The sequence below is a fragment of the Acidovorax sp. LjRoot204 genome, from assembly GCF_056175785.1.
The window spans coordinates 1-57,671 of record NZ_JBGFFF010000008.1; the positions used below are offsets into that span (position 1 = coordinate 1).

At 64.8% G+C, this 57,671-nt stretch carries 50 protein-coding genes (1 of these 50 running past the window's edge); 12 read left to right on the forward strand and 38 right to left on the reverse strand.

Translation table 11 applies throughout. The features are described from left to right. Window positions 1–87: 87 nt before the first annotated feature. Both xrtH and AC04MI_RS03065 read left to right on the forward strand, forming a co-directional pair. On the forward strand, window positions 88–693 hold the full coding sequence (gene xrtH, locus AC04MI_RS03060) for an exosortase H (RefSeq protein WP_436078289.1): 606 nt from the start codon (window positions 88–90) through the stop codon (window positions 691–693). A gap of 26 nt (window positions 694–719) precedes the next feature. Then, window positions 720–1,337, forward strand: coding sequence for an exosortase H-associated membrane protein (locus AC04MI_RS03065; RefSeq protein WP_436078290.1), 618 nt, complete (start codon window positions 720–722; stop codon window positions 1,335–1,337). Window positions 1,338–1,363: 26 nt separating this feature from the next. On the opposite strand, the gene AC04MI_RS03070 is transcribed toward AC04MI_RS03065, so the two are convergent. The 10 genes from AC04MI_RS03070 to AC04MI_RS03115 all read right to left on the reverse strand — a co-directional run bounded on the left by AC04MI_RS03070 (window position 1,364) and on the right by AC04MI_RS03115 (window position 10,543). Next, a complete protein-coding gene (locus AC04MI_RS03070) occupies window positions 1,364–2,110 on the reverse strand; it encodes a response regulator transcription factor (protein WP_056059686.1) in 747 nt (248 codons plus the stop codon). A gap of 169 nt (window positions 2,111–2,279) precedes the next feature. After that, on the reverse strand, window positions 2,280–3,338 hold the full coding sequence (locus AC04MI_RS03075) for a serine/threonine protein kinase (RefSeq protein WP_436078292.1): 1,059 nt from the start codon (window positions 3,336–3,338) through the stop codon (window positions 2,280–2,282). A 44-nt stretch (window positions 3,339–3,382) separates the two neighbouring features. Beyond that, window positions 3,383–4,477 (reverse strand): DUF2855 family protein, encoded by a 1,095-nt coding sequence (locus AC04MI_RS03080; protein WP_476497050.1) that lies wholly within the window; start codon window positions 4,475–4,477, stop codon window positions 3,383–3,385. Between the two features lie 81 nt (window positions 4,478–4,558). Continuing rightward, window positions 4,559–5,995: a serine/threonine protein kinase gene (locus AC04MI_RS03085; RefSeq protein ID WP_436078294.1), complete on the reverse strand. Its 1,437-nt coding sequence runs from the start codon at window positions 5,993–5,995 to the stop codon at window positions 4,559–4,561. 1 nt (window position 5,996) lies between these two features. Next, a complete protein-coding gene (locus AC04MI_RS03090; protein WP_436078295.1) occupies window positions 5,997–6,755 on the reverse strand; it encodes a metallophosphoesterase family protein in 759 nt (252 codons plus the stop codon). A 134-nt stretch (window positions 6,756–6,889) separates the two neighbouring features. Then, window positions 6,890–7,276: a DUF1304 domain-containing protein gene (locus AC04MI_RS03095; protein ID WP_436078296.1), complete on the reverse strand. Its 387-nt coding sequence runs from the start codon at window positions 7,274–7,276 to the stop codon at window positions 6,890–6,892. Window positions 7,277–7,549: 273 nt separating this feature from the next. Beyond that, window positions 7,550–7,966, reverse strand: a complete 417-nt coding sequence (locus AC04MI_RS03100; protein ID WP_010462826.1) for an organic hydroperoxide resistance protein — start codon at window positions 7,964–7,966, stop codon at window positions 7,550–7,552. Between the two features lie 72 nt (window positions 7,967–8,038). Beyond that, entirely contained in the window at window positions 8,039–8,503 is a 465-nt protein-coding gene (locus AC04MI_RS03105; RefSeq protein ID WP_436078297.1) for a MarR family winged helix-turn-helix transcriptional regulator, read from the reverse strand. 270 nt (window positions 8,504–8,773) lie between these two features. Beyond that, window positions 8,774–9,607 carry a crotonase/enoyl-CoA hydratase family protein gene (locus AC04MI_RS03110; protein ID WP_476497054.1) on the reverse strand — a complete coding sequence of 278 codons (834 nt, stop codon included), beginning with the start codon at window positions 9,605–9,607 and terminating at the stop codon, window positions 8,774–8,776. Window positions 9,608–9,694: 87 nt separating this feature from the next. Beyond that, the gene (locus tag AC04MI_RS03115; RefSeq protein ID WP_476497055.1) at window positions 9,695–10,543 is read right to left on the reverse strand and encodes a 3-hydroxybutyryl-CoA dehydrogenase; all 849 of its coding nucleotides are present in this window, start codon (window positions 10,541–10,543) and stop codon (window positions 9,695–9,697) included. A 128-nt stretch (window positions 10,544–10,671) separates the two neighbouring features. Between AC04MI_RS03115 and AC04MI_RS03120 the strand changes: the two genes are divergently transcribed. Together AC04MI_RS03120 and AC04MI_RS03125 are read left to right on the forward strand one after the other, a co-directional pair. Then, window positions 10,672–12,261: a GMC family oxidoreductase gene (locus tag AC04MI_RS03120; RefSeq protein WP_436078300.1), complete on the forward strand. Its 1,590-nt coding sequence runs from the start codon at window positions 10,672–10,674 to the stop codon at window positions 12,259–12,261. A 188-nt stretch (window positions 12,262–12,449) separates the two neighbouring features. Then, window positions 12,450–13,187, forward strand: a complete 738-nt coding sequence (locus tag AC04MI_RS03125; protein ID WP_436078301.1) for a hemerythrin domain-containing protein — start codon at window positions 12,450–12,452, stop codon at window positions 13,185–13,187. Window positions 13,188–13,214: 27 nt separating this feature from the next. On the opposite strand, the gene AC04MI_RS03130 is transcribed toward AC04MI_RS03125, so the two are convergent. From AC04MI_RS03130 to AC04MI_RS03140, 3 genes are read right to left on the reverse strand one after another with little or no spacing between them, the layout of a single operon-like run. After that, on the reverse strand, window positions 13,215–14,462 hold the full coding sequence (locus AC04MI_RS03130) for a GAF domain-containing protein (protein WP_436078302.1): 1,248 nt from the start codon (window positions 14,460–14,462) through the stop codon (window positions 13,215–13,217). Next, the gene (locus AC04MI_RS03135) at window positions 14,459–14,974 is read right to left on the reverse strand and encodes a hypothetical protein (protein ID WP_436078303.1); all 516 of its coding nucleotides are present in this window, start codon (window positions 14,972–14,974) and stop codon (window positions 14,459–14,461) included. The genes AC04MI_RS03130 and AC04MI_RS03135 overlap by 4 nt, the downstream gene beginning before the upstream one ends. Continuing rightward, a complete protein-coding gene (locus AC04MI_RS03140; RefSeq protein WP_094289109.1) occupies window positions 14,971–15,822 on the reverse strand; it encodes an ABC transporter permease in 852 nt (283 codons plus the stop codon). Before AC04MI_RS03140 ends, AC04MI_RS03135 begins: the two co-directional genes overlap by 4 nt. Window positions 15,823–15,912: 90 nt before the next feature. Between AC04MI_RS03140 and AC04MI_RS03145 the strand changes: the two genes are divergently transcribed. The 6 genes from AC04MI_RS03145 to cynS all read left to right on the forward strand — a co-directional run bounded on the left by AC04MI_RS03145 (window position 15,913) and on the right by cynS (window position 21,658). Beyond that, the gene (locus AC04MI_RS03145; RefSeq protein ID WP_476497059.1) at window positions 15,913–17,121 is read left to right on the forward strand and encodes a sensor histidine kinase; all 1,209 of its coding nucleotides are present in this window, start codon (window positions 15,913–15,915) and stop codon (window positions 17,119–17,121) included. Then, on the forward strand, window positions 17,118–17,813 hold the full coding sequence (locus AC04MI_RS03150) for a response regulator (protein WP_121507696.1): 696 nt from the start codon (window positions 17,118–17,120) through the stop codon (window positions 17,811–17,813). The genes AC04MI_RS03145 and AC04MI_RS03150 overlap by 4 nt, the downstream gene beginning before the upstream one ends. Before the next feature lie 146 nt (window positions 17,814–17,959). Beyond that, a complete protein-coding gene (locus tag AC04MI_RS03155; protein WP_476497061.1) occupies window positions 17,960–19,366 on the forward strand; it encodes a CmpA/NrtA family ABC transporter substrate-binding protein in 1,407 nt (468 codons plus the stop codon). Window position 19,367: 1 nt separating this feature from the next. Then, complete coding sequence (ntrB, locus tag AC04MI_RS03160; protein ID WP_121507694.1) at window positions 19,368–20,237, forward strand: nitrate ABC transporter permease; 870 nt, start codon at window positions 19,368–19,370, stop codon at window positions 20,235–20,237. Next, entirely contained in the window at window positions 20,227–21,102 is an 876-nt protein-coding gene (locus AC04MI_RS03165) for an ABC transporter ATP-binding protein (protein ID WP_476497064.1), read from the forward strand. The genes ntrB and AC04MI_RS03165 overlap by 11 nt, the downstream gene beginning before the upstream one ends. Before the next feature lie 112 nt (window positions 21,103–21,214). Further along, window positions 21,215–21,658, forward strand: a complete 444-nt coding sequence (gene cynS / locus AC04MI_RS03170; protein ID WP_476497066.1) for a cyanase — start codon at window positions 21,215–21,217, stop codon at window positions 21,656–21,658. A 196-nt stretch (window positions 21,659–21,854) separates the two neighbouring features. Here the strand turns inward: cynS and AC04MI_RS03175 are convergent, their stop codons facing one another. The 8 genes from AC04MI_RS03175 to AC04MI_RS03210 all read right to left on the reverse strand — a co-directional run bounded on the left by AC04MI_RS03175 (window position 21,855) and on the right by AC04MI_RS03210 (window position 29,974). Then, window positions 21,855–22,625, reverse strand: coding sequence for an anti-sigma factor (locus AC04MI_RS03175; protein ID WP_476497068.1), 771 nt, complete (start codon window positions 22,623–22,625; stop codon window positions 21,855–21,857). Further along, window positions 22,622–23,188 (reverse strand): sigma-70 family RNA polymerase sigma factor, encoded by a 567-nt coding sequence (locus AC04MI_RS03180; RefSeq protein WP_056059648.1) that lies wholly within the window; start codon window positions 23,186–23,188, stop codon window positions 22,622–22,624. The genes AC04MI_RS03175 and AC04MI_RS03180 overlap by 4 nt, the downstream gene beginning before the upstream one ends. A 107-nt stretch (window positions 23,189–23,295) precedes the next feature. After that, window positions 23,296–23,874: a DUF3455 domain-containing protein gene (locus AC04MI_RS03185; RefSeq protein WP_108498300.1), complete on the reverse strand. Its 579-nt coding sequence runs from the start codon at window positions 23,872–23,874 to the stop codon at window positions 23,296–23,298. A gap of 153 nt (window positions 23,875–24,027) precedes the next feature. Further along, window positions 24,028–25,353 (reverse strand): FAD-dependent oxidoreductase, encoded by a 1,326-nt coding sequence (locus AC04MI_RS03190; protein ID WP_436074405.1) that lies wholly within the window; start codon window positions 25,351–25,353, stop codon window positions 24,028–24,030. Continuing rightward, window positions 25,350–26,507, reverse strand: coding sequence for an acyl-CoA dehydrogenase family protein (locus AC04MI_RS03195; protein ID WP_476497071.1), 1,158 nt, complete (start codon window positions 26,505–26,507; stop codon window positions 25,350–25,352). Before AC04MI_RS03195 ends, AC04MI_RS03190 begins: the two co-directional genes overlap by 4 nt. Before the next feature lie 43 nt (window positions 26,508–26,550). Further along, a complete protein-coding gene (locus AC04MI_RS03200; protein ID WP_008905298.1) occupies window positions 26,551–27,120 on the reverse strand; it encodes an OsmC family protein in 570 nt (189 codons plus the stop codon). An 86-nt stretch (window positions 27,121–27,206) separates the two neighbouring features. After that, window positions 27,207–28,112 (reverse strand): sulfurtransferase, encoded by a 906-nt coding sequence (locus tag AC04MI_RS03205; protein WP_436078306.1) that lies wholly within the window; start codon window positions 28,110–28,112, stop codon window positions 27,207–27,209. Between the two features lie 233 nt (window positions 28,113–28,345). Then, window positions 28,346–29,974 (reverse strand): sigma-54 interaction domain-containing protein, encoded by a 1,629-nt coding sequence (locus AC04MI_RS03210; protein WP_436078307.1) that lies wholly within the window; start codon window positions 29,972–29,974, stop codon window positions 28,346–28,348. A gap of 108 nt (window positions 29,975–30,082) precedes the next feature. Between AC04MI_RS03210 and purT the strand changes: the two genes are divergently transcribed. Beyond that, window positions 30,083–31,285, forward strand: coding sequence for a formate-dependent phosphoribosylglycinamide formyltransferase (gene purT / locus AC04MI_RS03215; protein WP_436078308.1), 1,203 nt, complete (start codon window positions 30,083–30,085; stop codon window positions 31,283–31,285). Between the two features lie 64 nt (window positions 31,286–31,349). Continuing rightward, a complete protein-coding gene (locus AC04MI_RS03220) occupies window positions 31,350–33,761 on the forward strand; it encodes a putative bifunctional diguanylate cyclase/phosphodiesterase (protein WP_436078309.1) in 2,412 nt (803 codons plus the stop codon). Here AC04MI_RS03220 and AC04MI_RS03225 read toward each other — a convergent pair. The 17 genes from AC04MI_RS03225 to tssJ form a co-directional block, all read right to left on the reverse strand. Beyond that, complete coding sequence (locus AC04MI_RS03225) at window positions 33,736–34,671, reverse strand: ATP-binding cassette domain-containing protein (RefSeq protein WP_436078310.1); 936 nt, start codon at window positions 34,669–34,671, stop codon at window positions 33,736–33,738. The genes AC04MI_RS03220 and AC04MI_RS03225 overlap by 26 nt on opposite strands. Before the next feature lie 117 nt (window positions 34,672–34,788). Then, window positions 34,789–35,925 carry a GGDEF domain-containing protein gene (locus AC04MI_RS03230; RefSeq protein ID WP_436078311.1) on the reverse strand — a complete coding sequence of 379 codons (1,137 nt, stop codon included), beginning with the start codon at window positions 35,923–35,925 and terminating at the stop codon, window positions 34,789–34,791. 24 nt (window positions 35,926–35,949) lie between these two features. Next, window positions 35,950–37,431: an AMP nucleosidase gene (locus AC04MI_RS03235; RefSeq protein WP_056059633.1), complete on the reverse strand. Its 1,482-nt coding sequence runs from the start codon at window positions 37,429–37,431 to the stop codon at window positions 35,950–35,952. A 76-nt stretch (window positions 37,432–37,507) separates the two neighbouring features. Continuing rightward, the gene (locus AC04MI_RS03240; RefSeq protein WP_476497074.1) at window positions 37,508–39,694 is read right to left on the reverse strand and encodes a S41 family peptidase; all 2,187 of its coding nucleotides are present in this window, start codon (window positions 39,692–39,694) and stop codon (window positions 37,508–37,510) included. Between the two features lie 120 nt (window positions 39,695–39,814). Continuing rightward, a complete protein-coding gene (tssH, locus tag AC04MI_RS03245; RefSeq protein WP_436078313.1) occupies window positions 39,815–42,526 on the reverse strand; it encodes a type VI secretion system ATPase TssH in 2,712 nt (903 codons plus the stop codon). Between the two features lie 56 nt (window positions 42,527–42,582). Further along, the gene (gene tssG, locus AC04MI_RS03250; RefSeq protein ID WP_056059627.1) at window positions 42,583–43,686 is read right to left on the reverse strand and encodes a type VI secretion system baseplate subunit TssG; all 1,104 of its coding nucleotides are present in this window, start codon (window positions 43,684–43,686) and stop codon (window positions 42,583–42,585) included. Next, a complete protein-coding gene (gene tssF / locus AC04MI_RS03255; RefSeq protein WP_436078314.1) occupies window positions 43,683–45,557 on the reverse strand; it encodes a type VI secretion system baseplate subunit TssF in 1,875 nt (624 codons plus the stop codon). Before tssF ends, tssG begins: the two co-directional genes overlap by 4 nt. Before the next feature lie 16 nt (window positions 45,558–45,573). Continuing rightward, a complete protein-coding gene (gene tssE / locus AC04MI_RS03260) occupies window positions 45,574–46,098 on the reverse strand; it encodes a type VI secretion system baseplate subunit TssE (protein WP_056059623.1) in 525 nt (174 codons plus the stop codon). A gap of 12 nt (window positions 46,099–46,110) precedes the next feature. Next, window positions 46,111–46,866, reverse strand: a complete 756-nt coding sequence (locus AC04MI_RS03265; protein WP_476497075.1) for a type VI secretion system accessory protein TagJ — start codon at window positions 46,864–46,866, stop codon at window positions 46,111–46,113. Between the two features lie 280 nt (window positions 46,867–47,146). Then, window positions 47,147–48,646, reverse strand: coding sequence for a type VI secretion system contractile sheath large subunit (tssC, locus tag AC04MI_RS03270; RefSeq protein ID WP_476497077.1), 1,500 nt, complete (start codon window positions 48,644–48,646; stop codon window positions 47,147–47,149). A gap of 26 nt (window positions 48,647–48,672) precedes the next feature. Next, window positions 48,673–49,221, reverse strand: coding sequence for a type VI secretion system contractile sheath small subunit (tssB, locus tag AC04MI_RS03275; RefSeq protein ID WP_056059615.1), 549 nt, complete (start codon window positions 49,219–49,221; stop codon window positions 48,673–48,675). 308 nt (window positions 49,222–49,529) lie between these two features. Further along, window positions 49,530–50,528 carry a type VI secretion system protein TssA gene (gene tssA / locus AC04MI_RS03280; RefSeq protein WP_476497078.1) on the reverse strand — a complete coding sequence of 333 codons (999 nt, stop codon included), beginning with the start codon at window positions 50,526–50,528 and terminating at the stop codon, window positions 49,530–49,532. Window positions 50,529–50,564: 36 nt separating this feature from the next. Then, the gene (gene tagF / locus AC04MI_RS03285) at window positions 50,565–51,305 is read right to left on the reverse strand and encodes a type VI secretion system-associated protein TagF (RefSeq protein WP_436078315.1); all 741 of its coding nucleotides are present in this window, start codon (window positions 51,303–51,305) and stop codon (window positions 50,565–50,567) included. After that, window positions 51,287–54,931: a type VI secretion system membrane subunit TssM gene (gene tssM / locus AC04MI_RS03290; RefSeq protein ID WP_436078316.1), complete on the reverse strand. Its 3,645-nt coding sequence runs from the start codon at window positions 54,929–54,931 to the stop codon at window positions 51,287–51,289. The genes tagF and tssM overlap by 19 nt, the downstream gene beginning before the upstream one ends. Further along, on the reverse strand, window positions 54,928–56,271 hold the full coding sequence (locus tag AC04MI_RS03295; protein ID WP_436078317.1) for a DotU family type VI secretion system protein: 1,344 nt from the start codon (window positions 56,269–56,271) through the stop codon (window positions 54,928–54,930). The genes tssM and AC04MI_RS03295 overlap by 4 nt, the downstream gene beginning before the upstream one ends. 9 nt (window positions 56,272–56,280) lie before the next feature. Further along, window positions 56,281–57,615, reverse strand: coding sequence for a type VI secretion system baseplate subunit TssK (tssK, locus tag AC04MI_RS03300; protein ID WP_116748803.1), 1,335 nt, complete (start codon window positions 57,613–57,615; stop codon window positions 56,281–56,283). A gap of 4 nt (window positions 57,616–57,619) precedes the next feature. Beyond that, on the reverse strand, window positions 57,620–57,671 hold the final stretch of the coding sequence (gene tssJ, locus AC04MI_RS03305; protein ID WP_233250246.1) for a type VI secretion system lipoprotein TssJ. 527 nt of this gene lie beyond the right edge of the window; only the last 52 of its 579 coding nucleotides appear in the window; the start codon falls outside the window, past its right edge; the stop codon is at window positions 57,620–57,622.

Sequence of the window (57,671 nt, forward strand, 5' to 3'; positions counted from 1 at the left end):
ACCAAGGCGTGCTGGCCGCTTTTTTGTTTGTCGATAATGGAAGCTTTGCCTGAATCTTTGCAGGCAGCTTTGTTGTCCAAGATTTTCATGCTGCGTTTTTTTCTGACCTTTGTACTGCTTCAGCTTTCCCTTTTCGGCATCAACATGCTGGGCGTGGTACAGCAGCATGTGGTTCTTCCATGGACGGAGTTGCTGGCGCGCGCCTGCGTGGCGTTGGTCATGCTGTTTGACGAAACCGCTGCGGCGGCGGGCAAGGTGCTTTGGAACACCGCGACCGGCTTTGGTGTTTCGATCGAGCCCGGATGCAACGGCATCGAAGCCTGCATCGTGCTGTTTGCTGCCGTGATGGCGTTCCCCTCGTCCTGGCGCCACAAGCTGGTGGGCCTTTTGGTCGGCTTTCTGGCGGTGCAAGGGCTCAACGTGGTGCGGGTGATCAGTCTTTTCTACCTCGGGCAGTGGAACACGCAAGTGTTCAACTTTGCGCACGAGTACCTGTGGCAGGCACTCATCATGCTGGACGTGCTGGTTGTCTGGCTGCTCTGGGTGCGCGCAGGCAGCAAGTCGCAGGAAGCGTCCGGGCCTCCATCGCCGCCTGAAGATCCACCTGCGCCCCCGGCGTACTCCGCAGCCTCGCCAAAGCCTGCCGACCCGCTGGTGAGCGCGTCTCTGGACCTGTCGCCGCCGGTGCGATGAACCGAAAGCGAAGGAACGGACTGCCCATGCGCCGACTATCTCCCTTGACGATCTTCATGCTGTCTGCCTTCGGGTGGATCGTGGCCCTGACGACTGTGTGGTCGCAGGTGTCCGCATGGACTTCCTACCCCGTGGGGGCGCTTTCGCACATGGCGCTGGAGCAGAGTGCGCCGATGTGGGTGCGGCAGGTGCATCTGTCGCCGGGTACCATGGAGGTGGATACCGCGATTTCCGTGCCTGTTCCCGACGCGGGCGGGCGACGCGGGGAGATCACCATCGATGTCAGCACAGCACGCTACGCCTACGGGCTGCCGATTTTCATTGCGCTGCTGCTGGCGGCCCGAGGCCGGGGGCGCCTGGGCCGTGTGGCTGCAGGGTATGTCCTGCTGCTACCGGTCCAGGCATTCAGTCTGACGATGAGCGCCCTGATGCAAATGGTGTTGGCCGCCCAGGCAGACATCCGTCTGCTCAGAGTGTTCCAGTGGCAAATGGAGACCATTGTGTATGGCTACCAGCTGGGCTCTCTGGTGCTGCCTACGCTGGTGCCTATCCTGCTGTGGCTGTGGATGGACCGCAAATTTGTGAATGATGTGCTGATCCGCAGCTGGCGCGGGTCGCTGCCGTCTGCCGCGTCCTCGCCTTGAGCCTGGCCGACGGGCACTGCCGGCCACTACCCTGAAAGTGTTTCGGTGGTCGCGGCGCGTTGCTGCCCAGGGGCGCGGTGGAGGGCTGGTGCGCCCACAGGATCCAGCCGGTACCCCATCCCATAAATCGCTGAGATCGTGTAGCCGTTGTTCTCGGTCAGCTCCAGCTTCGTGCGCAGGCGTGACATGTGGGTGTCGAGCGAGCGCGAGGGGGTTTCGGCGCTGTCGCCCCAGACGGCTTCGCGCAGGTGGGTGCGGGACAGCAGGCGCCCGGCGTTACGGAACATGAACAGGGCCAGTTCGTACTCGCGGTGCTTGAGTTCGATGGGCTGGCCGTGCACGCTCAGAGAGCGCTTATCGGCGTCAAAACAGTAGGCGCCGAAGGTCATGCGGGCGCCCATGCTTTCGGGGTAGGCGCGGCGCAGCAGCGCTGTGATGCGGGCCACGAGTTCGCCCATGCGCAGGGGCTTGCTCATGAAATCGTCGGCACCGCGCGAGAGCGCTTCGACCACGTCGCGTTCATCGTTGCGGCGGGTGATGAACAGGATTGGCAACTGCATGCCGCTCATGTCGCGCACGGTCTGTACGACCTCGGTGCCCTCCATGTCCGGCAGGTGCCAGTCGACGATCAGCAGGTCGAAGGTGTCGTGCCGCAGGGCCTTCAGCAGACTGGTGCCGTCGGCGTAGGTGTGGCACACATGGTGGTGGCATTCCAGGGTGCCCTTGATCTGCTCCAGCAGGAGAAGGTCGTCGTCAAGGACTGCGATGCGCATGGTGGTGGGCTCTGGGCCGGGGGCCGTGAAATCAAAGAAACACCTCTTTGGGGAAGAGGTGCCTTGATGGTGCCCCACATCGGGCAGCTGTGCGCAGGGGTTGACAATCGTTTGCAATGGCCTGGCCTGGCCTGCGCTGGTGGGGCCTGTCCGCGCCCGGTCCGCCTTGTCAGGCCACCAGCGGTTCTTCCTCCATCGCCTCGATCTGCTCGATCAGCATGTCCACCTGCCCGCGCCAGTAGTCGCTGGTGCCAAACCAGGGAAAGTTCACCGGGAAGATCGGGTCTTGCCAGCGGCGCGCGAGCCAGGCGCTGTAGTGGATCAGGCGCAAGGTGCGCAGCGGCTCGATGAGTGCCAGCTCGCGGCGGTCGAAGCTGCGGAACTGCTCGTAGCCGTCGATCAGAGCGCCAAGCTGTTGGGTGCGCTGGCGCCGGTCTCCCGACAGCAGCATCCACAGATCCTGCACGGCCGGACCCATGCGCGCGTCGTCCAGGTCCACAAAGTGCGGGCCGCCGCGGCCCCATTCATCCAGCGGGGTCCAGAGGATGTTGCCGGGGTGGCAGTCGCCGTGCAGGCGGATCATGGTGGCATTGTTCAAGCCAAATTGGCCTGTAGCGCTAGTGAAATATGCGCTGGCAGCTATCAAATCAAGAGCTTTGTCGCACTGGGTCTTCCAGGCGGCTTGCATGTCGAGCGGAATGATCTCGTTCATCAGCAGCCAGTCGCGCGATGCTGTGCCAAAGGTGGCCAGGTCCAGCGTCGGCCGGTGTGCAAAGGGCTGGGCAGCGCCCACGGTGTGGATGCGGGCCAGAAAGCGGCCGATCCATTCCAGCACTTCAAAGTCGTCCAGCTCGGGCTGGCGCCCGCCGCGCCAGGGGCTGACGGAGAACGCAAAGCCATCGTGCTGGTGCAGGGTGGTGCCGTTCAGCACCAGCGGGCCCACGGCGGGCACCTCGGCGGCCATCAGCTCGGCGGCAAAGGCGTGTTCTTCGAGGATCTGCGCCTCGCTCCAGCGGCCTGGGCGGTAGAACTTGGCCACCACGCGCTCGCCGTCTTCCAGCGTGACCTGGTACACCCGGTTTTCGTACGACGACAGGGCCATGAGGCGGCCATCGCCGTACAGGCCCACGCCAGCCAGTGCGTCCAGCACCTGGTCGGGGGTGAGGCGGGCGTAGGGGTGCTGGTCGTTGGCGGGGTTGGTAGCGGTATCGGGGGGCAATGGGGTCATGCCCCATTGTCGCCGCCATGCCCTTGGCCGCCGGGTTGCGGGCTTTAAGCGGGCAGCATCGTCGCGATATGCCCCGCGCGCGGGTCGCCGCTGCCCGCCAACACGGTGGCAAACAGGGCTTGCGTGGCCTGGGGGCCCGCATGGCGCTGCACCACCAGCCAGGGCTGCGGCCCTGCCGACACGGCGGCGCTGAACTGGTTCCAGGCCGCCACCAGGCGGTCGTTCAGACCCTGGGCGCCCCAGTCGGTGTGGCGCTTCTTGACCTGGGCGGGCGCAAAGAACATCACCGGGCGCGGGCCGGGCAGCTGGCCTGCGCCGCCCAGGTCCTGCACGTGGCTGGCGCCCACCGAGCAGCTGTAGGCCAGGCCCGTGAAGTGGGCGTGGATGCGCTGGCGCAGGCCCACGCTGCCCGCAAAGTCGATGTAGACGCTGGGTGTGGCGCCGTCGATCTGGTCCAGTGCGTCGTAGGTGACCACGCGGCTGTAGCAGCCCAGGCTTTCGCAAAACGCCACATTGCCGGGCGAGGTGAGGCCAATGACCTCGATGCCGTCGCGCTGTGCAAGCTGGAAGGCGGTGCCGTAGGCCGTYTTGCTCGACGCGCTGGACAGCAGCATGCGCCGGGCGCCAAAGAACTGCTGGTCCGCCAGAAAATCGTCGATGAGCCACGAGGTGATGAACAGTGGCCGCAGGAGCGCCTGCACGTCCTCGTTGTCGGCGCGGTACAGCCCGTCGGTGCTGGTGCGCAGGTAGTGGTTGTAGACCGCATGCAGGCCCGCGCGGTGCGGGGCGCCGTCGCTGAAGCCCGTGGGGTTGACACGCTGGGGCGACAGCACGGCCTGGCTGGCCATGGGCCAGTAGCCATACAGCCGCTCGCCCACCGCCACGGCCGGGTGCAGCGACTGCACCACGSTGSCRAAGCCCCACACAGGCACGATGCCCCAGCCGGCCTCGCCGGTGGGGAAGAACTGCCAGTAGTTCAGCATGTCGCCCAGCGCGGCATAGGTGATGTTGTTGGCCGTGAGGGCAAACGACTCGACCCGCACGCGGACCTGGCCCTCGGCCAGCGGGGTGTCGTCGGTGGTCAACAGGCGGGTGGTGGCCAGCTGGTCCTGGCGCACGAGAAGGATGGTGGTGCTCATGCCGCGACGCTAAACCAAAGCGGGCGTGCGCTCAAGCGGCGCGCGCCGCCTGGGCGACACAGGCTCCGTGTGCCGAAGTGTTCAATCGGTTGTTGGCTGGGCCAGTTGCTCGAACGGCAGCGCCTGCTTGACCAGGATGACGGTGCAGGGCGCATCGCGCGCCACGCGCATGGGCACCGTGGCAAAAAAGCGCTGGGTTTGCAGCCCGTGAGTGGCGGCGCCCAGGATCATCATGCTTACGTGGTTGCTGGCCGCATAGCGCACCAGCGCCTGGGCCACGTCGCTCGCTTCGAGCACGTGGTAGCTCACGGCATGCCCGGTCAGGTCCAGCCCCTGGGCCCACTGGCGCAGGCGCGCCATGTGCTGGCGGTGCAGCGTGGTTTCGCTGCGCTCGCTGTCGCTGGTGCTGCTGGCGCCGGGCGACACCACCGTCACGCAGGCCAGCCGTGCGCGGGGGCGGATGCCCAGCGAGCGGGCCACGGCCTGGCGCAGCGAGTACAGCGTGGCATCGCTCACATCGGCATGGGGCACGGCGACCATGAGGATGGGCGTGTCTTCGATCTGCTGCGAGGGCAGGGGGCTGGGGGTGTAGTGCATGCCCGCTGCGCGCAGCCAGCGTCGCAGGTGGGCGCGCAGCGGCGTGCGCTCGGTGCGCTCGCCGCGTTCGGTGATGAGTACCTGCTCGGGGTTGGACAGGTCAAACGCCAGGTGCGCGGCCGAGGGGTAACGGCTTGCGGCCTCGGGCTCCAGGCAGCGCAGGATGACTTCCTGCAGCCAGGGCGGGATGTCGGCCCGGTGCTTGCGCGGCGGCGCGGGCGTCATCCACAGGCGCTGGCGCATGCCGCCGCTGGTGGTGGGGGCGCCAAAGGGCAGCTCGCCGGTGGCCAGCTCGTACAGCATCACGCCGATGGCAAAGATGTCGCTGCGTGGGTCGCCGCGCACGCCCACCACCTGCTCCGGTGCGATCCAGGCGGGCGAGCCCACGGCCTGGCGCATTTCCTCGGCCAGCAGGTCCGGGTAGTGGGCGTGGCACGAGAGGCCAAAGTCCAGCAGCACGGCCGTGCCGTCTTCCTTGACGAGCACGTTGGCAGGTTTGAGGTCCAGGTGGCACACGTTCTGTTGGTGCAGGCTGTGCGCTGCGCGCGCCGTGGCCGCGCCCAGGCGGGCTATGGTGGCGATGTCGCAGCGCTCGGGCGCATCCAGCCAGTGCTGCAGCGTCTGGCCGGGGATGTATTCCATGACCAGGTAGGGCAGCCGCATCAGGTCGCCCGCCGCCACAAAACGCGGCACATGCGGGCCGCTGAGCACGGGCAGGATCTGCAGCTCGACCTCGAAGCTCACGATGTTCTCGGCCCCGTCGCCCGCCGTCATGCGCGGGATCTTCATCGCCATGGCAAAGCCGGGGCTACGGTCTGCCTGCGCGTATTCCACGGCGTAGATGTGGGCCATGCCGCCCGCGTGGATGCAGTCCACTACGCGGAAGCCGTCGATCTCGGTGCCGGGTTCCAGCAGTTTCATGTCACTGGCCTTTTTCGAGCCGATCGGCGTAGAAGCCGGGCAGGCCCGCTGCGCGGATGGCGGCGGCGGCGGCCAGGTGGTCGTAGGGCACGCGGTAGAACGTGATCTGCTTGGCGGTGTCGTCGAACAGCGCGTACATGGCGCGCGCATCGCCGTCGCGCGGCTGGCCCACCGAGCCCACGATGCCCAGCCACTGGCGGTGCGTTGGCACGGGCACGGGCACGCCGGGCTCGGGCGCAAAGCGCATCAGCTTGGCCGTGGGCGTGAGGAAGTACAGCACCTGCTCGTGCACATGGCCGCAGAACACATAGCGGATGGCGGGGTCGATGCCTTGCGCGGCGGTCATGCTGCGCTCTGCCGCGTTGGAGTCTTCCACATACCGCCACTGCGCGGGCATGTCGGCACTGGCGTGCACCAGCAAGGCGCTGCTGCCCAGCCGCGCCGTGAGCGGCAGCGACTGCAAAAAGGCGATGTGGCTGTTGCCGAGCTGGTCGTGCGTCCATTGCGCTCCCAGCTCGCTGCGGTTGCGTGGGTTGGCAGGCGGGGCCAGGGCCATGGCGTCATGGTTGCCCAGCACACACAGGGCACCTTGCTGGGCCAGGTCGCGCGCCTGCTCCACCACGGCCACGGGCTCGCCGCCGTAGCCCACCAGGTCGCCCAGCAGCGCAAATTGTTCGGCGCTCTGTGCGCGGGCGTGTTGCAGGCAGGCGTCCAGGGCCTGGCGGTTGGCGTGGATGTCGGACAGCAGGGCGATTTTCATGGTGTTGTCTCCAACCCCATCATCGCGCGCATGGCTGAATGGCAGCTTGCAGGCCGCCGTGCTTTCCCGGATTCAAAGCAAAAATAGCTGCTACCGCCCGTCTATAGGGCGGTAGCAGCTATTGATTTAATAGCTCAGAGGCTGCGCTGTACGGCGGGTTTTTTGTACAGCGCCAGCACCAGGCCCAGCGCAATGATCGCGGGCAGCGCCTGGCTGAAGAAGATCTTGGGCGCTGCGGTGGCGGCGCCAAACACCCCGGCCACGATCACGCAGGCCAGGAAGAAGACCTTGAACACCCGGTTGCCGGTGAACAGCCCCCAGAACAGGCCCGCCGCCAGAAAACCGTTGTACAGCCCCTGGTTGGCCGCCAGCGTGGTGGTGGCGTCGGCCAGCTCCTGGGTCAGGTTGAAGGTTTTCATGCCCAGGGGCTTGTTCCAGAAGAACATTTCGAGCACGAGGATGTACACATGCTCGATGGCCACCAGGGCCACCGCGATGCGGGGAAGCAGCTGGCGGCTCATGGTGCAGAACGTGTTGGCGGCCTCGCAGCGGCCGCGTTGGAGCGCAATCGGGATGAGTGGATGCGTCGGGTGCGCCGCATGGGCTCATGCCCATGCAAGCAGCCGGGGCGTTCAATCGCCCGATTTCGCTCCAACCCTTCGGGCAGTGGCCTTTGCGGGTGGTCTGCGGCGTTGCGGCACTTGCCAATAGCCGAGCTATTGGCTGCGCACCGCGCCTTGCATCCCCTCCCGCAAAGACCGCTGCGCGGCCACTGAGAGGTCGTCAACACGTTCTCAGACGATCGTGATGGTCACGTCGATGTTGCCGCGCGTGGCGTTSGAGTASGGGCAGACCTGGTGGGCYGCGTCSACCAGCTTCTGGGCGGTTTCCTTGTCCAGGCCGGGCAGGCTGATGGCCAGGCGGGCGGCGATGCCGTAGGCGTTCGGGATGGGGCCCAGGTCCACTTCGGCGTCGATGGACACGTCCTGGGGCACGGGGATGCCGATCTTGCCACCCACAGCCTTCATCGCGCCGATGAAGCACGCTGCGTAGCCGGAGGCAAACAGCTGCTCGGGGTTGGTGCCGGTGCCGGCCGTGCCGGGCGAGGACAGCTTGACTTCCAGGCGGCCGTCATCGGTCTTGGCGGCGCCATCGCGGCCACCGGTCACGTGCGACTTGGCGGTGTACAGGACTTTTTCGAGCTTGGTCATGGTGTCTTCCTTGCGGTTGTTGCCCACTGGCGGGCGGTGGAGGGAATCGGTTCTTGTGCTGTCTGCAGACCGTCAGCGTTGCTCGCTGAGCCGGTCCCGCAGTTGCTTGAGTTCGGAGGTCAGGGCCGTCAGCTCGGCAATCGAGCACTGGCTGCTTTGCAGCACACAGGGCGGGATGGCCTCGGCCTGGTCGCGCAGAGCTCGGCCTTGCGACGTGAGGGTGATGCGCACACGGCGCTCGTCCTGCACATCGCGCAGCCGGGCAATGTGGCCCTGTGCCTCCAGGCGCTTGAGCAGTGGCGTGAGCGTGCCGGAGTCGAGAAACAGGCGCTCGCCAAGCTCGGACACTGTGACGCCGTCCTGCTCCCACAGCACCAGCATCACGAGATACTGCGGGTAGGTCAGGCCGATGCGGTCGAGCAGCGGTTTGTACAGCTTGGTCATCGCCAGCGAGGCGGAATACAGCGCAAAGCAGACCTGGTTGTCCAGCCGCAGGATGGCAGGGCTGGGAGTGTGGGGTGTGCTGTGGCTGGGCATGGGGTGAATTGTGGGTGTAAATTCAATTGCGTGCAATTGAATTGTGAAAAACTTTGTTAATGAATGGGATTGTGCCGGTGGGGGAGCGGCGCCGCGCCATCGGTGCTATTCGCGCGCTCCGCTGGCGCATGCGGGGGTGCCGCATCCACGTCGCCCTCAGGAGGCGCTATCAATAGTGGAGCAGTTGGCGCTTGATTTATCTGCGCTAGCGGTCGATTTGGATTGGAGTTTGGTGCGTGGTGGTTCTGGCGGCGACGCACCACCAGGCCCTCAGCGCCCGCTGAACTGCGCGGGCCGGCGCTCGACAAACGCGCGCACGCCTTCGGCCGCATCCTCGCTGTTGGCCAGTTCCTTCTGCACCGGGATGAAGTCCGCCACTGCAGCCGTCTGGCCTTGCTCGATGGCCTTGAGCACATTCAGGCGCGTGGCCACCACCGCGCGCGGCGCTTGGGCGGCAATGCGCTGGGCAATCGCCAATGCCTCGTCCAGCTCCTGGCCAGCCGGCACCACTTTCTGCACAAAGTTCAGGCGGTAAGCCTCGGCGCTGCCGAACTCGTCGGCCGTCAGCAGGTGCAGCAGCGCATTGCCCGTGCCCGCGCGCTCGGCCATGCGCAGCGTGGCGCCGCCTGTGGCCATGATGCCGCGCTGCACCTCCATCTGCGAGAAGCGGCAGTTGTCGGCCGCCACCACGATGTCGGCGCCCAGCATCAACTCGATGCCCACGGTGAAGCAGATGCCCTTGACCGCCACCACCATGGGCTTGGTGCGGCGCCGGTAGCCAGGCAGGCCGTAGTCGTGCGGCTCCACCAGGCCTTCGGGGATGGCTTTTTCGCCGCGCTGCATGTAGGCGCTCACGGCGGGCAGGTCCAGTCCGGCCGTGAAGTGGTCGCCCAWGGCATGCAGCACRCCSACGCGCAGGTCGGGGTCGTCRTCCAGYCGGGTGTAGGCCTCSGCCAGCTGSCKGAACATSGGSGGCGTCCAGCCGTTGCGCTTGGCMGGGCGGTTGATGCCGATCARSAGCACGTGGCCGAKCACCWGGGTGTCTATGCAGCCCTCGGGCGGGGGCGTGGTGCTGGATGGGGTGGTGGTGTTGACTTCTGACATGGCCGGGTCTCCTTTTCGTTTCCACGATTGAAAACCCGGTGCGCGGACTGCGCCGTCCCCAGGGGGACAACGCAGCGCGTTCAACGGTTAGTAGGTGTAAACACCCTGGCCCGTCTTGCGGCCCAGGCGGCCTGCGGCCACCATTTCCTTGAGCAGCGGACAGGGGCGGTACTTGCTGTCGCCAAATTCGGTCAGGTACACSTCCATCACGGCCAGGCACACATCCAAACCGATCATGTCGGCCAGCGCCAGCGGGCCGATSGGCTGGTTGCAGCCCAGCTTCATGCCSGCGTCGATGTCCTCGGGSGTGGCSAKGCCYTCGGMCAGCACGAAGAARGCCTCGTTGATCATSGGYACCARGATGCGGTTGACCACRAAGCCSGGCGCGTTCTTCACGGTGATGGGGCTCTTGCCCAGGGCCTCGGCCAGGGCCTTCACGGCGTCGTGCGTGGCGTCGCTGGTCTGCAGGCCGCGGATSAKCTCCACCAGCGCCATCATSGGCACSGGGTTGAAGAAGTGCATGCCGATGAACTTGTCGGCGCGGCTGGTGGCGGCCGCCAGCTTGGTGATGGAGATCGAGGACGTGTTCGATGCGATCAGCACCTCGGGGCCCACCAGGGCATCCACCTGCTTGAGGATCTTGAGCTTGAGTTCGTAGTTTTCGGTGGCGGCCTCGATCACCAATTGCGCGGCTTTGAGGTCGTCGTAGCTGGTGGAGGTCTTTATGCGGCCCAGCGCGGCGGCCTTGTCGGCCTCGGTGATTTTTTCCTTCTTGATCAGGCGGTCCAGGCTGCCGGCCACGGTGGCCAGGCCTTTTTGCACTGCAGCATCGGAGATATCAACCATCACCACGTTGATGCCCGACACCGCACAGGCCTGTGCAATGCCGTTGCCCATGGTGCCTGCGCCGATGATGCCTACGGTCTGAATCGTCATATAGAGAGCCCTCTTCAAAGTGAAACGGATGGCCGGAATGGTAAGGGGAATCGCACGACCGTTCGGTTATCGTGCGTCAAACCTGAACCAACAAGCCGCTGCGCAGCATGGCGGAGGAGACACAAAACATGTTTGACTACATCGTGATCGGTGGCGGCTCGGCGGGCTCCGTGCTGGCCGGCCGTTTGACTGAGAACCCCTCCGTGCGCGTCTGCCTGCTGGAGGCCGGGCCTGCCGACAAGAGCGTGCTCATCCACTGCCCGGCTGGGCTGGCCGTGATGGCCAAGTTCGAGCTGAACGGCTGGGGCTTCAACACCACGCCGCAGGCCGCGCTGAACAACCGGCGCGGCTACCAGCCACGCGGCAAGGTGATGGGGGGCTCCAGCTCCATCAACGCCATGGTCTACATCCGGGGCCAGCACGCCGACTACGACCACTGGGCCGCGCAGGGCAACCCGGGCTGGGGCTGGGAGGATGTGAAGCCTTACTTTGTACGTGCCGAAAACAACGAGCGCGGTGCCAACGCTTGGCACGGCCGGGGCGGCCCCTTCAACGTGGCAGACCTGCGTGCACCCAACCGGTTCAGCCAATATTTCACTGACGCAGGTGTGCAGGCCGGGCACCCGCACAACACCGACTTCAACGGCGCCACGCAGGAAGGTGTGGGCCTGTACCAGGTCACGCACAAGAACGGCGAGCGGCACAGCGCAGCCAAGGGTTACCTCACGCCGCACCTGGCGCGACCCAACCTGCAGGTCATCACCGGTGCGCATGCCACGCGCATCCTGTTCGAGGGCACACGCGCCGTGGGTGTGGAATACCGCAAAGGCGGTGCGCTGCAACAGGTGCGTGCCGGACGCGAGGTGCTGCTGAGTGCAGGCGCGCTGCTGTCGCCGCAGCTGCTGATGCTGTCGGGCGTGGGGCCCGCCGCACACTTGCAGCAACACGGCATCCCGGTGCTGCACGACCTGCCGGGCGTGGGCCAGCATCTGCACGACCACCCCGACGTGGTGCAGGTGCTGGACGCACCCGAGCTCAAGGACCTGTTCGGCCTGTCACTGTCGGGCATGGCGCAGACGCTGCGCGGCATTGCCGAATGGCGCAAACACCGCACGGGCATGTTGACCACGAACTTTGCCGAGGCGGGGGGCTTCATCAAGAGCGACCCGTCCGAGCCCGCGCCCGACCTGCAGCTGCACTTTGTGATCGGCAAGCTGGTGGACCACGGGCGCAAGACCGTTTTCGGCCATGGTTACTCGGCCCACGTGTGCCTGCTGCAGCCCAAGAGCCGGGGCGCGGTCACGCTGACCAGCCGCGACCCCATGGCCTTGCCTTTGGTGGACCCGAACTTCCTGGCCGATCCCGATGACATGGCGCGCATGGTGCGTGGCTTCAAGCGCACGCGCGAGATCCTGATGCAACCGGCGCTCGCGAAGTTCGGCGCCAAGGAGTTGGCGGCCTCGGCCAGTGCGCGCACCGATGCCGAGATCGAGCAGTTCATCCGCCAGTACGCCGACACCATCTACCACCCCGTGGGCACCTGCCGCATGGGGCCTGGGCCGCTGGATGTGGTGGATGCCGAACTGCGTGTGCATGGCCTCGCGGGCCTGCGTGTGGTGGACGCGTCCATCATGCCGCGCATCGTGAGCGGCAATACCAATGCGCCCACGGTGATGATTGCGGAAAAAGCGGTGGACCTGCTGCGCGCCGCGCCGTGAACGATTTCACGTTTGGCGCCCGGAACGCGATTTTTAAGGTTTTCAAAGGGTCTGTTTAAGGAGTTTTTAACAGGCAAAAGCGCGGCGAATTTCTAGACTTCTTGGCATGGAAACGGGTGCATGGTGCACCCGGCCCGGCGCCCCAAAAAAGGCGCTGAAAGAGCCCAACGAGGCCATGAAAGAACGTGATGAAGATTGATGCCCGCGAAATTGCCGCACTGACCCAAGCCCAGCCCGCCGCCCCCCGCATGGACATGTATGCCAGCATCCACAAGGCGCTGCGCGCCTTCATGGCCGACACGCTGCTGGGCCTGGGCCGCATGGATGTGGAGGACGACCTGGAGTTTGCAGAGACCTGCGACCGCGTGATGCAGCTGCTGGACCTGTGCCGCGCCCACCTGCACCATGAGAACCAGTTCGTGCACGCCGCCATGGAGGCGCGCCAGCCCGGATCCAGCCAGAGCATTGCCGGTGAACATGTGGAGCACGAAGAGGCCATCACGGCCCTGGCGGACGGGGTGAACCACCTGATGGCCTGTGCCAAGCCCGCACGCCCCGCAGCCACCCAGGCCCTGTACCGCCAGCTGGCGCTGTTTGTGGCTCACAACTTCGAGCACATGCACGAGGAAGAGACTGCGCACAACCGCGTGCTCTGGCAGTGCTACACCGACGCGGAACTGGCGGGCGTGCACGATGCGCTGGTGGCCTCGATCCCGCCGCACGAAATGATGGTGGTGGCCCGCTGGATGGTGCCCTATATGTCACCGGCCGAGCGCACGGCCATGCTGTCGGACATGCAGCAACATGCGCCTGCCCCTGTGCTGGCAGCGGTATTGGCGCAGGTGCAGCCGCACCTCACGCAGCCCGAGTGGACCAAGCTGATGCGCAGCCTGGGCCTGCCGGTGGTGCCGGGTCTGGTGCACTAACTTTGAGAAATCAATGGCGTGAAGGCGTCAAGCGTCTTCCAGCACCACAGGGCGCAGCACGCACAGTCGAAAGCGCCCGCGCCCCGTTTTTTCGATGTGGATGTGCGGGCAGTTCTCCTGCAGGCGGCGCTGCAGCAACAGCAGGCGGGCCTCCAGGTTGTCGGCCACATCGGGCAGGCGCAGGGCGGGGTCCAGCCGTAGTTCGCGGTTGGTGAAGTCCACGCGCCCGGTGTGCTGGTGGTCGCGCAGCAGCTTCCAGACAATGGCGCCCGCCACGCCCTTGATCAGGTAGTCGTCGTTGATGAACACGCTGTCGTTGGCCGCGGCCAGCTGGCCCGCAATGGCCACCAGCAGGTCTTCATCCTCGAAACCAAAGCGCATGTCCTCGGGGCTCTCGGCAAACAGCACACCCAGCAGGCGCCCGGCCGACAGCAGCGGAACCGCCACCTGGCTGTGCGGCTCGGGCAGGCCGGGGTAGGGGATGTCCAGGCCGCGCAACGAGGGTGCATCGGGTGTGGCATGCGCGTCCATGCTTTCGCGGATGGCATGGCTGTACAGGGCAGCGTGCGTCATGTGGCTGATGCGCACCGGCGTGCGCTCGCGCGCAGCCATGCCGATCACTCCCTGGCCCAGCCGGATTTCGGAACCCACGCCCGATGTGGCATAGCCGCAGCTGGCCACCGTGTAGAGCTGCTGGGCGCTGGCGTCCAGCATCAGCACCATGGCGTGCTGGATGCCCAGCTTGTCCTGCAGGCCCTGCAGCGCGCCTTGCAGCAACTCGTCCAGCCCCGAGCAGCGCGCGATGCTCTCGCTGCACAGACGCAGCGTGTGCAGCAACCCGGAACGCGGCGCCGGTGCCGGCAGGCCTTCGCCCGCCACCGATTCGATGCGCTCCACAGCGTAGATGTCGGCCCCTTTGAGTTCAAACACCTCGGCCATGCCCGCATGCGACGCAATGCCCGCCAGCTGCGCGCGCATGCTCTCGAACACCGGCCCGCTGTCCTCGGTGCGTTCGTACAGCAGGTGCAGGCGGTAGAAATGGGCGGTGACTGGGTCCAGCACCAGCACCGACGCGCGCGGGTTGCGCAGGATGTTCTGGCGGGTCTTGTTGAAGAACTGGAACGACAGCGCCACATGCGCCGCATCCACATAGACCACCTGCGAGATGTAGGCCACGTTGGGTGTGCCGTCAGGGTCGCAGGTCGCCATGATGGCGGGAATCGCCCCCTCCAGGCAGGGGCGGATGCTGTGCAGGGACGGCGCTGCGGTGCTCATGGCTGCGGTAGGGGTGGTGTGGGTGGTGCGGGCGGCGCACACAACTCCGCGCCCGCGCGCGGGCCTGGGGTCTGGTCGAACGCGCTGGTGGGGGTGAATGTCACTGCCACCACATCCTGCAGCGGTGCTGCCAGCATGGCGCCCACATACTGCGGCCCATAACCCACCCGGCCCACCTCCTGCACCATGGACTGGAGGTAGGCCTGCAACACCGGCAGGTCGCCATCAGTGGCCGGACGCTGCGTGGCCCGGCGGGCTTTGAGCTGCAGCGTCTGGTGGGTGGACGGCACGCTGAACACCACGGCAATCTCTCCGGTGTGCGCAATGTCCTGCAGCAACTGTTCGGACTGGCTGCGCCGCAGGTACACCGTGACCTCCCGCCCATCGCTGCTGATGCGACTGCCCACGGCCCGCATGATGCTCGGCCGCAGGGCCGCATCGCGTGACGCCACGATGGCCGACACGCCCTTGGCCACCATGGCGATATGGCTGGGGCCGAGCAGCGCGGTCATGCCTTGAAGCGCTTGCGGGTCAGGGCCAGAGCCACCCAGAAGGCCACCACGGTGGTCACCACCAGCACCAGGCCGTGGCGCAAGGGGTGGGCGGGCCACTGGTCCATGAACAGCGGGCGTACCAGCTCGACCGCGTTGGTCAGCGGCAGCCAGTCGGAGATGGTACGCACGATGGGGGGCAACTGCTCGCGCGGGAAGAAAACGCCCGAGAGAAACATCATGGGCGTGAGCACCAGCGTGAAGTAGTAGGTAAAAAAGTCATACCCCTTGGCCAGCGCATTGAAGATGAGCGCGATGCTGGAGAACATCACCCCCACGAACAGCAGCACCGGCCAGGCCACCAACAGCTTGGGGCTGTGGCTGATGGAGAGGGCCAGCATGACGCCCAGGATGGCGGTGACGGTGAATAGCGCCTTGAACGCCGCCCACAGCATCTCGGCCAGCACCACGTCGTCCAGGCTCACCGGCGCGTTCATGATGCCGTCCCAAGTCTTYTGCACRTGCATGCGMGAGAASGCCGARTACAGCGCCTCGAAGCTGGCCGCGTTCATGGCGCTCATGCAGATSGAGCCGCTGGCCAGGAACAGGATGTAGGGCACCTTGGTGTCGCCCGCCGCGCCGCCCACGTTCACCTGCCCCACCAGGGCCCCCATGCCGTAGCCAAAGGCCACCAGCCACATCAGCGGCTCGGCAATGTTGCCCACCAGGCTGGGGATGGCCAGCTTGCGCCAGACCAGCAGGTTGCGCATGAACACGGGCCACCAGCGCACGGACAGGCTGGGCGGGCGCCATACCGACGGCGGGGGCGGGGCCACAGTGGCCACAGAGGGCGGGTGAGCGGTTTGCATCCGCTTATTGTGCGATGTTGGCGGGCGGGCGCACAGTCCCCGATGTGTTCCTGGTCGCTACCTGGGCACGGCCATTGCTTGGGTACACCTATGTCCACCCACGTCCTGAACCTGCCCGCCGGTGCCAGTGCCCTCTGGCAGAACCGCCTGGGGCTGCTGCTGGAGTCCACGGGCGAGGGCGTGTTTGGCATCGACCTGGCGGGCAACTGCGTGTTCATCAACCGGGCGGGCGCACAGATGCTGGGCTTTGCGCCCAAAGAGGTGATGGGGCGCAACATGCACGCGCTCACCCATCACAGCCACCCTGACGGCAGCCCTTACGCCGACAGCGACTGCCCCATCTTCAATGCGTTCCGCCAGGGTCTGCCCTGTCGTGTGGACACCGAGGTGTTCTGGCGCCGCGATGGCTCGGCGTTTGCCGTGGAGTATTCGAGCCACCCGATTCTGGAAGGTGACCAGGTACAGGGCGCCGTGATCGCTTTTGTGGACATTACCAGCCGCAAGCGTGCCGCCGATGAGCTGCAGCGCGCGCACGATGAGCTGGCCCGCGCCAATGACGAGTTGGAGCGCCGAGTGGCAGCGCGCACACAAGAGCTGTCGCAGGCGCTGGCGCAGCTGCGCGAGCTGTCGGCCTACTCGGAGCAGGTGCGCGAAGACGAACGCACCCGCATCGCCCGCGAGGTGCACGACGAGCTGGGCAGCCTGCTGGTGGCGCTGAAGATGGATGTGAACTGGCTGCACAAGCGCCTGGGCGAGCAGGGCGAGCGCACGCCCGAAGCCGCGGGCGACATGCGCACCCAGATGCGCTGCAAGTGCCAGAACATGAGCCRCCTGATCGAAAACGCCGTGGACAACGTGGGCCGCATCATCACCGACCTGCGCCCCAGCATCCTGGACCACCAGGGGCTATGGGCGGCGCTGGAGTGGCAGGCACAGGAGTTCGTGCAGTCGGCCGAACTGGAGCTGGCGTGGCAGATGGAGGTGCCTGCCACCTTGCACTTGCCCGAGCCTGCAGCCATCGCTGTGTTCCGCATCTTTCAGGAGATGTTGAGCAATGTGGGCCGCCACGCGCAGGCCAGCGCCATCGACATCGCCATCGACGTGCAGGACGAGATGCTGCAACTGCGCGTGCGCGACAACGGCGTGGGCGCCACCCGCCAGGCCCTGGAGGCGCCCACCGCCTATGGCGTGATGGGCATGCGCGAGCGGGCGCGGCAGCTTGGGGGCCGCTTGAGCATCACCAGCGAGCCGGGGCAGGGCTCGTGCCTGCAATTGCTGATTCCTCTGGAGCTGTCATGAATTCCGTGGTTCGAGTGTTGATCGGTGATGACCACCGCATCGTGCGGGAGGGGCTCAAGCAGGTGCTGGGCGACCCGGCCAATGGCGTGCCCGAGATCACTGTGGTCGCCGAGGCCACCCAGGGCAGCGAGGTGCTGGAGCTGGTCGCCGCCCTGCAAGGGCCCACGGGAACACCGGGGCTGGACCTGGTGCTGCTGGACATCGCCATGCCGGGCATGGACGGCCTCGAAGTGCTGCAGGCGCTGCGCAAGGCCTGGCCTGCATTGCCGGTGCTGATGCTCAGCACCTACCCCGAGCGGCAATACGCGGTGCGCTGCATCCAGATGGGCGCAGCGGGCTACCTGCACAAAAGCGCCGATCCCGACGACATGGTGGCCGCCGTGCGCAAGGTGGCCGCTGGCGGGCGCTACCTGACGGAAGCGACCGCGCAAGCCCTGGCAGGTGCACTAGAACGCACCGGGGTGGTGCGCACCGCCCAGCAGGGCACGCCCGCCGGGGTGGACGCGCTCTCCTATCGGGAGCACCAGGTGTTCCGCCTGCTCACTGCCGGGCAGAGCGTGAGCGAAATTGGTGCGCAGCTCAAGCTCGCGCCCAACACGGTGAGCACCTACCGCGCCCGCATCCTCGAAAAGACCGGCGCGCGCAACGATGTGGAGCTTGCGCTGTTGGCACGTGGCGCACCGGCAGAGTGAATTCGGTGCGTTGCACGACCGATTTGTAGTGCTGGCCCTACACGCTGTAGACACCACACCCACGAATTCATGACAGCGGGCCGACACCGGCAAAAACTGGCCCGCGCTTTGCGTAACGCCTGGCACCAACTTCTTCGAGGTGTGCCATGTCCGAATTCTTCTCGCCCTACGATGCCGACCGCCCGTTGATGCTGAAATGCAGCTGTGGCCGCGACCACACGGTGGCCGACCACCACACCGAGGTGTCGGCCGATGCCGCCGCAGCCACCCTGCGCCAGCGCAGCGAGACCCGTGAGTTCGAGCTCTACAGCAACGAGTTCATCGAAGCCACGCTGGTCAAGGCTCTGTTTCCGCAAGACGCAGTGCGCCGCCGCTTCATCAAGGCGGTGGGCAAGGGAACGGCCATGGCGGCCATCGCGAGCGTGTTGCCTGTGGCCAGCATGCAGGCCATGGCGCAAGAGAAGCAGGGCGCACTGGAGAAGACCAACCTCAAGATCGGCTTCATCCCGATCACCTGCGCCACCCCGCTGATCATGGCCCACCCGCTGGGCTTCTACAGCAAGCAGGGCCTGAGCGTCGAAGTCACCAAGACGGCCGGCTGGGCACTGATCCGCGACAAGATGATCAACAAGGAGTACGACGCCACGCACTTCCTGAGCCCCATGCCGCTGGCGATCTCCATGGGCCTGGGCTCCAACGCCACGCCGATGAACGTGGCCACCATCCAGAACGTGAACGGCCAGGCCATCACGCTCAGCCTCAAGCACAAGKMCAAYCGCGATCCCAAGAACTGGAARGGCTTCAAGTTCGCSATCCCSTTCGAGYAYWSSATGCACAACTTYCTGCTKCGCTACTACCTGGCCGAGGCGGGTTTGAACCCCGACACCGACGTGCAGCTGCGCGTGGTGCCACCCGCCGAGATGGTAGCCAATCTGCGCGCGGGCAACATCGACGGCTTCCTCGGCCCCGATCCTTTCAACCAGCGCGCCGTGTTCGAGGAAGTCGGCTTCATCCACCTGCTCACCAAGGACCTGTGGAACGGCCACCCCTGCTGCGCCTTCGGCACCAGCACCGAGTTCATCCAGAAGAACCCCAACACCTTTGCCGCGCTGTACCGCGCGGTGCTCACCTCGGCAGCGATGGCGCGCGACCCGGCCAACCGGGAGCTCATCGCCAAGGTGATTGCGCCCCAGGCCTACCTGAACCAGCCCGAGGCCGTGCTCAACCAGGTGCTCACCGGAAAGTTCGCAGACGGCCTGGGCAAGATCCAGAACGTGCCGGACCGCGCGGACTTCGACCCCATGCCGTGGCAGAGCATGGCCGTGTGGATGCTCACGCAGATGCAGCGCTGGGGCTACATCAAGGGCGATGTGGACTACAAGCAGATCGCCGAAAAGGTGTTTCTCATCACCGACGCGAAAAAGCAGATGAAGGCGCTGGACCAGAAGGTGCCCGAAGGCGCGTACCCCAAGTTCAAGATCATGGGGCGCGAATTCGATGCCGCCAAGGCGAGCGAGTACGCAAAGAGCTTCCCCATCCGCAAGGCGGCATGACATGACTCCCGCCAAGAACCTCAACCTGCGCGCGGGCCTGTTGTCCGTGCTCATCTTCCTGGCCCTGCTGGGGATCTGGTACATCGCCACCGCTTCTTCGGGCCCGGGCAACAGCACGGCCGGCATGACCGCCGAGCAGATCGAGTACGCCAAGATGATGGGCAAGGACCCAGGCGCCAGCGCCAAGGGCAGTGGCTTCCCCTCACTGGCAGAGATGGGCCGTACCGTGTGGGGGCATGTGTCCAACCCGTTCTATGACAACGGCCCCAACGACAAGGGCATCGCCATCCAGCTCGCGCATTCGCTGGGCCGGGTCGCGCTAGGGTTCGGCCTGGCCTGCTTGGTGGCGATACCGCTCGGTTTCGTCATCGGCATGTCGCCGCTGCTGCGCCGTGCGTTCGACCCGTTCATTCAGGTGCTCAAGCCCATCAGCCCGCTGGCGTGGATGCCGCTCGCTCTCTACACCATCAAGGACTCATCGATCTCGGGCATCTTCGTGATCTTCATCTGCTCGGTGTGGCCCATGCTGGTGAACACGGCGTTTGGCGTGGCATCGGTCAAGCGCGAGTGGCTCAACGTGTCGGCCACACTGCAGGTCAACCCGCTGCGCAAGGCCTTCCTGGTGATCTTGCCCGCCGCAGCGCCCACCATCCTSACGGGCATGCGCATCAGCATGGGCATCGCCTGGCTGGTGATCGTGGCGGCCGAGATGCTGGTGGGCGGCACGGGGATTGGCTACTTCGTTTGGAACGAGTGGAACAACCTGTCGCTCACCAACGTGATCTTTGCCATCCTGGTGATTGGCGTGGTGGGCATGTTGCTCGACCTGGCCTTCGGCCAGCTGCAGAAGGTGGTGACCTATGTGGAGTGATGTCGCCCAGCGCCCGGCTGTTCCAGCCCCTCTTGCCACTGACGCCCCGCAACGAAAGGCCTCTGCCGTGACCCAAGGCTTCCTCCAGATCGACCGGCTGAGCAAAGCCTTTGTACCCTCCAAACCCGTGTTTGCCGATGTGTCGTTCACGCTCGACAAGGGCGARTTCGYCTGCATCATCGGCCACTCGGGCTGCGGCAAGACCACCATCCTGAACGTGCTGGCGGGGCTCGACACCGCCACCTCGGGCACCGTCATCATGGACGGGCGCGAAGTGGCCGGCCCCAGTCTGGACCGGGGCGTGGTGTTCCAGAGCCACGCGCTCATGCCCTGGCTCACGGTGCGCCAGAACATCGCGTTCGCCGTGAAGTCGCGCTGGCCCGACTGGAAGAAGAGCCAGGTGGATGCGCATGTGGAGAAGTTCGTGGCGCTGGTGGGCCTGAGCCCTGCCATTGACAAGAAGCCGTCGCAACTCTCAGGCGGCATGAAGCAGCGCGTGGGCATTGCGCGCGCGTTCTCCATCCAGCCCAAGATGCTGCTGCTGGATGAACCCTTCGGCGCACTCGATGCGCTCACGCGCGGCACCATCCAGGACGAATTGATGGCCATCGTGCGCCAGACGCAGCAGACGGTGTTCATGATCACGCACGATGTGGACGAAGCCATCTTGCTGGCCGACCGCATCCTGCTCATGAGCAACGGCAACGAGACGCCCGAGGGCTACCGCCCCGGCGGCATCGCCGAGGTGGTGGTGAACCCGCTGCCACGCGAACGCACGCGTACCAGCCTGCACCACCTGGACGGCTACTACGCGCTGCGCAACCACATCGTGGACTTTCTCGTCACCCGAGCCAAAGCCCACTGATTTCCTGAATAACCCAGCACTGTCGTGTTGCCCCTTGGGGTGGCAGGGAGTGCTGCACCCTGAAGTTCCTGTTCCCTGTTCCAAAACCCATCCAACCGAAGGAGCCATCACCATGAACCGCAACGACGTTACCGAAAAGATCATCAGCACCAAGGTCGCCAAGGGCCTGCAATGGGAGGCCATTGCCAAGAAGGTCGGCCAGTCCAAGGAATGGACCACGGCCCTGTGCCTGGGCCAGATGACGGCCACACCCGAGCAGGCCAAGRTCGTYGGCAAGATYTTCGGCCTCACSGCCGAAGAGCAGAAGTGGCTSCAGGTGGTGCCCTACAAGGGCTCGCTGCCCACGCCCGTGCCCACCGATCCGCTGATCTACCGCTGGTACGAGGTGGTGAGTGTGTACGGCACCACCATCAAGGAGCTGATCCACGAGGAGTTTGGCGACGGCATCATGAGCGCCATCGACTTCAGCATGGACATCCAGCGCGAAGCCAATCCCAATGGCGACCGCGTSAAYGTRGTSCTGTCGGGCAAGTTCCTGCCGTATAAACAGTACTAACCCCCTGAGTCGCTTCGCGCCTTCCCCCTTTCTCTCGAATTGCTGCGCAATTCGGGAAGGGGGACACCGCCAGCGCCCGCCAGCGAAGCGCCGCCTGTGCGGCTTGGCGGCCCTTGCGCGGCGGTCGCTGGTATAGGCCGTGCTCGTTACACCGGCGTGGGCCTATGCATTGCGCCGAGTGGGGTAACGAAGACAGTCAGAGCACCTTGACGGCGCGGCCGATGAACTGGATGGGGCCTGTGGGCTTGCCAATCGGCGAGCCCGTGGGCGGTTCCAGCGTCAGCTCGAACAACTGGTTGGGCTGCAGCGGCGGCAGCTTGTCCAGCGGGATCTGCAGGGGCTGACCGGGCTGCACCAGGCCCAGCGATACGGGGCCGCTCCAGCCGTCGGCCTTGGTCCAGAACTCCAGGGCCTTGTCGGCCGGTACTTCGGCCATACCCAGCGGAATCAGGCTGATCTGCCGGGGCGAGCTGGCTTGCACCACCCAGCCCGGGGCCTTGTCCTGCGGCGCGACCAGCACCACCATGAACTGTGGCGGCGCGGCCACTGGGGCGGTGCGTGTGACGAGCACTGCCGCGAGTACCGCTGCCATGGCAAAGCCCGAGCCGGCGAGGGCACGCCACAGGCCCAGGTGGTCCCACCAGCGCACGGATGGCTTGCGCTCGGTTTTTGCGCGGGGTTGGGAGGTAACGGACGTCGCAGCCGGCTGTGCGCTGGTGGCCTGCAGCGACTGGTCGATGCGCGCCCACAAGGCAGYGGGCGGCGCGATGGGCTCCGCCAGCTGGGTCAGCGGCAGCAGGCGGGCTTCCCATTCGGCCACCGCCTGTTGCAATGCCTTGTCACCTGGCAGGCGTTGCTGCACGCCCTGGCGTTCGGCGGCGGGCATGGTGCCCAGCACGTACTCACCAGCCAGCACGCTCAGGTCTTCCGGCAAGGGCGTAGGCGGTGTGTTGCGCTGGTCGGTCATGCCATGCACTCCCGCAGCGATACCAGGCTGCGCCGAATCCACGCCTTGACGGTGCCCAGCGGCGCGCCGAGGCGCTCCGCAATTTCGCCGTGCGAGCAGCCGTCCACGTAGGCGTGCAACACGCAGTTGCGGCGCGCGGGGTCCAGGGCCTCCAGGCAATGCTGCAGGCGGCCCAGGCTGGCGTTCAGCGCAAAGGTTTCCTCGACCTCGTGGTGGGCCTGCACAGACATGTCGGCCTCCAGGGCTTGGGTGGTGGTGTCGTCCACATCAACGTGGCGGCCCGCGTCGCGCACGGCGTTCAGGGCCAGGTTGCGCACCACGCTGTAGATCCAGCCGCGTGCGCTGCCCCGGCTCGCGTCGTAGCTGGTGGCGCGCGTCCAGATGTTCACGCAGGCATCGTGCACGATGTCCTCGGCCAGCGCGCGCTGGCGCACGATGCGCAGCGCCACACCCAGCAGCCGCGCGCCCTCCTGTTCATATAGGCGGTGCATGGCCTGCCGGTCGCCGGCTGCGCAGGCGGCCAGAGCGGCTTCGTAGTCAAAATCGCCAGGGGTGTCGGGCACGGTGTGCAGGCAGCGGGGCCGCGGCTAAAGGGTGGGCGCATCGTAGCCGCAAACCCGCCACCGCCTGGCGGTAGCCCCCGCTGGGCAGGGGATTGCGTGTGCGTGGTTTACGCGGCCTTCCAGAAGATGTAGTCGGCCTGGTACTTCACGATCTGGCGCTCGCCCTTGTTGGCGGTGGTACAGGCAGCAGCGGGTGCCACGCCGCCCTTGAGGGCCACGCGCTGGATGAACGTCACGCCGGTCATGGCGCCCGAACCCATGGCGGGGTTGGCCTTGACGAGCTGGTAGGGCAGGTTTCCCGTACCCGAGGGTGCCACGGCCAGCTGGGTAGCCGTCAGCTTGGACCCATCGCTCGACTCCCAGGTGGCCGGTGGGCCGTAGTAGGTGCCCACTTGTTTGCCGCTGCGGTCATTCAGCACGGCCTTGGGGCCCACGAACACCCATTCGGTCTGGCCGGGCATGTTGGCCTTGTCGCGGCATTCGTAGGTGATCTCGCCCACGCCCACGGTTTCCATTGCCACCTTGTTGCCAGTCGGTACCTTGATGCTGTCGGGCAGGCTGTCCTGCGAATACATGGATTTGGAAGGCGACGACATCATCGAACCGCAGGCGCTCAGCAGCACGGCGGCGGCAATGGCACCCGTCAGGGGCAGCAGGCGGGAGATGGGGGACGTGTGGACGGTCATGGCGTTTCTCTCTGGTCTATGGGTTGATAGGACAGCAGCAAGTTGCGCTGCTGTAGGTACTACCCACGAAAACGCCGTTTGGATGCAGTGGATGCCAAAAATTTTTTGCCGGTGCCGGCCCGGGCAAGATTGCCGCCCGGGCCCGAGGCTGCCTCAATGCAGGGTCAGCGGCTGGGTGGTGGTCTTGACCCGCACCACGGCCGCCCGGTGCTCATAGGGGGTCACCGGTTGGCCCAGGATGGCGGCCGCCAGCGTGCGCGCCTGCCGGGCAATCGGTTCGATGTAGCGGCTGCACTGCCCGTCGATGCTGATGCAATCGCCCAGTGCATGGATGCGGGATACGCTGGTTTGCAGCGTGCCTGCGTCCACCGCAATGCCATGGGTCCAGTCAAGCCCTGCACTCTGCGCCAGGCGGTGGGGGGGCAGCAGGCCTGCAGCCACCACCACTTCGTCCGCCGCAAAACGCCGCCCGCTGGTGGTGGAGACGCGGTAGCGCGAGCCCACGCGTTCCACCTGCTCCACCTGCAGACCGCCTTCAAAGCGGATGGACAGGTCTTTCCAGGCGTCCAGCAGCTGCGGGCCCGCCTGCTGGTCGTGCCAGCGCGCCAGTGGTTCGGTGGCCGTGTCCAGCAGCGTGATGTGGTGGCCGCCCAGTGCCAGGTCGTTGGCCAGCTCACTGCCGACCAGGCCCGCGCCGATGATGAGCACGTCCTTGGGCTGGTCGCCCAGGTGCTGGCGCAGGCGCTGGTAGGCGTCCAGGTGGTTGATGCGCCAGCACAGGCTGGCGGGCAAGCCCGGAGGTAAGGCGGCCTGCGCACCGTGGGCCAGCACCAGGTGGCCGTAGCGTAGCACGCCCCGCGTGGTGCGCAATTGGCGGGTGTCGGCGCAGATGCGCACGGCATGGGTGTGGGCCAGCAGGGTGACGCCCAGGCGGTGCGCCGCATCGCGACCGGTTTCGGACACCAGGGCCAGCGGGTCCAGCTGGCGCGCCATGGCCACCGACAGCAAAGGCTTGTCGTACCGGTCGCCCGCACAGGCCGTCACCAGGGTGATGGGCAGCGTGGCGCTGTGTTGGCGCAGGGTTTCGGCCAGTTGCCAGCCTGCACGGCCCGCGCCGACGATGACCACTCCCGGCTCGCCACGCACGCGGAGGGAGGCGGCTGGCGCTGCGCTGGCCTGCGCCCGCAGCGCCTCCAGCGTGGGGGCTTCGTACGGAGAAAAATCGGCCTTGGTCACGCCGCACAGCGGGCAGGCCCAGTCGTCGGGTATGTCCGCCAGCCGCGTGCCCGGCGGCAGGCCGCCATCGGGGTCGCCGTCGGCCTCGTGGTAGACGTAGCCGCAGGCGTTGCAGATGTAGCTTTGCCAGGGCGCCTGGGCGGCCGCGTCGGCAAACGCATCGCACAGCGCCTGCGATGCCGCGCTCAACACGAACTCGGAGGTAACCGATGGCGTGGTGGCGGTGGGGAGGGCGCGCGTCATGCAGGCATCTCCTCGGTGCTGAGCCGGGCGATCTCCTTGCGCAGGTGCTTGATGGYGGGCGTGACGATGGCCACAAAGTGCGACTCGCGCACGCGCCGCTGCACGTCCGAGCTCATCAGGTAGCCGCGCGCACCCTGGTGCATCAGGGCCGACTGGGCGGCGCGCAGGCACAGCTCCGCGCCATGGGCACGGGCGTCCAGCACATCGATGAAGAAGTCGGTGCTTGTGTCGAACGGCGTCTGGGCCAGTTGCATTACGCGTGCGGTCAGTGCATCCAGTTCGGCCTGCAGGGCGTCGGGCCGGTCTTCCAGGAACTGGTTGACGTGGCCCAGTTGGGCCTCCACCGCCCACATCGAGTCGATGGCGCCCTGGGTGATGCCCACCGCCATGCCACATTGCAGCATCACGAACGCAGCGCGGATGCGGGCAATAAAGGGGCGGGTGGGGTCGGCCATGATGTCGGCCGTGCCGATGAAATGGTCCTTGAGCCGCAGCGCATAGGTGCCCGTGCCCTCCATGGCGGAGAAGCTGGGGCATTCGCGCATCTCCACGCCCGGTGCGTCGCAGCGCAGCAGGAACATTACCTCGCGCTGGCTGGCCGTGCCGTCGGCCTCCACCACCGCCGCAATCGCGCCGCAGTAGTGGTCGGGCCCCAGGTTGCTCACCCAGGGCAGGGTGCCGTTGATGAGGTAGCCCCCCTCCACTGGCGTGGCCTTGAGCAGCAGGCTTTCGATCTGCGCGTAGCTCTTCATGGGGTTGGACAGCGCCGTGCCGCCCATGCCTGCGCCGCTGGCGTGGCGCTGCAACACATCGCCCATCAGCGCGGGGTTGCCCGACTGCTGCAGGTACAGCCCGCACACCGCCTGGCACCACATCATGAAGCCCGTGGCGCCGCACACGCGCGAGGCCTCGGCCATGGCGCGGATGGCCAGGCCGTAGTCGGCCGGGCCGGCCGTGCTGTCCAGGTGCGCGCTCATCGCGCCCACGGCGGCCAGCTGCTGCAGCTCCGCGCAGGGGTAGTAGCCGGTGCGGTCAATTGCCTCCACCTGCGCGGCCAGCGGGCCCTGCGCGATCTGACGCACGGCGGCCAGCAGCGCATCGCCCCGCAGGGCGCCGTCCAGGTGGAGTTGGGGGGGGAGGTCGGCGGGGTTCATGGGGCTCCTTGGGTGCGCAGGGCGGGCTCGGTTGCGGGGCTATTTAGTCCGCGAGGCTGATCTCGAAGGGGATGGGGTTGCGCATGCTGTTGGCCACGGGCGAGTAGAAGTTGGCGTGCTGCACGATCTCGTCCAGCACCTCGCGCGGTGCATCGCCTTCCACCAGCACCTTCACGCGGATCGCCTGAAAGCCCATCTCCGGCGGCGTCTTCTGCAATGCGCCACCCGCACCCCAGGCGGCGGGGTTGCCGATGTCGCCTTCCATGAACACCTCGATCTTGCTGAGCTTGACCTGCTTCCAGGTGGCCACGGCCGTGATGCCCACGGCCAGGCAGCCGCCCAGGCCCGACAGCACGATCTCGCCGGGCGCAGGCGCCGTGTCCTGCCCGAACAGGTGCAGGGGCTCGTCCACCACCACCGGCGCATGGTTGCCCACATAGCTCAGCGAGCGGTACTGCCCCTCCATCACCGTGTGGACCTTGTTGGTGCCCCGGCTGGCAGGATTGTTACGGCCCTTGTCGGCAAAGGCCATCAGCCCGTCGCGGTCGATGGGGCGCAGGTGTGTGTGCACGGTGGTGACAGGGGCAGAGGGTTCCAGCAGATCGGTGGACATGGTGTTCCTTGGAGAAAGAGAAGGGAATGCAAAAAAGAAGGACAGGGTTCGCCGCGGGCCATGCCCGCTGCAACAACGCACGGGGCTCAGGCCGCCAGCGCCAGCGCAGGCTTTTTGGGGAACTTGACCAGCGGCAGCCCGCTTTCGATCGGCAACTTGTCGTCGCGCGACCATTCGTTCCACGAGCCGAAGTACATGCGCACATCGGCAAAGCCCGCCTGCTTGAGCGCCAGGAAGGTGTTGGACGCGCGTGCGCCCTTGAAGCAATACAGGTACACCGTGTCCGCCGGGCTGATGCCCGCCGTGGCGCATTCGGCGCGCACTTCGTCGGGCGACTTGAACACCGGACCCTGGGGCGAGGGCTTCATGAAGCGGTACCACTCCAGCCACTTGGCGCCCGGCAGGCGGCCTTTGCGCGGCGCAAAGTCCTTGCCATAGGGGCTGGAGCTGTCGCCAATCCACTCGTCCACATCGCGCACGTCCAGCAGCACGGTGTCGGTGCCCAGGGCCTCGATCACATCCTCCTTGGTCAGCATCACATCGGTGGTGGCCAGCTGGGTGGGGAAGATGGCGGGCGTGGGCACCACCGCCTCGGTGGAGACGGGCAGCTCTGCCGCCTTCCAGGCCGAGTAGCCGCCATTCAATACCTTGACCTTGGGGTAGCCCAGCCAGGTCAGCAGGTAGTAGCCCCGGCACGACTGGCCGTAGCCGCTGTTGAGCGCATCTTCATAGAACACGGCCGTCTCGGCGCCCGACAGGCCGATGGCGCCCAGGTGCGCGGCAAAGGTGTCTTTCAGCTCCTGCAGGCCTTGGGGCGTGGAGGTGGCCAGGTACGTGAAGGTTTCGCGCAGGTTCACCGCGCCGGGGATGTGCCCCAGGGCGTAGGTGTCGGCGTCGCGGGTGTCGATCAGCACCACAGGCTCTGCGGCTTGCAGGGCCTGCAACTGGGTGGGCGAGATGAGGACGGCGTCGGAGGCGGAAGGGGTGCTCATGGGAAACCTTTCGATGCGGAGGAGGGCGGAATGCCTACCCTCCTTATCGCAACAGGTGTGCCAGAGCTTGGGAATGCAAAGAAATTTGAATGAAATAGGCTGCTGGCGCTTATTGGTAAAGCGCTGGCAGCTATTGATTTAATAGTATTTTGTGCCGACTATCACCAGGGCGCAGCCTGTCCAACGCGGACGCTGAACACTGTGTCTACAAATTGTTGACACAGTGTTGGGCRTCACTTCAAGCCTGCTTTGCGCAGCCGGTAAGCGAACTGCCGGAGCGTCAACCCCAGGCTCTGCGCCGCGCGCGACTGGTTGCCGTGGTGTTCGACCAGCGCGGCTTGCAGCACCTGAACGCTGTGGGACTGGGCCGAGGCGTAGTCGCGCACCAGCGGTGCTGCGGCGATAGGGGTAGACGGCATCTCGGCCTGAATCTGCTGAACGGGCGCCGGTGCGGGTGGCAAAACCACAGCCGCAGCGGGCAGAAACCGGTCCAGCTCGCCACGCGTTACCAGCGTGTCATTGGTCAACAGCACCAAGCGTTCGATCACATTGCCCAGCTCGCGGATGTTGCCGGGCCAGGGGTGTTCTTCCAGCCGCGCCAGCGCGTCGGGCGAGAGGTTCACGTTGCGCTGGTGCGCCTGGTTGGCGCGGCTCACAAAGTGCAGCGCCAGCGGGCGGATGTCCTCGCGCCGCTCGGCCAGCGAGGGCAGATGGATCGGAATCACGTGCAGGCGGTAGTACAGGTCCTGCCGAAAGCGGCCGGCCTCCACATCGGCCGCCAGGTCGCGGTGGGTGGCGGCCACCAGGCGCACGTTGACCCTGACCTCGCGCTGCCCGCCCAGGCGCACCAGCGTGCCCTCCTGCAGCGTGCGCAGCAGCTTGGACTGCAGGGCCAGCGGCAGCTCGCCAATCTCGTCGAGAAAGATGGTGCCGCTGTCGGCCTGCTCGAACCAGCCCGCGCGGGCCGTGCTGGCGCCCGTAAACGCCCCTTTTTCGTAGCCAAACAGTTCGGACTCGAACAACGCATCGGGGATGGCCGAGCAGTTGACCTTGATGAAAGGCCGGTCGCGCCGCCCGCTGGCCAGGTGCACGGCGCGTGCGAACAGCTCCTTGCCCGTGCCCGACTGGCCCAGCAGCAGCACGGTGGCCTGGGTTTGCGACACGCGCTCCAGCTCGCTCAAGGCCTGCAGCAGCGGTGGCGAGCTGCCAATGAGCCCGTAGCGCGCGCTTTTGGTGTTGAGCGCATTGGCCAGCACGGCGTTGCGCGCCTGCAGCTGCCGCGTCTGCTCGGCCACCAGGGCTTCCAGTTGCAGCAGCTGCCCGACCAGCGTGGCCAGCACGCGCAGCACCGCCAGGTCGTCGTTCAGGTGGCGCTGGCGGCTGCGGATGCGGTGGCAGGCCAGCACGCCGATGGGCGCGTTGTTGACCTCGATGGGCAGGGCGATGAAGGCCACCGTCTCGGGCGGCAGCTGGCTGCGCTCCACCGCGCGTGCCAGAAACAGCGGTTCGGCATCAATGTCCTGCACGATGGCCGGCTGCCCCGTGGCCAGCACGCGGCCCGTGATGCCCTCGCCCCAGGCGTACCGCCCGCGCTGCACCTCGGCCTGGGTGAGGCCGTACGCATGCTGGATGGAGGCGGTGCGCGGCGCGCCGGCTGGGGAGGAGGGAGCGTCGTCCACCAGCACGATGCGCCCCCGGTTCAGGCCCAGCAGTTCGCTCATCAGGTGCAGCATTTCGCGCAGCACCAGGCCGGGCGCCAGGCTGCGGCCGATGAGGCGCATCACCTCGCGCATCAGCAGCAGCTCCTGGGCGTGCCAGTCGGTGGGGCTGTGCGAGCGGGCCGTGCTGGAAGGGGAGGGCATGGGCGGTGGGGGCATGTCAGGGCGATTGCAAGTTCTGCGCCCGGGTGCATTAAAGTCGCCTGCGTCCCGCCATTTACCGACTTTTTCACCTTCTCGAAAGCCCCCACCATGACCACCCTCGGAACCCCTCTGTCCCCCCATGCCACCAAAGTCATGCTGCTGGGCTCGGGCGAGCTGGGCAAGGAGGTGCTGATCGCGCTGCAGCGCCTGGGGGTGGAAACCATTGCCGTGGACCGCTACGACAACGCCCCCGGCCAGCAGGTGGCCCACCACGCGCGCACCATCACCATGAGCGACCCGGCCCAGCTCAAGGCGCTGATCGAAGCCGAACGGCCCCACCTGGTGGTGCCCGAGATCGAAGCCATCGCCACCCCCATGCTCGAAGAGCTGGAAGCCGCGGGCACCGTGCGCGTGATYCCYACGGCCCGCGCMGCSCGCCTSACCATGGACCGTGAAGGCATCCGCGTGCTGGCCGCCGAAACGCTGGGCCTGCCCACCAGCCCCTACAAGTTCTGCAATTCGCTGGAAGAACTGCAGGCTGCGATTGACGCAGGTATCGGCTACCCCTGCATCGTCAAGCCCGTGATGAGCAGCTCSGGCAAGGGCCAGAGCAAGATCGACGGCCCAGACGACGTGAAGAAGGCCTGGGACTACGCCATGGCCGGTGGCCGGGTGAGCCACGGCCGCGTGATCGTCGAGGGCTTCATCGACTTTGACTACGAAATCACCCAGCTCACCGTGCGTGCGGTGGGCGCGGACGGCCAAATCACCACCAGTTTCTGCGACCCCATCGGCCATGTGCAGGTGAGTGGCGACTATGTGGAAAGCTGGCAGCCCCACCCCATGCACCCGGCCGCGCTCGAAAAGTCGCGCCAAATCGCCAAGGCCGTGACCGACAACCTGGGCGGCCAGGGATTGTTTGGCGTGGAGCTGTTCGTCAAGGGCCAGGAGGTCTGGTTCAGCGAAGTGAGCCCCCGCCCGCACGACACCGGCCTGGTCACGCTGTGCACCCAGCACCAGAGCGAGTTTGAGCTGCACGCCCGCGCCATCCTGGGCCTGCCGGTGGACACCAGCCTGCGCAATCCCGGCGCCAGCGCCGTGATCTATGGCGGAGTGGAAGCCCAGGGCATCGTGTTCGACGGCGTGGAAGAAGCCCTGCGTGTGCCCGGCACCGACCTGCGCCTGTTCGGCAAGCCCGAGAGTTTTGTGAAGCGCCGTATGGGCGTGGCGCTGGCGCGGGCTCAGAATGTGGACACGGCGCGTGCGAACGCCAAGCTGGCGGCGAGCAAGGTCAGGCCCCGCGTGGCCTGATAGCCTGCGGCCGCAGTTGCGGCGGGCCGGTGCGACGACGGCGCTTCTGTGAAGGAGAACCCCTGTGAGCCTGAGTGCGCGGATCCTGTGGCTGGTGCTGGCAGCCTCTTTGTTGCCTGTGCCGGCCCTGGTGTGGTTGCTTTTGGAGTTCCGGGTGGCCACCACCGGACAGGCGCGCGACCGGCTGGTGGCCAGGGCAGGCATCATTGCCAGCGACCTGGACGACAAGATCGCTGGTACCGGGCAACTCCTGTTTGGCCTTGGGCGCGTACCCCTGCTGGCAGCGGGCGACAAGGCCGCCTGCTCTGATTTCCTGGCAGATGTCCTCAAGGAACATCCTCAGTACACAGGCATCCTCACCATTCAGCCCGATGGCTCCCTGTTCTGTGATTCGCTGCGCAGTGGCCGTACCCTGGACCTGCGGGACCGCAGTTACTTTCAGCGTGCGCTGACGGCCACCGGGCCGGTGCTGGAAGCGGTCATAGGCCGCCTGACGGGCAAGGGGGTGCTGCAGGTGGCCTACCCGGTGCGCGATGCGGGAGGCGCGTTGCGCTTCATCCTGCTGGCCTCGCTCGACATGCAGGACTACGGGCAGGCCACGGTGCATGCACAGCGCTATGAGCGTATGCATCTGCAGGTATGGAATGCCGACGGTTCGGTGGTCATGGACTTCCGCCGGCCGGAGGTGGCGCCGCTGACCCTGGGGGACGCCGAACGCACTTTCATGTTGCAAGCGGTCGAAGGGCATGTCGTGATGGAGGGGGCCGATGGCGTGCGTCGCGTCTGGGTGCGCGCCCAGTTGCCGCGCGCACAGGGCTCGGATCTGCGTCTGGCCCTGGCCGTGCCCGAGGACGACCTGCGTGGCCCGGTGGAGCGCCAGTTCCGGCGCGCACTGCTGGGGGTGCTGGCGCTCGCGGTTATCGTGTTCGTTGCTGCTTTTCTGTTGGTGGAATTTGCGGTGCGCCGCCATGCCATGCGCGCCATACGTGCTATTGGCCGCATGGATGCTGGCAACTACGCCGAACCCATTGGCACACCCTATCCACCGGGAGAGCTGGGGCAGGTGGCCCGGGCACTGGACCGGATGGCGGAGTCCCTGCTGCGCCAGCAGCAGTCCATCGCGCAACACACGGAGACGCTGGAGCGCCAGGCGCGGCGAGACCCCCTGACCGACTTGGCCAACCGCTACAGCCTCACGGAGCGGCTGGACGCGGCGTTGGACCGGGCGCGGGAGCAGGGCCACTGCGTGGCCGTTCTGGCCATGGACCTGGACCGGTTCAAAGGAGTGAATGACAGCCTGGGACATGCCCGGGGCGATGCCTTGCTCAAGGAGGTGGCGGCCAGGTTGCAGGGTTGTGTGCGTCCTGGCGATGTGGTGGCCCGGCCGGGTGGGGATGAGTTTGTGGTGGTGCTGCCCGACCTGCCGGACCCGGCGGTGGTGGAGCCCATGGCGCGGCGCATTGTGCGGGCGCTGACCCTGCCTGTGGAGACCGGCACATCCAGCTGGTTGCTGGGCACCAGCCTGGGGATTGCGGTCTTCCCGCAGGATGGGGACTCCGGGGATCTCCTGCTGCGCAATGCAGATGTGGCCATGTACGACGCCAAGGACCTGGGTGGGAACCGGCTGGCCTTCTTCAGCCCGCACATGACGGAGGTGTTGACGGAGCGCCTGCGGGTGGAGGCGGGCCTGCGCCATGCCATCGAGCACGACGGGCTGCGCCTGCACTATCAGCCCATCATGGATGCGCGGACGGGGCGCGTGTCGTCGGTGGAGGCGCTGGTGCGGTGGGCGGACCCGGAGCGTGGGCTGGTGTCTCCGCTGCAGTTCATCGGTATTGCGGAAGAAACGGGGCTGATCGTGCCCCTGGGCGAATGGGTGCTGAACGAGGCCTGCGCGCAGGCACGCCGGTGGCTGGATGCCGGTTGGGGGGAGATCCCGGTGGCGGTGAATCTCTCGGCTCGTCAGTTCCAGGAGCCCGAGCTGGACCAGGTGGTGGCCCGCGCCTTGCAAAGCACCAGGTGCCCACCCCGGTTGCTGCAATTGGAGATCACTGAAAGCTCGATCATGGAGCCCGTGGAGGAGGCCCTGCAGACCATGCAGCGCCTCACCGCGCTGGGCGTGCAGCTGGCCATCGACGACTTCGGCACCGGCTATTCGTCACTGAGCCAGCTCAAGCGGTTTCCGGTGCGCAAGCTCAAGATCGACCGCTCTTTCGTCAACGACCTGGGGAGCAATGACCGGGGCGAAGCACTGGTGGACGCCATCGTGGCCCTGGCGCAAAAGTTGGGCCTGCGCACGGTGGCCGAGGGCGTGGAAACCGAGCACCAGGCACAGTGGCTGGCCCGGCTGGGCTGCGACGAACTGCAGGGTTACCTCTTTTCCCAGCCTTGCGCGCCACAAGACCTTGAAAACTGGTGGCAGGGCCGGATGGCGGGCCCTCCCGCCGGCCTCACTCCCGGATCTGCCGCCCCGTGAGCTTGAGGAACAAATCCTCCAGATTCGCAGGCCGGTGCAGCGTGCGCAGGTGGCCATGCTGCCCCAGCGCCTGCAGCAGCGGCTGCGCGTTCTGGGTGTAGAAAAACACCGTCTCGCCGCTGATCTCCACGCGCGCGGCCAGGGCACGCAGCGCGGCGTCTTCGGCCATCTGGACGGCCCCCACGCCGAACACCTCCACCACATCCGGCTCCAGGTGCTGGGCGATCAGCTCGCGCGGGCGGCCTTCCGCAATCTTGCGGCCGTGGTCCAGCACCAGCAGGCGCGAGCACAGGCGCTCGGCCTCGTCCATGAAGTGGGTGGTCAGCAGGATGGACTTGCCTTGCTGCAGCAGCAGTTGCAGGCGCTCCCACATCAGGTGGCGGGCTTGCGGGTCCAGGCCTGTGGTGGGCTCGTCCAGCAGCAGCAGGCGCGGGTTGTTGACCAGCGCGCGCGCCAGCGACAGGCGCCGCTTCATGCCGCCCGACAGCTCGCCCGGCTTGGCGTCGGCCTTGTGGGTGAGGGCTGCGAACTCCAGCAACTGGGGTACACGCTCGTCCATCACCGGGCCCTTCAGCCCAAAGTAGCGGCCGAATACGCGCAGGTTCTCGGCGCAGGTGAAGTCCGGGTCGAGGGTGTCGAACTGCGTGACCACACCCAGCTGCGCCTTGATGGCCAGCGCATCGCGTGGCATGTGCAGCGGTGCGGTGCCGGGCTTGGAGGTGAAATGCACTTCGCCGCCATCCGGTGACGCCAGGCCCAGGCACATGCGAATGGTGGTGGTCTTTCCAGCACCGTTGGGGCCGATGACGCCCAGGCATTCGCCGGGAGCAATCGCGAAGGACACGTCGTCCACCACCGTGGTCTCGCCATAACGTTTGCGCAGGTGCAGAGCTTCAAAAAGTGCGGTCATGGAGAGATTGTGTGCGACGTGGGCATACCCGGTGTTGCGCGCAGTCGTTGTGGCAAAAATCAACACTTAGCGCAGGTGGATAGTGCACTGATTGCTATCAAAAGAGGATCAATTGGCTCAGTCCGCTGCGACCAGCCGCCCACGGCCCGCCGTCTTGGCTGCATAGAGGGCGCCATCGGCACGGGCCATCAGTTCCGCCAGGGCGGCCTCACCGGGCTGCAGGACGGCCATCCCGGCGCTGTAGTCCAGCGCAAAGCCCAGCTCGGCCACACTGGCTGCATGCAGGCGCCTGCGCAGTCGCCGGTCCAGGGCCAGTCCGGCGGGCTCGCTGTTGTGCAACAGCAGCACACCAAACTCCTCGCCACCCAGGCGGCCAACCAGGTCGCCGCTGCGGCAGGTGTCGCCCAGCAGTCGGGCAAACAGTTGCAGGGCGCGGTCCCCGGCCTCGTGGCCATGGGTGTCGTTGACCTGCTTGAAGTGGTCCAGGTCCAGCATCATTGCCGTCATGGGCAACTGGTGGCGTGCGGCGTGGGCCAGCAGGCTGCTGCCTTGGGTGGTGAAGCCGCGCCGGTTGAGCACGCCGGTGAGGCCGTCGGTCATCGCCAGCGTGCGCAGCTTGTGTTCAGCCTCCGACCGCCAGGCCACCAGCAGGGCGACCGTGCCGAGCACCAGGCTCACGTTGGTGGCCACGGCGGCAGCGAGGTTGACAGGATGGGGAGTGCGAAAGCTGGGGTACTGGTCGGTGAAGGCGCCCAGCATGCCCCGCGCCAACGTGAACGCGGCCGACGTCAGCAGGCAGCCCATCAGCAGGCTGCGCCAGCGCAGGTTGGCCTCCACCACGGGCGCCAGGGTGGCGCGCGCAACAATGCACAAAATAGTGGCCATCAAAAAGTTGGCCCAGCCCACGCGCCAGGCGTAGTGCCCAAAACCCAGGGTGTAGCCCAGCGGGGCGGCAATCACCAACACCAGCAGCACGCGGCGCAAGGGGCGGGGGCCCAGCCATTCCTCCAGCGCCCGGTACAGCATCCACTGCGCGGCCGCGTTGCAGGCAATCGACAGGGTGGAGAGGGCTTGGTCCCACAGGGTGGCCGAGGCGATGATGGCCGCCCAGGCCACCGCCTGCAGCAGCATGCTGGCCTGCATGTTGCGGGCCGCGCGGCTCACGTCCCGGCCCATGATCAGCGGCAGTGCGGCCGAGATCATGAACAGGTTGGCCGCCATGACCGTCATGAGGGTGAGGAAATCCAGTGGCATGCGCAGCGGCCTCGGGCCTGTCGTTTACTGAAATGCGACCTCGGCAAAGCTGCGCAGCTTGCGGCTGTGCAGGCGGTCCACGCCGCCGTTGCGCAGGATCTCGATGGCGCGCATGCCGATGCGCAGGTGCTGGTCCACCCGCTCGCGGTAGAAGTGGTTGGCCATGCCGGGCAGCTTGATCTCGCCATGCAGGGGTTTGTCGCTTACACACAGCAAGGTGCCATAGGGCACGCGGAAGCGGAAGCCGTTGGCGGCGATGGTGGCGCTTTCCATGTCCAGCGCCACGGCGCGGCTCTGGCTGAAGCGGCGCTGCGGCGTGTTGTCGGGCAGCAACTCCCAGTTGCGGTTGTCGGTGCTGGCCACGGTGCCGGTGCGCATCACGCGCTTCAGGTCTGCGCCGCTGATCTGCGTGACATCGGCCACGGCCTGCTGCAGCGCCAGCTGGATTTCGGCCAGCGCCGGGATGGGCACCCACAGCGGCAGGTCTTCGTCCAGCACATGGTCCTCGCGCACGTAGGCGTGGGCCAGCACATAGTCGCCCAGTTGCTGGCTGTTGCGCAGGCCCGCACAGTGGCCCAGCATCATCCAGGCATGGGGGCGCAGCACAGCGATGTGGTCGGTGATGGTCTTGGCGTTGGCCGGGCCCACGCCGATGTTGACCATGGTGATGCCGCTCGCGTCCTTGCGCACCAGGTGGTAGGCGGGCATCTGCGGCAGGCGGGGCGGCGCGGCGCCCAGGTCGTCGCCAGCCTCGGCGCTCAGGCCCACACGGCGTGTGACCACGTTGCCGGGTTCGATGAAGGCGATGTATTCGCTGTCGGGCTTGGCCATCTCGGCGTGGCCCAGGCGCACGAATTCGTCGATGTAGAACTGGTAATTGGTGAACAGCACGAAGTTCTGGAACCACTCGGGCGCTGTGCCTGTGTAATGGCGCAGGCGGTGCAGCGAATAGTCCACGCGCGGCGCGGTGAACAGCGACAGCGGCTGCGCCTCGCCGGGCGCGGCCTGCCAGGTGCCGTTGGCGATGCCATCGTCCATGGCGGCCAGGTCGGGCAGGTCGAACACGTCGCGCATCAGCATGCGGCGGGCCTGGGTCAGCGTGCCCTCGATGTGGTCGTGCTCCGCAAATGAGAAATGGATGGGAATCGGGTGGGTGCTGGTGCCCACTTCCAGCTCCACGTTGTGGCTGGCGCGCAGCAGGCGGAACTGCTCGGCGTAGTAGTTGGCAAACAGGTCGGGCCGGGTGAGGGTGGTCTCATACCGCCCGGGGCCTTCCACAAAGCCATAGGCCAGCTTGGTGTCGGCCCGCGCCACGGTGGTGGTGTGCACCCGCACAAACGGGTAGAAAGCGCGCACCGGGCCCTCGGGCGTCTCGCCCGCCACAAAACGCTGCATGGCGTCGCGCAGGTGGCCAATTTGTTGCTGGTATATGCGCTGCACCTGGGCCAGGGCGTCGGCCGGGTCGGTGTGGCGGGTGGGGGCGATGAAGTCGGGGATGATGGGCATGCGCTATTTTCGCCTGCCTGTGTCACTGCAGCAGGGGTTGCTTGCTTTTTGGGCACATGAGCGCATGACGCTGCTGTTAGCGTGCCAGGGGCCTACCGTCCAGCCACTGCACGGCGGCATCCAGCACAGGGTCGCCACCGGTCATGACGCGTTGGACGAAGCCTGCGTCCGCCGCCAGGCGCAGATCGGGCTCAACGCCTTTGCCAAAGACATAGTGGTCGCCTTTGGCGCCCAGTTCTGCCACCGTGGGCGCGTGAACGATCACGTCTCCGGGCAGCAGCACGCGCGTCGTCATGCCTACAGCGCCCGGCGTGGGCTCCGTCCCGATGACCTGGGCCCGACCGGCTTTTTGCAACCAGGCTGCGAACATCTCGCACGGGCCCGTGCACTCCGGTCCCGTCAGCAGCACCAAGGGGGCGCCGTAGTAAGCGCCGCCTTGTGTGAACAGCGGCAGCTGTGGAGGTAGGCCCAGGCTGCCGCGAGTGCGCCACACCTTGGCGGTGGCGTCCACCTGGCGCTGCGCGTAGCCCTGCAGCCTCAGTGGTCGGTCGTAAGAGAAGAAAGACGCTGCGTAGTGGGGAACCAACTGATAGGCACCATGGTTGGCGCCCCGAAGGTCCAGCACCAGGCCGCTGAGCCGTGCCTGGGTGGCGGCTGCAAGGCTGCGTTCCCACTGGTCCAGGTTGCCTCCGCCGTCGGCGAAYGAATTCAGCGCGATGTAGCCGTACTGCCGGCCCGATTGACTGCGCAACTGGAACGCTGACAGCGATTCGTTGTTGGGGGCTGATCCTGCCGCCTGAGGCCGTTCCGCCACGCGCTGGCGCAGATCGAAGGTTTGCTCCTTGCCGTCCTGGCGCACCTTCAGCACCATGGCTTCCCGATCGTAGGCCATCAGCTTGAGGGCATCGTGGCGGCGCCCGACTTCAGTGGGGCGGTTGGAGTAGCGTACGGCGCGGCCCACATAGCGCCCGATGCTTTCGCCATTGACTTCCACAATCTCAGCGCCCGGGCGCAGCCCGGCCAGTTCCGCTGCCGAGCGTGGAGCGACGCTGCCTACCAGGGCCCGGCCATCAGGCAGCCACCACACGCCCTGCATCGGCAGGGGCGTGATGCCGCGCGGCAGCCACTGGCCGGCCAGGCCCACATCGAGTCCTGCCGTGAGACCCTGGGGACCACCTGCACCGCGCAGTTCGACGCGGAACAGGCCGTCCTGCAGGCGTGTGCCAATGTCGGCGTAGATTTGCGCCATGGCTTGCCGCTCCCGCTGGTCACCGGCCTGCCGCACCTTGTCCGCCAGCTCGGCCTGCAGCCGCGCCCAGTCCATGGGCTGCGCGCCGCGGAACGGGTAGCGTTCATGCATCACACTGGTGAATGCCTTGAAAGCGTCGCCGGGCGACAGCCGGGTCAGGTCGATGTCGGCCGTGGACTGCACCCCATATTGAGCCAGCGCGATCTCGCGGCTGCGGTCGAAGCTGAAACCGCGGCTGTCCAAGGTCACGACGGTGTAGCCGCGTGGCAGCCGCACCATGGGGTCGTCGGGCGTGAAGAGGCGGCCGTCCGCACCGAAGCCCGCCGGAAACGCTGCGCCTGACTCGCTGGCCCACACCAGCAACTTGCCACCCACCGCTTCCATTGCCAGGTCGGGCTGCAGTGGCCATTCCATCTGCACTGAACTGGTGGTGAGCATGGCGTGCTGCTCTATCGCATCCAGCGCGCGGCGGCCAGCCCGGCGTGGCAGGCTGGTGTGCACAGACAGTGCAAATATCTTCACGCCAGCGCCTGAAGCTCGTACTCTGCCCGAAGCCAGGTCGAAGAGGGTCCCCGGTGGAGTCTGCGGCAGGTCGATGGACACCGCAGAGCTGTCTGCGCGGGGAGTGGCCAGCAACTGGTCCTGAGGTGTTGTTACATGCGCAGTCTGGCGCTGCACGAAGTACGCGCCCTGGTCGAGCAGCGCCACTAGCGTGCTCCCCGCAGCGACGGGGTCGCCCGCGCCGCGTTCGAGGGCGGCAATGAGCCGCACCGGGCCGCCTTCGTCGCGCGCCATCACGGCGGCCCCGGAGGGCGGCTGGAAGGGGATGACGTTGCGGCCGTCCCAGGTCTGGCGGCCCGCGTCCATGGCCTGCCGGCCCGTCGACATGACCTGCTGCCCGGCGGACACAGCGCCTTCGCTACGGCTGATGGCTTCGCCGGCCCGGCCCAGGCCATCGAGCAGACCTGAGTGCGCCGGTATTGCGAAGGCTGCCAAGACGACCAAGGCGGTCAAGGCGGCCGTGTTTGGCACAGTACCTGCCCGGTGTTCTGCGGCGCAGGAGTGGGTAAGCAGGTTGCGGAGCAAGTGTGCGTTGGGCATGGTGGCGGTGCGTCGAAGGGGGTGCTTGTGGGCCTAGACGTAGCGGATCACAAAGTCGTTATCAGCGGCGCTCACGTTGATGCGGCTGATGATCTTTGTATCCACCGAAGCTTGCAGGAACTCTATGGCCATGCGTGGCAGGAGGTTCTGGGTCAGGATCGCGTCGATCATGCGGGCCCCAGACTCCACTTCGCTGCAGCGCTCTCTGATCAGCCGCACGGCGCTGTCGTCGAAATCGAACTGCGCGCCATGGTTGACCTGGATGCGTGTCTGGATGCGGCGCATTTGCAGGCCAATGATCTGCTCAAGCATCGCTTCGGAAATCGGGTAGTACGGCACCACCGTGAGGCGACCAAGCAGCGCGGCCGGGAACTTGTCGAGCAGCGGCTGGCGGATTGCCTGGGCCAGGGCCTCCGGCGACGGGATGAGGTCGGGGTCGTTGCAAAGGCCTGCGATCAGCTCCGATCCCACATTCGACGTCAGGATGATCACTGTGTTCTTGAAGTCGATATAGCGGCCCTCGCCGTCTTCCATCCAGCCCTTGTCGAACACTTGGAAGAACATCTCGTGCACGTCCGGGTGCGCCTTCTCGATCTCGTCGAGCAATACCACGCTGTACGGTCTGCGGCGCACCGCTTCAGTCAGAACGCCACCTTCGCCATACCCCACGTAGCCCGGTGGCGCGCCCTTGAGTGTGGAGACGGTGTGCGCTTCCTGGAACTCGCTCATGTTGATGGTGATGAGATTCTGTTCACCGCCGTACAGCGCCTCGGCCAGGGAAAGGGCGGTTTCGGTCTTTCCCACCCCCGAGGGGCCTGCCAGCAGGAACACTCCAATGGGTTTGCTGGGGTTGTCCAACTGCGCGCGCGCTGTCTGTATGCGGCGCGTGATGGCCTCCAGCCCGTGGCGCTGGCCGATCACGCGCTTTTCTAGCGTATGTGTCAGCGTCAGCACCGACTTCACTTCATCGCGCACCATGCGGCCCACGGGAATGCCTGTCCATTCGGCCACGACGGCGGCCACAACGCCCGCATCCACCACCGGGTGCAACAGGGGATCGTCGCCCTGTAGGGTTCGCAGTTCCTTGCGCATCGCGTCCAGCTCCTCTGGCGAGACGGCTGGTGCGGCTGATGTCATCGCTTCAGCGGAGGCAGCAGCAGCATCGACGCTGGCAGCAGCGTCCGGCGTGCGTGTAAGCCGTGCAGCCAGGAGTGTTGCTTCTGCCTGGACGATACGTTGCGCGAGGTCATTCTCGCGGGCCAGTCGTTCGGTCAGCGTGGCTTTCTCCACCCGCAAGCGCTCCAGCGCTGCGGCCAGCTCGGTCATGCGCCCTGGATCGGCGATGCCCAGGTCGGCCTCGCGCTGCACCACCTCCAGCTCCACCTGGAGCGCATCCTGTTGGCGGATCACGGCCTCCAGGCGTGCTGGGGTTGCCGTCAGGGCCATGGCAACGCGAGAGCATGCGGTGTCCATCAGGCTCACGGCCTTGTCKGGCARCTGGCGYGCGGGAATGTAGCGGTGCGACAGGCTCACCGCCGCCACCACTGCCTCGTCAGCGATCCGAACCTTGTGATGCGCTTCCAGCTTGGCGGCCACGCCGCGCAGCATGTGCACGGCTTTGGGTTCGTCGGGCTCGTGGATGTGTACCAGCTGGAAGCGGCGTGTCAGCGCCGGGTCTTTCTCGATGTACTTCTTGTACTCKGCCCAGGTGGTGGCGCCRATSGTGCGCAGCACGCCACGGGCCAATGCTGGCTTGAGCAGGTTGGCAGCGTCGCCAGTGCCGGCCTGGCCGCCCGCGCCGATCAGGGTGTGCACTTCGTCGATGAACAGCACGATCGGGGTGGTGCTGGCCTGCACTTCGTCCAGCAGCGTGCGAAGCCGGCTCTCGAACTCGCCCTTCATGCTGGCGCCSGCCTGCAGCAGGCCGACGTCCATGGTGCGCAGCTGGACGCCGCGCAGCGGCGGTGGAACGTCGTCCGTGGCAATGCGCAACGCCAGGCCTTCCACCACGGCGGTCTTGCCGACACCGGCTTCTCCCACCAGGATGGGGTTGTTCTGCCGACGGCGCATGAGGATGTCGATCATCTGGCGCACTTCTTCGTCGCGGCCTGTCACCGGATCGAGCTCACCTAGGCGCGCTCGCTCGGTCAGGTCAATGGTGTAGCGTTGCAAGGCGTCCTGCTTGCGCGTACCGAGCGGCGACGTCGCACTGCTGGCCTCGCCCGGAGCTCCCTGGAGACCTGAACCGTCGGCGGCCTTTAGTTGGGCTTCTGGCGACAACGGCAGCAGCTTGGGGAATGCGTCGCTCAGCGAAGGCTCTCCGAGCTTCTCGAACTCCTTGGAAATTGATCGCAGCTCATTGGCCAGCGTCCGAGTGCGCAGCATGCCGGAGAGCCAGTAGGCGCTGCGAATCTGCGACTCGTTGAACATCAGCGTGGCGTAGACCCAGCCTCGCTCGATGGATATCTCGATCTGGTCCGAGAAGTCGGAGATCGACGTGGCTCCCCGTGGTAGCCGGTCCAGACTACGCAGCACGTCGGCAGCAAGTTGCTCTGCATCGATCTCGAAGTGGCGACACAGCCTCATCAGGTCGGAGTCGTTCTCCTGCAGCAACTGGTGCAGCCAGTGGACCAGTTCGACATAGGGGTTGCCCCGCAGCTTGCAGAACACCGTAGCGCCCTCCAGCGATTTGAAAAGCAGCGGGTTGAGTTTTCCGAACAGGGCAAGGCGACTGATCTCAGACATGGTATCGGGGCAGGGCGTTGATGAGAATTTCTGGGAGAGTTAACAACGAGGGTTTGTCATGCGCCCGGAGGCATGGTCGCGCGCGCTCTGACCTGCTGGCTGCGCGAATGCAACCAGCTTTCCGGGTCCAGACGGAAATCATCCGCATCAGAGGCCGCAGGGCCGTCGAGCATCCAACTGGTCCAGCCCAGGCGGGTTCCGCCTCCCAGACGCGTGCCGGGGACTTCCTCACGCTGTAGCACGAGCTCGAAATCCCAGGCGTACTCGATACCAAGGTAGTTCCTCACCCAGTCCACGAGTGCCTGGAAATCTGGATGGCCCGGAAGAAAGCGCTCGTACTGCGCCAGTGTCATGGGGCCAATGCGAAGCCGGAACTTGCTTTGCGCATCCGGAACCCTGGATCCCACCACCGTATCGACCCCCAACTGAGAGTTGCAGGGATGCCGCGAGAGACGGGTTTGCTGCGAGGGTTCGAGCTCCAAGTAATGCAAGCAGTATTCGTTCAGAGCGACGGGCACTCCAAAGTAGCTGGCGATGGCACGCTGCAGGCCCTCCGGATTGCGGGTGATGCGCGTGAGGTGCCCGGCCATGTGAAGCTTGGCGTGGTCGTCCACCGCATCGCGGCGTCGTGCTGATGGTTCACCGATGCCAATGATGCTGGCCAGGTGGCGCCCGAACATCCCGTCACCGGGCCGGTCCAGGGATACTGTGGGCTGGGCATCGGCCCATGCACGAAAGAACAGCAGCAGCAGCCTGTGGTGGAAGATGTCGGAGAACCGGGCCAGCGTCGGGTCGTCGTATTGGCGCTGTCTCTCGCGGACGTACTCCGTCAGGTGGGTAGGCAGCGGGCCATTGGGACCATACAGGCCGAAGTTCCAGACCATCAACCGCTCCGGCTGGCCTGCAACGGCTGGCAGCACCTCCGCGATGGTGGCCGGGGCGAAGGCGAGAGAAGGGTCCTGTCCCAGGCGGATCGGCTCGGCTTGCGGGCGCGCAGCGCGGCCCAAAACCGGTAGGTCCGGATGGCGAGCCTGCAGCCATCGCAACGCGAAGAACAGATCGAAGGCGTGTGGATCGCTGCGCAGTCGTTGCCACAGGTCGGCGCTGCCATCATGCCGCTGCAACGGGTCTTCCCCGGTTGGAGATGCTGCGCCGGTCATGTATTCGGCCTCTGGCCTGGGCGAGCGTCCCACTTGGCGAGTGGCCCTCGTTGCCGCGAGTGCAAAGACAGTTCTGTGAAGCTGTTGACACCCACATGGCGCGCGAAAAAGCGCTCAAGCACACAGGCTAGCGGCCATGCGCTCACGCCAGCGAACGAAGATTCATCGACCGTGAGTGTGATCCCCACTCCCCGGCCGTATATCAGCTGGCTGTGTTGAGCAAGGCGTCTGGTGATGGGTTGAATACTGACTTCCTTCAGCCCGGCAACTTGGCCGGTGAGGGCATGGTTGCCCAAGGCGAGATAGAGGTTCATCAGTTCGCGAAGCGTGGCTGCGCCTTCCTGCTCCGAGAGGTCGGTCATCGCGAGGTAGTTCAGCGACAGATGCGAGATCAATCTCCAGGTGATCTCGTTCTCTGACACGCTGCCCATGGGTCGCGATGGTCCAGCGACGGTGCGTATGGCGCCGATGGGCGCCGAGTCGAGGGTGATGAAATCCCCCCCGGCTTGATTGATCGGCATCAGCAGAGGCAGATCGCGGTTTGTGCACAGGGTGCGTACCGAAAGCTGCTTGAGATCGTCTGAAAAAGGGGCTGCTCGTTGGTCCACCAGCGACAGGAAAACTTCGCTGCCCAGGTATTGGGTCCGGGGCCCGAAACGAACGGCGTGCTCCGAAAACAGCCGGGGCTCCCTCCGTACAGCGAAGTACGCTTGGTCGTCTGAGCGTATGCCGTGCACGGAGGCATACAAGGGAACGAACTCCCGGTCGTTCACCTGGCCCTCCTGGTGGCCGGTGACGCTGAGCACGTTGTACACCTCGAAGTCGCGTGGGCGGGTGCGTTCCATCACCACGTGGTACTCGTTGACACCGGCCGACACGTGGATGCGGTCCGCCATGCGCTCAAACAGGTTGATCGCGGGTGTGCAGTGCAACAGGAAATTTTGTCTATCCACCACCGGTTCGAGGTCTGGGGCTGCCTTGCGTAGCAGCAGCGTCATGGCCAGACGCCTCCCAGGGATCACCTGTAGCGAACTCGCCAGACCTTGGATGGAGAAAAACCGGAAGCGCGGCGGAAAGGCGAAATACTCATGCAGCAGCCGGTGCCCCTGAAACGCCCGGTGCGAATAAGGCAGCAAGGACTGACTCTGTTCATACCCTTCGGCACGAAGGGCGTGGGCTGAGAGGTATCCGTGCACCCGGGTCGGGTCTTGTGCATCGTGCACCACGATGCCGAGGAGAGATTCGTGCAACAGCTCCTGCAGATGAGACGCCACAGCGTCAGATGCGTGGATGTACATATCCAGCCGATCCATCGGCAGTTGCGCGAAGTCGGTAGCCCCCTGGGTTTCGATTTCCAGGCGCAAATGCCCTGCCGGCTCATGCTGCAATCCGAAGCGGGAGAGGGGGAGGTCCAGTGGAGGGCCACCCAGAACTGTGCGGGACAGTGCAATAGGCCATAGAGTGACGTCGTGCCCAGTACGAAAATCGCACGGTACTTGGTCATCATGGGTCTTGCGTGAGCGCAGCATGCTGCCAGCGGGCAGGCAATAGCCGTCTGCCACGTTGCCCTCGGTATCGCTGGGAGACATCTGGACGACCACCATGGCGGGGGTGGGGGCCAGATAGTGRGGGCACACCATCTCGAGGATGCGTTGTGAAAGCCGTGGGAACTCGGCGTCCATCTTCATCTGCACCCGCGCGGTCAGGAAGCTGAACCCCTCCAGGAGACGTTCAACGTACGGGTCTGCCACATCCAGGTCTCGCAGCGCGAGCCGGCCGGCCACTTTTGGAAATGCGGCAGCAAACTCGGCCCCCAGCTCACGCAGGTAGGCCAGCTCTCGGTTGTAGTACTCCACCAGACGCGGGTTCATCGGTGTGTCCTCGGTGTCAGCTTCTAAGGTCCGACAACACCACTTGACCGGTTTCTAGGTCCAGGCTCGTCTTGAGCAGCAGCTCCAGAGGGTAGGGCATGGACCAGAACTGGCATCGGATTTCGAATTGCAAAGTGTTGTGGTGGTTGAGTGAATCGAACGACGGCAGGAGAGTCACCGTCAGTGAGTCGGGCAGGACCCGGGGCTCAAACGCCAGGATCGCGCGGCTCACATTGGCTTCGACGTCTTTCCAGTCCAGATCGGAAAGCAGCTTGCCCGCCAGGGGATTCATCCCATAGTTCAGGGTGGATCTTTCAGCATGCGCAAGTCCGGAAAAGTCGATGTGTCCCGAAGCATTGCTTGCGTTGAGTAGCCAGCCAAGATCGCGCAGCAACGCGCCGCGCAGGCGCGACTCGGTGACATACACAGCATCGGCCTGCTCCGTCCGTTGGGTGGGCTCATGGTCGGTCAGGCGATCCAGCAGAGCCGGCTGCAGGCGATCCTTTTCGGTTCCAAAACCGCTCAGTCTTCTGGACTGCATGACAGGAATACGTCAATCCAGGAAGGAGATAGTGCGCACATCGAGCAATGCGTGGTCTCCCTGGTCAGAGACCCACATTCGTTGCCCCCGGCCTGCCACATGCTCGTCACCGATCTCTGCCCATTCCGTGCGTCGTGCCAGCCTCAGGCCGTCGTCATCGTGAGCCTGCAGCGGATAGCGCGTGGGTACCAGGCCTTTTAGCGTGCTGTCGTTGACCAGCACCAGCTCTGCGGGTTTTTCCATGGCGATGCTATGCACCGCTGAGAAGGGAACCCAGTAGTAGCAGCCGTTGGTGTGAAACTCCAGCACTGGCCCCAGCCTCGAGTCGGAATCGCTCAGCCATTCGAACGGTTCGCCATTGAGCTTTCCGGAGCGAGCCGGTGCCATGTCCAAGGCAAGGGATCGCAATTGCAGCGCAGCATTGGGAGTCCCTTCTGACTCTGCTTTGAGGGCGTCCACCATGTAACTCAGCCATGCAGGCGGTTCCCCCAGGATGTAAGGGGTGCGACGCCCCTCAAACACCTCGGTGCGCAGCAATTCGCAGCGCATGGCTTCCCGATAGGCATGTGCCATCGGAATGGCCTTGGGATCCAGCTGCGCACATACCTGCAACTGCGCCAGCGCCTTGTCCCAGTCGCCAAGTACCGCTAGCAACTGGAAATAGAAAGTGCGCAGCGAGGCCTTGGAGGGCTCAGCCCGGATCGCGTCTTTGACGCGATGGAGTTGAAGGTCCAACGGGCTTTGGGAGTCAAAGAGAATGGCAGTCACGTTGAAAGCTGATGTTGATCATTTTGGGTGCCGGCGTGCTAAATCGCCTTGACGGATGATCGATTGCGATGTCGGTCATCCGACGAAGGTGGGGCATGCACTGCGGCCCTTCCGAGTAGCGGTGCGCTTGGACTCAAATTCGTGAAAAGTACCTGCCTGCCTGCAAACGACGGCAGGTCAATCAGCGGAAGTTGGGTGAGGCGCCAGGTCGCGAAAACAGCGATGGAGTCACGCTAGCTTTTGTTAGCGTGTGCCTTCTTCCTGGCAGGACCGCTGCCGGTCAGTTGCCTGCTTCTTTGACAGAAGGCAGTTTGGACACAAGTCGCAGCGAYACCGTSAGSCCTTCGAGCTGGTAGTGMGGGCGCAGGAAGAACTTGGAGGTGTAGTACCCCGGATTGCCTTCCACTTCATTCACCTCAACCTCAGCTGCGGCCAGGGGCTTTCGTGCCTTGGTCTCCTGGGAAGAGTTGGAAGGATCCCCATCGACGTAGTTCATGATCCAGTCGTTGAGCCAGCGCTCCATGTCSYYGCGCTCSYKGAACGARCCGATCTTGTCGCGCACGATGCACTTGAGGTAGTGCGCGAAGCGGCAGCACGCAAACATGTAAGGCAGCCGTGCCGAGAGGTTGGCGTTCGCCGTGGCGTCGGCGTCGTAGTATTCGGCGGGTTTGTTCAGCGACTGCGCACCAATGAAGGCTGCAACGTCCGAGTTCTTGCGGTGTACCAACGGCATGAAGCCGTTCTTGGCAAGCTCCGCCTCCCGGCGGTCGCTGATTGCGATTTCGGTGGGGCACTTCATGTCCACGCCACCATCGTCTGTGGGAAATGTGTGTGCGGGCAGGTTCTCCACTGCGCCGCCGGATTCCACGCCGCGGATGGATGTACACCAGCCGTAGTATTTGAAAGAGCGGTTGATGTTTACCGCCATGGCATACGCCGAATTCGCCCAGCAGTACTTGCTGTGGTTGCCGCTGGCAGTTTCTTCTTCAAAGTCGAACTCGTCCACCGGATTGGTCTTGGCGCCGTAGGGAAGGCGGGCCAGGAAGCGTGGCATGGCGAGGCCGATGTACTTGGAGTCATCGGACTCGCGCAGGCTGCGCCAAGCGGCGTACTCGGTGTTGGTGAATATCTTGGTCAGGTCGCGAGGGTTGGCCAGTTCCTGCCATGAGTCCATCTGCATCAGCGCGGGAGATGCGCCGGAGATAAAGGGACAGTGGGCTGCTGCCGCCACCTTGGCCATTTCCCCCAGCAGTTCGACATCCGGCGGGCTSTGGTCGAAGTGGTAGTCGCCCACCAGACATCCAAAGGGCTCTCCGCCGAACTGGCCGTACTCCTCCTCGTAAACCTTCTTGAAGATGGGGCTCTGATCCCAGCCCACGCCCTTGTAGCGTCGCATGTTGCGATGAAGCTCCTTTTTGGAGATGTTCATCACGCGGATCTTGAGCATCTCGTCCACCTCGGTGTTGGTCACCAGATGCTGTAGGCCGCGCCAGGCGCCTTCAAGCTTCTGGAACTCCGCATGGTGAATCACGAGGTTGACTTGTTCGGACAACTTTCGGTCGATCTCTGCAATGATGGCTTGCACGGTCTGGTACGCATCGTTGGAGATGGTGGCTACCGATGCGAGCRCCTGCTGTGCAAGCGTCTGTACGGCAGCTTCTACTGCGTCGCGTGCTTGGTCGGTTTTGGGCTTGAATTCTTTGTTCAGCAAGGCCGCAAAGTCGTGGCCTTCTAGCGACTGGGCGGTGGTTGATTCTGTGGTGGCTACTACTGCACTCATGGGTGATCTCCGTTGGCAGGGATGTCTCAGGCGGCGTCGTTTTGAGCTGGCGTCTCAGCGGCTTCTGCGGCGGGCTTGGCACTCGCAGCCAGTGACTTGAGCAGTGCAGGGTCCTGGAGTACCTTGCGGATCAGCTCTTCTGCTCCCTGCTTACCGTCCATGTACGAAAGCAGGTTATGGAGTTGGGTGCGAGCCTCCAGCAGTGTGTTGAGTGGGCCGATGTTGCGGGCCACCGCGGCAGGCGAGAAGTCATCCATGCTTTCAAACGTCAGATCCACGCTCAAATAGCCTTCACCAGTGAGTGTGTTGGGCACCAGGAAGGAAGCGCGAGGCTTGATGGATTTCATGCGGGCATCGAAGTTGTCGATGTCGATATCCAGGAATTTGCGATCGGCGATTTCCGGTAAGTTTTCAAGCGGCTTTCCGGACAGGTCGGCCATCACGCCCATGACAAAGGGAATGTGCACCTTTTTCTCCGACCCATAGATTTCCACGTCGTACTCAATTTGCACGCGTGGCGCCCGGTTTCGTGCGATGAACTTCTGCCCGCTTTTTCCCACTTTGGTGATTGACATGTTTACCTCTCTCTCTCAAGTTGTCTGGTTCGATCAACCTTTGGCCGAGACCTCGTGGTTGCCGGTTCAAATGCTTACAAAGTTGTGTGAATTCGCTACGGTTTGTCGTGGCTGAAACGAGTCGTTCCTGGACGGTCTTTTTGTCGCACACAGCCCTTGGGGTGACCATGACGCGCATGCTTCGAAGAATCTCCACTGGGAGGTGGGAAAGTCCACAATTTCGTGGAGCCTGTATGCGTTGAACGGGGCTACTGTTTCTGTATTTCAGTATCCGATCTGCCTGCGTAGCGACTGTTACAGTTCGTAGTTCAAGAGGTCTGTTCAGGCTGGACTCCTGTGATTAACTCGATCTGCTGAAGGCTTTGTGGTGCGAGCTCGCGAAGGAGGTCGATGAAGCTCATGCCCAYCAGTTTTGCGGATCGGCGAATCAGGAGCGAGGCGGGGTTGGTGGGCTCGGTGGATTCGAGGAACTCGGCGATCTTGACCAACTGTCTGATCGCATCCTCCCGGGTCTTGATCTCCTGGCCGACGGCTGGCACGGCGGTGACAACTACATCTGGTCCGTCGCCTAGTCCTTTGGAAACGGCAACGGCTTGTTCTGACTTGGGCAGAAGGCTGTGGAGCAGCGCTACCAATGATTGAATGTTGCCCATGTCGGGCCGCTGGTGGTGGGGCAGCTTGTCGTCGCACAACCGCACTAGCTGTTCTAGCGCCTCTTTCGCTCGGGGGACCGCGACAAGCAGGGCGTGCCCTTGTTCCACGGCGTTAGCCATGCCCAGCCGCAGTTGGTCCATGGTGAGCTGTGCATTGGATTCCGCACGCTGTCCGCGCGCCAGCACTTCTGCGTCGCGTACTGTGAAGTGACCAAAATTGGAGGCGAGGAACTCCGTTTGCCTCAACTCGCGCAGCAGCCCGGTCACGTCGTTGAGCATGGCAACGGCGTTCATGCGCATGAAATAGTCGCCGTCTTCAGGCAGTGGGTGAATGTCGCCCCAGTACTTTGCCAGGAGGGCTCCCATTAACTCCAATCCGCGGGCCAGACCGATGAGCCCTTCGGTGTTTGTCCAGGATCTGCACAGCAGTCCGGCGATTCGCATGTCCTTGCTCTGCACCAGCAGTTGCAAGGCATTGCTTTCCACAGATTGCCAGTCGGGATCTTCGGCGGGAATGATGGTGTCGCCGTACTGCTGCTCGACCTTTCCGCGGGCCAATTGCTCCAATGCCAGAAATTCCGCCGCATAGGTCATCTCGGGGCCGCACGGAGGCGCGGAGGGAGCTTCGTTCAGGAGTTCGTCGAGGTTTGTCATGGTGAAGGGGCCTTGATCCAGGGAAGGCGGGTTCCGTCAATGTTTGGAGAACAATTGAGCGAAGAGCCAGCGGTCGGCCTTGCCGTGATGCACCAGTTCCTGGGATTCCAGGCGATGGGTGGGAGATATCCACCACAGGCTTTGCTCGCCAAAGAGAGCCGTGTGCGCTCTCCATTCGCCTGCAGGCAGCGTGATGTTTTCAGCGAGATCGCTTGCTGTTGCTTGGTGAGCTTGCGAAGCCTCGTGGAGGTCCGACAGGATGTCTTGGATGAGAGATGGCTCGCGCTCGCTGGGCAGTATGGTGCCGAAGGGGTTGGGCAACAGGCTGACACGTCGATCCAAGTCATCCACAGAAAGCGCGCGGCGTCGTGCCTCCACAATGGCAGAGCGCGCTCCCGCGAGGAATGCCTTGACCTGCAGGTCGTCTGCAAATGGGCAACCCGCATGCGGCGCCGTTGCCATCACGGTGAGTGGGTAATAGCGCCCGACACGGTCCACGCTGGGCGCGAGTGCGCCAATTACCGGTGAGCCCTGTGTGCTCAAAGAGGCAATGAAGAACCACAACGGGGCGTTCACGAAGGTATCCGACCAGCCTGCGCCGTCTGCCCGGCGCAGTTGTTCCATCCCCTCTCGCATCCACGCATCCCACTCGCTACTGAGGGCATGCGGCATACGCCTGCCCACGAAGTCACCCAGGCTTGGCAATTTGCCGTACCAGGCGACAGAAGAAGGCGCCAGCATGCTGCGGAGGTCGTTGCTCAAAGGTTGCTTGGGCATTCGAACTCTTCCATCGCCTTGAGGCGGAATGGATTGAACACACTGCTGGTAGTGACTTCAAACCGTACCCGGCGCCCATCTACGTTGAAGATCGCGGAGAACTTCTCCGGCGCATTGCCCGGAAGGAGCTGTGCGCGGTCAAATAGCCGATGTAGCGCCCATGGACCTTCCGTGACCAATCCCGAGTTTTCACCGTTGGTGCTCGTGATCTGCAGCCTTACCTGGCCTGTGCCCCGCGTGCCTGGCCAATTCATGGATTTAGGGATCTGCGGCCCGTGCTGGTAGCGAAGCACGTCTCCATCCACGTCCAAGACCATCTGCGAAATGGCCGCGTCCATCTCGATGGGCTTGATGTCCAGACGGATACCGGGTGCCTTGCCTCCTGCCCGAAAGTAGACATCGCGGATGGTGGCCGCTTTCTGGAAGGATGCCAGCGACGCAGATCCTCCGACCGGCGTTCCGTCCACACCCTGCTTGAAGGTCCAGGTGGAAGCGGATATGTCGACCATGGGCTGTAGCGTGCTGCGGAAAAATTCGTCCATGACGCCACCCATGGCGAACAGTTTGGCGAAATCATCAGCGGTGACGTCGCGTCCTGCGCTGCGTGTGAAGGGGTATCTGCCCAGCACGGCGCGGCGGCAGAAGTCCCCGATGGTCGCGTTCAGATTACCGCCAATGGTGCTGCGTACGTCCCGTCCGACCAGGGTGGATGTCGCTTCAGCCAGATCGGTGTACATCAGGTTGAGAGGCGGAGGGAGGCGCTTGGCTTCTGCACGCACCCTTTCAAGGGTCGACGACAGCGTCGGCGGGATGGTGCCACCCGATTTCACCTGCTGTCGCGCCGATGCGATCACGGCAGATGCCTCGTTGAGTACCTGCAGGCTCTGTGTCAGTGGCGAAGGGCTCGACCCGTTGCTGGTCGCGAGCCGGCGGTATTCGCGGAAGCGGAAGTCCACGATGTCGGCTTCGAGCGTTCCACTGGGCGTAAGGCCTCCCACGTTGACCTGCTTACCGGTCAGCCTGCTCAGCTGCCGCTGTTCCTCGCGAATGCGGTTCAGCTTATCTCCCAGCCAGCTGCTGGTGCTGGCGCCGCTGCTATCGGCATCTGCATCGGGGCGGCGTGCAAGCGTCGTCTCCTTGGCGACGGCGCGGATGAACTGTTCCAGGCTCGAATTGGCAGATGAATACAGGCGAGCCTGCTCCCCTGCCTGGTCCAGTGATCCGATGCGGGTGGGGCGTACGTCGGCCAGATAGTCCTCCCATAGCTTGGCGTACTCCATCAGGTACAGGCGTTTCACCTCGTTGGCGACCTGACCGGTCAATACCTCCTGAGCGATGCTGCGCTTGCCGTCCGCCTGCCCCAGCACCCAGCCTTCTTCCTTGGACAGCAGCGTTGTGACCTTGGGCAGCTCGTGCAGGAACACACCGTGGTATCCGTCATAGGTGAACAGTCCGGATATTCCCTGCGTCAGGGGCCGGCCGCTGCGGCGGCTGAACACCTGGGGTGCTTCGGGGCCGCTGGCCCGCACGACGCTGAAGTCCGCTGGCAGGCTATTGCCCGTGATCAGCAGTTGCTTCAAGCGGCTATATGCCCGCTGCGCTGGGGACATCTGTGCCAGGCGTTGGCGTACCTCCGCCACCAGTGCGGTGTCGACCGGGGTTGACGATATCACCACGCGTTCGTCCATGAGCCGGTCCAGATGGTGAGATAGGCGATCGCCCACGCCCGCCTGCAGCAGTTGCGGCGTCAGGCTGGCGTCCCATTCGTGCCGGATCCATGCCTTCACCGTTCGGGCGTCGAAGCGATCGGCGTCATGGATCATCAGATATGCCTTCAGCGCTTCGTAGCTGGCCTCGGGGTTGCTTGTCGAGGTTTGCTGCAACGAGCGGCGCAACTGCCGCACGATACCGGGCAGCCACGCATCTTCCAGAAGGCGCAGGTAGGTGGTGTCTGCTGCTGTCTCTACTTTCGGGACCTGCAGCAGGCCCCAACGCCAACTCAGCGGTGGCGAGCCTGTGTAGCGCTCACTGACGGCGAGGGATTCCGCATGGTCTAGCATCGGCAATAGCGCCACCAGATTTTCCGGGTCGCCCGTTTTGGCCTCTTCGACCGCTTGTCGCAAGGTGCCCACACTGGTCTTTACTTCCTCCAGGTACCCCAGGTTGTTCTGGTGACTGATGCCCCAGGCCAGCGCAGCACCACTCAGTGCCAGAGCCAAGCCGATGAGACCGCCAGCCTGCAGCAGTCGGAGCTGCCGCTCTTTCTTGGCGTTGCGGCCTGTCAACCCCGCTTCGTTGAACATCACACCCTTGAAGAGGGTTTCGATGAAAAAACTCTTGCCTTGCTGCCCTGCTCCAGGCTTCAGCGGGGTGGCGATGGCGAACCGCCGCTTGAGTGCCGACAGCACACGGTCAAAGGGCATGCCCTCTTGCGTACCGCTGTTGAAATACACGCCACGGAACAGGGGCTTCTCTTTGAAGCGCGAGGATGAAAAAGCCTCCTGCAACGTTTGGTGCACCAGTTCGCGCAGGCCCACAAACTGCTGGGGCAGCCCGTAGATCAGTCCACGCCGGGCAAGATCCGGTTCCGCCAGCAGGCGATGGGGCAACAGGCGATTGATTTGTGCCACCAGCGCGTCGAACTCTGCAGTGAACTGGGCCGTAGGGTCATCGTTGGACGGCACATTCTCTCGGTATTGCTGGGTGAAGCCCCACACCTGGGCGCGCTCGTCGCGCGTCATCTGGCCGAAAAATTCGTTGAAGCCCGCCAGCAGGTCGGCCTTGGTGATCAGTACGTACACCGGGAACTTGATTGCCAGTTCATCGCACAACTCCCCGAGCCGCGCACCGATGGTCTTGGCGAGGCGCGCGCGCTCCGCTTCGGTACTGCTCAAGAGCTCTTGTACGCTGAGCGTCACGATGACGCCATTGATGGGCTGCCGACCGCGAAAGCGCTTCAGAAGCTGTAGAAAGCCCGACCAGGCGGCTTTGTCTTGCACGACATCGCTGTCGTGCGTCGTGTACCGGCCGGCGGTATCCAGCAGCACGGCCTGGTCTGTGAACCACCAGTCGCAGTTGCGTGTGCCGCCCACGCCTCGGATTGAGCCCCTGCCGAACTGTTCGGCCAGTGGAAAGTCGAGCCCCGAGTTGGCCAGTGCCGTGGTCTTGCCCGATCCTGGAGAGCCGATGATCAGGTACCAGGGCAGCTGGTACACGTAGCGCTTGGTGAAGCGGCCTAACAGGCCGCTTTCGGTAGTGCCAAAGCGAGTCTTGGAAAGAACCTCTACGGCCTCCTTGAAGCGCCCCTCCAGTTCAGTCACCTCCTCTTGACCAGGTGCAAGTTCTTGGGGGGTATCACGGCCAGCAGTGATCCGTGCGATCTGCCCCATGAGCTTGTCGTTCATGCGTTTGGCACGCCACCAGTGAAAGAGTAGCTTGATCACCCAGATGGTGAATAGCGCGGCGATGAGGGCCCAGCGCACGTTTTCGCTTTCCAGTGGCTGATACGGCTTGATGTAAACCAAAGGGCCGATGAACCAGATCACCAGACTCAGCAATACCAGACCGATGAAGGCCAGAGTAAAACGATTGAACAGCAACGCTGCCATATGTCTCAGCATGCTCATTTCTTGATGCTTTCAGTCCGCGGGGCATTACCGCTGAGCTGCAATTCCTTGTCACGTACCTGCGGTGCGACCAGCAGAACGATTTCTACGCGTCGGTTTCTCGCCTTGCCTTCGCTTGTGGTGTTGGGCGCCACAGGATCCGCTTCTCCGCGGCCTTCAGCCTGCACGCGCTGACTGTCCCGAACCGTGCTCAGCAGCATGTCAGAGACGGACCGAGCTCGGTCTTGGGAGAGGTGCCAGTTGGATGGGTACCTGGCCGTGCGAATGGGCGAGTTGTCGGTGTAGCCGTTCACGACCACCTTGCCGGGCACTTCGTTCAAGGCGGTGGCAATGCGCTGAACCACCTGCACATAGCGAGGTTTGACCACGTTGGAGCCCAGTTCGAACAAGCCGTCGCCGCGCAGGATGATGGTGCTGCGGTCCGCCTGGTCAATGACCTCGACCAGACCTTCGCGGATTTCAGGTTCGAGGAATTGGCGCAGCCTGGGCTTGTCCACGCTCGCCATGGCCGCGATGGCTCTGGGGAATCGGATAGCGTTGATGGAGGTGAACAGCGCGTCAGACTGGGCTGCGAGTCGGTAGCTGAACCAGAGGAAGAGGGCGAACGCGAGCAGCAGCGCGAGTGCTGTAGCTACCCAAAGCGGCACCATGGTCCACGGAGGCGCCGCCCTGCGTTCCTCGCCTTTCCAGTGAAGTGATAGTGCGCCGCTGCGATCGCCACGTGTACTCTCGATCAGAGCCAACAGCCGCGCCTTGAGCGTTTCCAGCTGGCTTCGTCCGTTCTCGATCACGCGATAACGTCCTTCAAAACCGAGCATGAGACAGAAGTACATCAGCTCGATCAGGTCGATGTGTTGGTGGGGTGTCTGAACCAGCTTGGCCAGCAGCTGGAAGAACTTCTCGCCCCCCCAGGTTTCGTTGTGCAACGCAACCAGAAGGCTGAACTTGGGCCAAACGCCAGATCCGCCCCAAGGCGTTTGCGCCGCAGCCTCGTCCACCACGGTGCACAGGCAGTACCTTGCCCCGATAACAGTCTCGATCGGAACGCCCGCGACGCCCGCGCTGCGCTCGAATTCGCGGATGTTCGCAAGTAGCAGGCGCTGGAAGCCTTCAGGGTCCGCGTTGGAGGCCATCGCCCGGATCTGCGGCACAAGATTTAGCAGTACGTTCGCGGATGCCACCAGTGGATTGCCACCGCTGACCACATCGGGCAGGTTGGTGCATGACATGTTCTGGGCGCCTGCTCCAGGTATGGATATTTCAGGCGTTCCGAGTGCGCCATGCTCGGTATGGTCACTGGCGCTGAACGCGAAAACGTTGTCCGTGATTGGGATCGACATGGGTTGTTCTTATCTGCGGATCGCCCAGAATTCCAACTCCAGCTCCGGGAACTCGCCCGAGACATGCATGGCTAGGCCCCCTGAGCTGTTGAGCTGGCGCCACAGGTCGTGTGTGGTGTCAACCTCAAAATAGGAGTACCCCGCGTGATAAGGGATTTCGCGTGGAGCCACGGACAGCGATCGCAGGGTGACGCCGGGCAGGTGGAGGTTGACGAGGTCCCGGATCTTCTCGACAGGCCCCAGCTTCGTCTGGGTGGGAAAGTGGGTGCGCAGGAATTCCACCGTGGTCTGGGCGTGTACTGCCAACACGAAATCGCAGGTGGTCAGCAGCTCGGTGGACGGGATGAGGGCTACACGAACGCCGTATTGCCGCTCCTGCAGCTCGATCTGGATAGCGTTTTGCTCAAGCACCGACGAAAGGCCGCGGCGCAGTTCCAGCATCAAGGGCGGAAAGCAGCTGCGCAGGTCGTCGTGGTCATAAGCCGGCAGTGGCGCGGGGCGTCGTTGCTCGCGGGTGAAGGTGGACAGCTCTCCCGCCATTTTCAGGAGGTCATCGAAGAGGCGCTCAGGGTGAATGCTGCGAATCCTGACCCAATGTTCTACCGCGGGCTCCCATCGGTTGATGAATTGCAGCATCAGGAAGTCACCCACCTCGCCGACACCGCCGCGCCCTGGCTGGATCAGCCGCTCCTCCAGCGCGACGCCCCGCTGGCGCAACAGGCCGTGAAGTTCTCGGCAAAACGCGAATAGTGCGGAGGTTTCAGAGTTGTTGACGACAGTCGGGATGAAGGTTTTGTCCAGCAACGCTGCTCCATCCGCCTTGCGTTCCACCACGTGGGCCACGGGCAGAGATACCCAACCGTCGGAAAGATCGTGTGATGTGCGCAGGCTGAACCGGGCGATGCCCAACTGCACCTCCGCCGGCTGCGCGCCAACGTCGTTAATGTCTGCCACTTCCAGCACCTGCGCTTGGTAACGCGTCATGCCTGCGTCGTCGTCGGCAAGGGTTACTTCTGCGCCGCTACGCCGCCGCAGCGGGAGTGACAGATGGATCAGCGTGTCTTTGGTGTTCTTCCCCACATCAAACGGTGGTGGGGCATCGTCCACATCCGGGATCCTGAACGGCGTGCCGTCAGGTAGCACACCTTGCGCAGAGATCAGTGCAACCTTGCCGAGGGCCAGCATCTGGGTGTCCAGGGTCAGCTCTGAAAACCCCCAGTAGAAAGGCTGGGCGGAAAGACTGCGCCCTTGGATCAGAAAGTCCAGGTGTCGCTCTTGTTGTTGAAAGTGCTGAGGGCGCAGGAACATCCCTTCCGCCCACACCACCTTGCGTTGCCAAACCATGGTTCTACCTTGAAGTGATTTGATGTTGAACCCGTACGGCGTCGCGCGAGACCGTG

What these genes read in the sequence shown, in the direction of transcription:
- tagF (WP_436078315.1), bottom strand. Translation starts at nt 51,305, where the DNA reads ATGCCCAAGCAACCTTTGAGCAACGACCTCCGCAGCATGCTGGCGCCT.
- AC04MI_RS03235 (WP_056059633.1), bottom strand. Translation starts at nt 37,431, where the DNA reads ATGCCCATCATCCCCGACTTCATCGCCCCCACCCGCCACACCGACCCG.
- AC04MI_RS03090 (WP_436078295.1), bottom strand. Translation starts at nt 6,755, where the DNA reads ATGAAAATCGCCCTGCTGTCCGACATCCACGCCAACCGCCAGGCCCTG.
- AC04MI_RS03230 (WP_436078311.1), bottom strand. Translation starts at nt 35,925, where the DNA reads ATGCCACTGGATTTCCTCACCCTCATGACGGTCATGGCGGCCAACCTG.
- AC04MI_RS03210 (WP_436078307.1), bottom strand. Translation starts at nt 29,974, where the DNA reads ATGCCCTCCCCTTCCAGCACGGCCCGCTCGCACAGCCCCACCGACTGG.
- AC04MI_RS03190 (WP_436074405.1), bottom strand. Translation starts at nt 25,353, where the DNA reads ATGACGCGCGCCCTCCCCACCGCCACCACGCCATCGGTTACCTCCGAG.
- AC04MI_RS03085 (WP_436078294.1), bottom strand. Translation starts at nt 5,995, where the DNA reads ATGAAACTGCTGGAACCCGGCACCGAGATCGACGGCTTCCGCGTAGTG.
- AC04MI_RS03130 (WP_436078302.1), bottom strand. Translation starts at nt 14,462, where the DNA reads ATGAGCACCGCAGCGCCGTCCCTGCACAGCATCCGCCCCTGCCTGGAG.
- tssE (WP_056059623.1), bottom strand. Translation starts at nt 46,098, where the DNA reads ATGCAGTCCAGAAGACTGAGCGGTTTTGGAACCGAAAAGGATCGCCTG.
- xrtH (WP_436078289.1), top strand. Translation starts at nt 88, where the DNA reads ATGCTGCGTTTTTTTCTGACCTTTGTACTGCTTCAGCTTTCCCTTTTC.
- AC04MI_RS03105 (WP_436078297.1), bottom strand. Translation starts at nt 8,503, where the DNA reads ATGCCCAGCCACAGCACACCCCACACTCCCAGCCCTGCCATCCTGCGG.
- AC04MI_RS03185 (WP_108498300.1), bottom strand. Translation starts at nt 23,874, where the DNA reads ATGACCGTCCACACGTCCCCCATCTCCCGCCTGCTGCCCCTGACGGGT.
- tssK (WP_116748803.1), bottom strand. Translation starts at nt 57,615, where the DNA reads ATGGTTTGGCAACGCAAGGTGGTGTGGGCGGAAGGGATGTTCCTGCGC.
- AC04MI_RS03070 (WP_056059686.1), bottom strand. Translation starts at nt 2,110, where the DNA reads ATGCGCATCGCAGTCCTTGACGACGACCTTCTCCTGCTGGAGCAGATC.
- tssM (WP_436078316.1), bottom strand. Translation starts at nt 54,931, where the DNA reads ATGAGCATGCTGAGACATATGGCAGCGTTGCTGTTCAATCGTTTTACT.
- AC04MI_RS03200 (WP_008905298.1), bottom strand. Translation starts at nt 27,120, where the DNA reads ATGTCCACCGATCTGCTGGAACCCTCTGCCCCTGTCACCACCGTGCAC.
- AC04MI_RS03095 (WP_436078296.1), bottom strand. Translation starts at nt 7,276, where the DNA reads ATGAGCCGCCAGCTGCTTCCCCGCATCGCGGTGGCCCTGGTGGCCATC.
- AC04MI_RS03125 (WP_436078301.1), top strand. Translation starts at nt 12,450, where the DNA reads ATGAAGATTGATGCCCGCGAAATTGCCGCACTGACCCAAGCCCAGCCC.
- AC04MI_RS03120 (WP_436078300.1), top strand. Translation starts at nt 10,672, where the DNA reads ATGTTTGACTACATCGTGATCGGTGGCGGCTCGGCGGGCTCCGTGCTG.
- AC04MI_RS03150 (WP_121507696.1), top strand. Translation starts at nt 17,118, where the DNA reads ATGAATTCCGTGGTTCGAGTGTTGATCGGTGATGACCACCGCATCGTG.
- tssB (WP_056059615.1), bottom strand. Translation starts at nt 49,221, where the DNA reads ATGTCAATCACCAAAGTGGGAAAAAGCGGGCAGAAGTTCATCGCACGA.
- tssG (WP_056059627.1), bottom strand. Translation starts at nt 43,686, where the DNA reads ATGACCGGCGCAGCATCTCCAACCGGGGAAGACCCGTTGCAGCGGCAT.
- AC04MI_RS03205 (WP_436078306.1), bottom strand. Translation starts at nt 28,112, where the DNA reads ATGAGCACCCCTTCCGCCTCCGACGCCGTCCTCATCTCGCCCACCCAG.
- AC04MI_RS03295 (WP_436078317.1), bottom strand. Translation starts at nt 56,271, where the DNA reads ATGTCGATCCCAATCACGGACAACGTTTTCGCGTTCAGCGCCAGTGAC.
- AC04MI_RS03225 (WP_436078310.1), bottom strand. Translation starts at nt 34,671, where the DNA reads ATGACCGCACTTTTTGAAGCTCTGCACCTGCGCAAACGTTATGGCGAG.
- AC04MI_RS03065 (WP_436078290.1), top strand. Translation starts at nt 720, where the DNA reads ATGCGCCGACTATCTCCCTTGACGATCTTCATGCTGTCTGCCTTCGGG.
- AC04MI_RS03075 (WP_436078292.1), bottom strand. Translation starts at nt 3,338, where the DNA reads ATGACCCCATTGCCCCCCGATACCGCTACCAACCCCGCCAACGACCAG.
- AC04MI_RS03135 (WP_436078303.1), bottom strand. Translation starts at nt 14,974, where the DNA reads ATGACCGCGCTGCTCGGCCCCAGCCATATCGCCATGGTGGCCAAGGGC.